A 57,100-nucleotide genomic window follows, 5' to 3' on the forward strand; every position below is an offset into this window, starting at 1 on the left:
CAAAAACCACACTCTCCCCCCCCCCCCCCCTCTCCCTACCCCGACTCCCCGTCTCCGCCCCCCCCGCCCGCTCACCCGCCCGCCGCACGTGACACGGCCCCCCCCGCGGGGGCCGCCCCTTCTCACGGTCTCTCAGCCGTGGATGTTGTTGCCCCACAGGGACTTGTCGTCGACGTTCTCCCGGGTGACCAGGGGAGCGGGCAGCTGGTCCTCCAGGCCGTTGGGCAGGGCGATGATGGTCGAGCCGTGGTCGGTCGGGCCGGGCTGGAAGATCCGCCCTTCGGCGGCGGCCTGGGCGTAGTAGAGGCCGTACTTGGCGTAGAGGTCGGCCGGTTGCGAGACGGTGGCGTCGATGTCCCCGCGCCGGATGGCGTCGAGCTCCTGCGGGATGCCGTCGTTGGAGACGATCGTGATGTGGCCGGGCTGCCCGGCCGGCTTGAGCAGGCCCTGCTGCCGGAGCAGGTCGAGGGTCGGCTGGAGGAAGACACCGCCGGCCTGAAGGTAGATCCCGCCCAGGTCCGGGGAGACCGCGAGGGCGGACCGCAGCTGGTTCGTCGCCGCGCCGCCCGTTCAGTCGGTGGGCAGCTCGGTCACCTGGATGCCCGGGTAGTCGGTCCGCATGCAGGTGGAGAACCCCCGGCTGCGGTCGTAGGCGTTGATCGAGATCAGCGCGCCCTGGACCTCGGCGACCTTGCCCTTGCCCTTGAGCTGTTCGCCGAGGAAGCGGCAGGCCTTGGTCCCGTACGCGACGTTGTCCGTGCGGACCACCATGTAGGCGTAGCCGTGCTCCGGCTCGGTGTCGACGCTGACCGCGTTGATGTTGTGGGCGTACAGGTTGTAGAGGATGCCGTCGGTGTCCCCGGTCTCCTGCGGGGCGATCACCACGGCCTTCACCCGGGCCTGCTGGAACTGCTGGAGGTGGGCCGTCAACTGGGCTTCGTCACCGTGGGAGTTGGTGACCGGAAGGGTCCGCAGCCGCTGCTCGGCAATGCCGGCGGCCACGTACTTCTCGTACGAGCGCCAGAAGTCGGAGTCGTCCCGGGGGAGGTCGATCGCGATGTCCGCCCGGGGGGCCGCGCCGTCGGAGGCGTGCGTGCAGCCGGTGAGGGTGCCGGCGATCAGGACGGCTCCGGCGGCCGCGCCCGCGACCGTCGTTCTGGTCTTTCCGTGGTGCATCTGGCTGACCTGTCGTCGTCGGGGGAGGGTGGGGCGGCCGGGGCCTGGGCGGGGTCGTGCGCCAGCCACTGCTCGACCGCGGCGACGTGCAGGGCGCCCGCGCAGGCGGCGAGTTGGGCGTCGCGGGCGACGAGGGCGCGCAGGATCGTCCGGTGCTCGCGGTGCGCCCGGGAGAGGGCGTCGGCGTCTCGGGTGCCGCGGACGATGCGCTGGCGCTGGGTGTGGGTGGACAGGATGCCGAGGAGGGTGGAGAGCACCGGGTTGCCGAGGGAGTCCACGATGATCCGGTGGAACTCGATGTCCAGCTCGACGAATCGCTCGACGGTGATGTCCGGCGCCGAGGAGAGCTCGAGGATCCGCTCGAGCTCCGCGAGCTGCGCCGGGCGCAGGCAGCCGGCTGCCTGAGCGATCGCGGGGGGCTCCAACAGGCGTCGGACGTGGAGGAGTTGCCGTGAGCTGTCGCCATTGGAGACGTCCGAGGCGAAGGCCATGGTCTCCATCAGGAGGTGGGGTTCCAGGCCGGAGACGTAGGTGCCCGCGCCCTGCCTGGTCACCAGGATGCGCATCGCGGTGAGTGCGCGGACGGCCTCGCGCAGGGAGTTGCGGGACAGGCCCAACTGGTCTGCCAGCTCGGCCTCGTTGGGCAGGCGGGTGCCCGGCGGGAGGGCGCCGGACACGATCATTTCCTTGATCTTCTCGATCGCCAGATCGGTCACCGGGACCGGTGCCGCCTTCCGGGCCGCCGAGATGGGACGGATCGCCACGAATGGCTCCTTCTGTGCGGCCGGAGGCGGGCACCGACCCCCGGGTGACCGGACTACTCCTGCTTCTCGCCGGAGGCGAAGCGGGAGATGATCAGGGCGAGGATGATGATCAGGCCGTTGAGGAACTGGTTCCACAGCGGCGGCACGCCGGCCAAAGTCATGACGTTGACCACCAGTTGGAGCGTCAGCACACCGGTCAGCGCGCCGAACAGGGTGCCCCGGCCGCCGTTGAGGCTGACCCCGCCGATGACGGTGGCGGCGAAGACCTGGAAGATCCAGCCGCTACCCTGGTCGGCCGAGATGGAGCCGTAGTGGCCGGTGTAGAGGATGCCGGCGAAGGCCGCGAGCAGGCCGCCGAGGATGAGCACCGACCAGGTGATCCGGTCCACCCGGATGCCGGCCGCGCGGGCCGCCTCGGCGTTGCCGCCGATCGCGTACAGCGCCCGGCCGTGCCGGAGCCAGGCCAGCGCGCTGCCGCCGATCAGGAACAGCACGCCGCAGATCCAGATCGCGGCGGGGGCGCCCAGCCAGCCGGCGCTGCCCAGGTAGCGGAACGAGCCCGGCAGGTTGACGATCGACTGGCCCTGCGAGACGGCGACCTGGAGGCCGCGCAGCAGGGTGAGCGCGCCGAGCGTGACGATGAAGCCGTTGAGCCGCAGCTTGAGGATGAGGAAGCCGTTGACCGCGCCGATCAGGGCGCCGATCAGCAGGCAGAGCGGGATGGCGGCCCAGCCGGGGAAGAGGCCGAGGCCGTTGAAGCGGGCGCCGTGGTCGGGCAGGGTGAGCCAGACCGCGAGGACCGGGGCGACGCCGATGGTGGACTCCAGGGAGAGGTCCATCCGGCCGGCGATGAGGATCAGCGCCTCGGCCAGCACCAGCAGGCTGAGCTCGGTGGCCTGCTGGCCTACGCCCAGCAGGTTGTCCGCGGTGAGGAAGGCCGGGGAGACCGCGAAGCCGATCACACCGAGGACGAGCAGGACCGGCAGCAGCGACAGGTCACGGTAGCGGGCGGGGTCGATGCGGCGGCGCCGTTCGGCCGGGGCGGCGGCGAGGTGCTCGGTGAGTTCAGTGGTGGCCATGGTCTTCCTTCGTGTCTGAGGTGCCGGCCACGCCTTCCATGGCGGCGACCAGCTCTTCGTCGCTCCAGCCGCGGTCGAACTCCGCGACGATCCGGCCGTGGAACATCGCCACCACCCGGTCGCAGGCGCGCAGGTCGTCGAGCTCGTCGGAGACGATCAGGGCCGTCTTGCCCTCGGCGGCGACCTGCCGGACGGTGCCGAGCAGGGACTCCTTGGACTTGATGTCGACGCCGTTGGTCGGCCGGATCGCGACCAGGACGTGCGGCCGGGTGGCGAGGGCCCGGGCGATGACCACCTTCTGCTGGTTGCCGCCGGAGAGCGCCGACACGGGGGTGGCGGGACCAGGCGTCTTGATGTCCAGATCGGTGATCATGCGCTGGGCGAAGGCCCGGGTGCGGGAGGGGAGCACCGTGCCGAAGGGGCCGAGCTGGTCGCCGACGGTGAGGGTGGCGTTCTCGGCGACGCTGCGCTGCGGGACCAGGCCCTGGACGTGGCGGTCCTCCGGCACCAGGCCGACGCCGGCCGCGAGCGCGGCCGGGACCCGGCCCGGACGGACCGGCACCCCGGCGACGCTGATCCGGCCCGCGCGGGGGCGGTGCAGGCCGGCGATCGTCTCCCCGAGCTGGACGTTGCCGCTGGCCGTGGCACCGGCCAGGCCCACGACCTCGCCGGCCCGGGCGGTGACCGCGACGTCCTGGCACACCCCCGGGAGGGTGAGGCCGTCGACCTCGAGGAGCGGGGGCGCGTCGGCGGCCGGCCGGGCGGCGGTCGCGGCGGCCGTCGAGGTGGCCCGGGCGCTCTCGCCGGTCATCGCCTCCACCAGGGCGTGCTGGCCGAGTTCGGCCGCGGGGGCGGTGACGATGTGCCGGGCGTCCCGGTAGACGGTGATGGTGCTGCAGAGCTCGTAGACCTCCTTGAGGTGGTGCGAGATGAACAGGAACGCGACGCCCTGGGCCTGCAGTTCGCGGAGCTTGCCGAAGAGCCGCTCGATGCCGCGGGCGTCGAGCTTGGCGGTGGGCTCGTCCAGGATGATGAAGCGGGCCCCGAAGGAGAGGGCGCGGGCGATCTCGACGAACTGCCGCTGTTCGACCGTCAGGTCCTCGGCCCGAGCCGCGGGGTCGACCTCGACGCCGTACTCGCCGAGCAGCTCGGCGGCCCGCCGGCGGAGGTTCCGCCAGCTGATCGGGCGCAGACCGCCACCGCTGTGCCGGTTCAAGAACAGGTTCTCCGCGACGCTGAGCGCCGGGATGATCGTGGAGCGCTGGTAGACGCAGGCGACGCGGGAGCGCCAGGCGTCGGTGTCGCCCGGGGCCGGGGCGGGTACGCCGTCGAAGTGCAGGGTGCCGGTGTCGGCGGGCTGCAGGCCGGTGAGGATCGAGACGAGGGTGGACTTGCCCGCGCCGTTCCGTCCGACCAGGGCGTGGGATTCGCCCGCGGCGACGCGGATGCGGGCGTGGCTGAGCGCGACGGTGGCGCCGAAGCGCTTGCTGATCCCGTCGGCCTCGACGACGGGGCCCCGGACGGGGCTGGGGTCCGCCATGGCGGGTGTCCTTTCGACAGGGCCCGTGAGCGGCGGCCGGCGGAGGGGAGTCGGGCCGCCGCTCACGGGTGCCAGGGGGTTACTTGCCGACGTTGTTGCCCCAGAGGGACTTGTCGTCGACGTTGTCCTTGGTGACCAGCGGGGCCGGGAGCTGGTCCTCGAGGCCGTTGGGGAGGGTGATGATGGTGGAGCCGTGGTCGGTCGGGCCGGGCTGGAAGGTCTTGCCGTCGGCGCCGGCCTGCGCGTAGTAGAGGGCGTACTTGGCGTAGAGGTCGGCGGGCTGGGAGACGGTGGCGTCGATCTCGCCCTTGCGGATCGCGTCGAACTCCTGCGGGATGCCGTCGTTGGAGATGATCGCGATGTGGCCTGGCTGCCCGGCGGGCTTGAGCAGCCCCTTCTGCTGGAGCAGGGCCAGGGTGGGCTGGAGGAAGACGCCGCCGGCCTGCATGTAGACGCCGCCCAGGTCCGGGTTGGCGGTCAGGGTGGACTGCAGCTTGGCGGAGGCCACGTCGCCCTTCCAGTCGGTGGCCAGCTCGATCACCTGGATGCCGGGGAACTTCTCCTTCATGCAGGCGGCGAAGGCCTCCGAGCGGTCGCGGCCGTTGATGGAGCTCAGCGCGCCCTGCAGCTCGGCGACCTTGCCCTTGCCGCCGAGCTGCTTGCCGAGGAACTCGCAGGCCTTGGTGCCGTAGGCCTTGTTGTCGGCGCGGACCACCATGTACACCTTTCCGGTGTCGGGGCGGGTGTCGACGCTGACCACGGGGATCTTCTTGGCGGCCAGGATGTCCAGCGTCGAGGCGATCGCGCCGGTGTCCTGCGGGGCCATCACCACGGCCTTGGCACCGGTGTTCTCGAAGACCTGCACGTTGGCGACCAGCTTGGTCACGTCGTTCTGCGAGTTGCTGACCGGCAGGGTGTGGAGACCCTGCTCGCCGGCGCCCTGCTTCACGTACTGGGCGTAGGAGTTCCAGAAGTCGGAGTCGGCGCGGGGGAGGTCGATGCCGATGGCGGGCTTGGCGGAGTCGGCGCCGGAGGTCGAGCCGCCGCGGTTGCAGGCGGTGGCGGCTCCGGCCAGCAGGAGCACCGCGGCGGCGGCCACGGTCTGGGAGGTACGAGACTTCATGGGGACGATCTCCTTGGGTGGGGAGGCCGAGGCGCGGGGGTGGCGGAGTGCTCGGCGCGACAGTCCGGCTGTGGGTGCGGACCGTCCGTGTTCCCGCCGCTCCGAGCCGTGAAGTCATCGGATGGCTTGCGGGTACCGAGGAGATTACGAGTCACCGGTCCTCTCGACAAGGGCAGACCTCGGATGAATCCAAACCGTGACATCCGCCCGGCTCCGCGCAGCCCCGGGGGCCCAACCGACCCTCCTGAGAAGGCCTTCTAGCGCCCCGTGGGCTCGGTCGGCCGGTAAACATCGGAGGACTTGTTGCGCGATCCGCCGACCACTCGTATGGTTCAACCCACCTCGGAGTCATCCGATGACTGGTGGTCGAGACCGGTCCACCGCCGCCCGCCCCCGAACGAGAGGCATGACATGAAGCTGCTGCGCATCGGCGCCCCCGGGGAGGAGATCCCGGCCGTCCGGGACGCGAACGGCGACACGTACTCGCTGGCCGGCCTGACCCGGGACATCGACGGGAACTTCCTCGCCACCGGGCTCGACCGGGCCCGGGCGGCCCTCGCCGCGGGTGAGCTGCACCCGATCGACCCGGCCGGCCTGCGGATCGGGCCCCCCGTCGCCCGTCCGGGCAAGGTGGTCTGTGTCGGCCTCAACTACCGGGACCACGCCGAGGAGACCGGGGCGGCGGTGCCGACCCGACCGGTGGTGTTCATGAAGGACCCGGCGACCGTGGTCGGACCGTACGACCGGGTGCTGATCCCGCGCGGCTCGGTGAAGACCGACTGGGAGGTGGAGCTCGCGGTGGTCATCGGCCGCCAGGCCCGCTACCTGGCCGACTCGGGCGTGGCGGCCGAGCACATCGCGGGGTACGCGATCAGCAACGACGTCTCCGAGCGGCGGTTCCAGCTGGAGTACTCCGGCCAGTGGGACCTGGGCAAGTCCTGCGAGACCTTCAACCCGCTCGGCCCCTGGCTGGTGACGGCGGACGAGGTGGGCGACCCGCAGGACCTCGGGCTGCGCCTGGCGGTCAACGGTGTGCCCCGCCAGGACGGCCACACCAGGAACATGATCTTCGACGTGCACCATCTGGTCTGGTACCTGAGCCAGTTCATGGTGCTCAACCCCGGTGACGTCATCAACACCGGCACCCCGGCCGGAGTGGCCCTGGGCCTGCCCGGCAACCCGTACCTGCGCGAGGGCGACGCCGTGGAGCTGTTCATCGACGGACTCGGCACCCAGCGTCAGACCTTCGTCAACGCCTGAAAGGCACCCCCTTGTCCGCAGACACCGCACGGATCGTGGCCATCGACACCCACGACATCCGCTTCCCCACCTCGCGCGAGCTGGACGGCTCCGACGCGATGAACCCCGACCCCGACTACTCCGCCGCCTACCTCGTCCTGCGCACCTCCGCGGAGGGCCTGGCGGGCCACGGCTTCACCTTCACGATCGGGCGCGGCAACGACGTCCAGGTGGCCGCCATCGAGGCGCTGGCCGGGCACGTGGCCGGCCGCTCGGTGGCCGAGCTGTGCGACGACCCCGCCAGCCTGTACCGCGACCTGATCGGCGACAGTCAACTGCGCTGGCTCGGCCCCGAGAAGGGCGTGATGCACATGGCCGTCGGCGCCGTGATCAACGCCGTCTGGGACCTCGCGGCCAAGCGCGAAGGCAAGCCGCTGTGGCAGCTGCTCGCCGACGCGGACCCGCAGTGGCTGGTCTCGCAGATCGACTTCCGCTACATCGCCGACGCCCTGACCCCCGAGGAGGCGCTCGAGCTGCTGCGCCGCGGCAAGGAGGGTGCGGGTGCCCGCGAGGCCCGGCTGCAGGAGTGCGGATACCCCGCCTACACCACCTCGCCGGGCTGGCTCGGCTACTCCGACGAGAAGCTGACCCGCCTGGCCGAGCAGGCCGTGGCCGAGGGCTTCACCCAGATCAAGCTCAAGGTCGGCGCGGACCTGGCCGACGACGTCCGCCGCTGCCGCGCCGCCCGGGCCGCCGTCGGCCCGGACATCCGGATGGCGATCGACGCCAACCAGCGCTGGAACGTCGCCGAGGCGATCGAGTGGACCAACGCGCTCGCGGAGTTCGACCCGTACTGGATCGAGGAGCCGACCAGCCCGGACGACGTGCTCGGCCACGCCGCCGTCCGCGAGGGCGTCCGGCCGGTCAAGGTCGCCACCGGTGAGCACGTGCAGAACCGGATCATCTTCAAGCAGCTGCTGCAGGCCGGCGCGATCGACGTCCTCCAGCTGGACGCGGCGCGGGTCGGCGGCGTCAACGAGAACCTCGCCATCCTGCTGCTCGCCGCCAAGTACGGTGTGCCGGTCTGCCCGCACGCGGGCGGCGTAGGCCTGTGCGAACTGGTCCAGCACCTGTCGATGTTCGACTACGTGGCGCTCTCCGGGACCACCGAGGACCGGGTGATCGAGTACGTCGACCACCTGCACCAGCACTTCGCCACACCGGTGGTGATCGACCACGGCCACTACCGGGCCCCGACCGCCCCGGGCTTCTCCGCGACCATGCACCAGGCGTCCATCGACACCTACCGCTACCCGGACGGCGAGTTCTGGGCCGCCGACCTGGCCGCCGGGACGGAGGCGGTGGCATGAGGCAGGACCTGAAAGGGCTGCGGGCCCTGGTGACCGGCGGTGCGTCGGGGATCGGCCTGGCCACGGCGCAGCTGCTCAGCGAGTGCGGGGCGGACGTCGCCGTGGTCGACCTGGACCCGAGCGGTGCCCGGCCCCCGCTGCGCGGGTTCGTCGCGGACGTCGCGGACGACGCGTCGGTGCGGGCGGCCGTCGAGGCAGCGGCCCTGGCGATGGGCGGCCTCGACATCCTGGTGAACAACGCCGGGATCGGCGCCGCCGGGACGGTCGAGGACAACCCGGACGAGCAGTGGCGGCGCGTCCTGGACGTGAACGTGCTGGGCGTCGTACGCACGGCGCGGGCGGCGCTGCCGCACCTGCGGCGCTCGGCGCACGCGTCGGTGGTCAACACCTGCTCGATCGCGGCGACGGCCGGGCTGCCACAGCGGGCGCTGTACTCGGCGAGCAAGGGCGCGGTACTGTCGCTGACCCTCGCGATGGCCGCCGACCACGTCCGCGAGGGCATCCGGGTGAACTGCGTGAACCCGGGGACGGTCGACACCCCGTGGGTCGGCCGGCTGCTCGAGGCCGCGGAGGATCCGGCGGGCGAGCGCGCCGCGCTGAACGCGCGTCAGCCGCACGGCCGGCTGGTCACCGCGCAGGAGGTGGCGGCGGCGGTCGTCTACCTGGCCTCGCCGGCGGCGGCCAGCGTGACCGGCACCGCGCTCGCGGTGGACGGCGGTATGGCCGGGCTGCGCCTGCGGCCGGTCGCCGGGTGAGGAGGACGAGGATGCGTCGGACACCGCTCGGACGGAGCAGCACCGCCGTCACCCGGCTGTCCCTCGGCGCGGCGGCGCTGGGGAACCTGTTCACGCCGGTGAGCGACGAGGACGCGGCCGCCGCCGTAGAGGCGGCCTGGGCCTGCGGGGTCCGCTCGTTCGACACGGCGCCGCACTACGGTCTCGGCCTGTCCGAGCGCCGCCTGGGCGCGGCGCTGCGGGGCCGCCCCCGGCACGAGTACACGGTCGCGACCAAGGTCGGCCGGCTGCTCGAACCCGTCGCCGGCCCGGCGGGCGACGACCTCGCGAACGGGTTCGCCGTCCCGGCGACGCACCGGCGGGTGTGGGACTTCAGCGCGGACGGGGTACGGCGCAGCCTGGAGGCCAGCCTGGAGCGGCTCGGGCTGGACCGCGTCGACATCGTCCACCTGCACGATCCGGACGAGCACTTCGCCGAGGCGATCGAGAGGGCTTACCCGGAGCTGGAGCGGTTGCGCGCCGAGGGCGTGGTCGGTGCGATCGGGGTCGGCATGAACCAGGCCGCGATGCTGACCCGGTTCGTCCGCGAGAGCGACATCGATGCCGTGCTGCTGGCCGGCCGCTACACGCTCCTTGACCAGGGGGCGGCCGCCGAACTGCTGCCCGAGGCCGCCGCCCGGGGGGTGTCGGTGATCGTCGGAGGGGTGTTCAACTCCGGCCTGCTGGCCGACCCGAGGCCCGGGGCCACCTTCGACTACGCCGCCGCCGCGCCGGAGCTGGTCGAGCGGGCGCTGGCGATGCAGGCGGTGTGCGAGCGCCACGGCGTCCCGCTGCGCGCGGCGGCGGTGCGGTTCGCGCTCGCCCCGGCGGCGGTGGCCGGCGCCCTGATCGGCGCGCGGTCGGCCGAGGAGGTCACCGACGCCGCACGCCTGCTCGACCTGCCCGTCCCGGAGCAGCTCTGGCACGACCTGCGGGCCGAAGGACTGCTCACGGACCACCTGGAGGAGCCGTGCGGATAGCCCTGCACACGCGCGTACGGGCCGACCGGATCGCCGAGTACGAGGCCGCCCACCGGGCGGTACCGCCGGAGCTCACCGAGGCGATCCGGTCCGCCGGTGCGGTGAGCTGGACCGTCTGGCGCAGCGGGACGGACCTCTTCCACCTGCTGGAGTGCGAGGACTACGGCAGGCTGCTCGCCCGGCTCGAAGGCCTGCCGGTCAATGTCGCCTGGCAGGCCCGGATGGGCGAGCTCCTCGAGGTCGTCCACGACTACTCCCCCGGCGGCGCGGCCGCCGGGCTGCCGGAGGTGTGGGCCCTGTGACCGGACGCCGAATCGTCGACGCCCACCACCACCTGTGGGACCTCACCGCGCGCCCGCAGCCGTGGATCACCGGCGCCGCGCTCGCCCGGCTCGACCGGTCGTTCGCGCTCGCCGACCTCGAGCCCGTGGCCCGGGCCGCCGGGGTGAGCGCCACCGTCGTGGTGCAGACCGTCTGCGTGCCCGAGGAGGCCCCCGAGCTGTTGGCGCTCGCGGCCGAGGGCGGTCTGATCGCGGGCGTGGTCGGCTGGACCGACCTCACCGCCCCGGGGGTCGCGGACACCCTCGCCCGGCTGCGCGAGCTGCCCGGTGGCGACCGGCTGGTCGGGATCCGCCACCAAGTCCAGGAGGAGGCCGACCCGCACTGGCTGCTGCGGCCGGACGTGCGGCGCGGGCTGCTCGCCGTCGCCGAGGCCGGGCTCGCCTACGACCTGGTCGTCAAACCGCACCAGCTGCCCGCGGCCGTCGCCGCAGCGGCCGGGCTGACCGGCCTGACCTTCGTCCTCGACCACCTGGGCAAGCCCCCCGTGGCCACCGGCGTCCTCGAGCCCTGGGCGGGCGAGGTCCGGCGGCTGGCGGCGCTGCCGAACACGGTCTGCAAGCTGTCCGGCCTGCTCACCGAGGCCGCTCCCGGCGCCTGGCAGGTGGCCGACCTCCAGCCCTACGCCGACGTGGTGCTGGACGCGTTCGGGCCGCAGCGGCTGCTGTTCGGCTCGGACTGGCCGGTGTCCACGCTGGAAGCCGGCTACGACGGGAGCGTCCTGGTGGCCGACCGGCTGACGGCCGGGCTGAGCGAGAGCGAGTGCGACGCGGTGTTCCGGCGGAACGCCGAGCGCGTGTACCGCCTGGCCCGGTGAACGGGCCGCCGCGGAGCCGAGGTCAGAGCGCGCGGCGCAGCCAGTCCGCCACGCCGCCGACGTGCACGGTGGCCAGGGCGCGGGCGGTCTCCACGTCGTGGGCGGCCAGCGCCTCGATCATGGCCCGGTGCTCCGCGATGGTGCGGTGCACCGCGTCGCCCTGGGTCAGGCCGCGCCAGACCCGGGCGCGGGTGGTCCGGCCCGAGAGGGTGTCGATCAGCGAGCAGAGCACGCTGTTGCCGGCCGCCGCGGCGATCCGGCGGTGGAACTCCAGGTCGTTGGCGACCAGCTCCTCCACCGTCGGGTCCTCCCCGAGGCCGTCGAGGAGCTCGCGCAGCCCGGTCACCCGCTCCTCCGTCATCCGCTGGGCGGCGAGCGCCGCCGCGGCCGGCTCCAGGATGGCGCGGACCTGGAACAGCTCGAGCACGGACTCGTCCCGGTGCAGGTCCACCAGGAAGGAGAGCGCCTCCAGCAGCAGCGGGGGCTCCAGACTGCTCACGTACGTGCCGTCGCCCTGGCGGACGTCGAGCACGTTGAGCAGGGACAGTGCCTTCACCGCCTCGCGCAGCGAGTTGCGGGAGAGGCCGAGCTCGGCCGCCAGGTCGGGTTCCTTGGGCAGCCGGTCCCCGGGCTTGAGGGCACCCGAGAGAATCATCGCCTTGATCTTCTCGATCGCCTCGTCCGTGACCGCCACGTCCGTGCCTTCCACTGGTCCGATGTTTGACCAGCAAGTATGCACCTGTTCGGAGGACAAGCAACCACAGGACGCCGGGCGGACTGCGGTGGAGCGCCGCTGAACTGCGGAGATCGCGCCCTGCGGGTGCTCGGCGGAGTGGTCGGAGGAATACTGGCCGCAGGGCGCACGGGCCGCCCGGAGGGTGCTGCTCTCCGGGCGGGGGTCGGTGTGTCGGTCAGTGCTGCGGTGGCTGGTGGCGCTCGATCTCGGTGTCCGGGCCCGGGTAGACCAGGCCGTTGTGGCCGTCCTCGAAGTGCACCATGTACGGCGGCTCGCCGTCGGTGCCGCGCACCTCGGTGATCTCGCCCTTGCGGTCCGTCATCCCGACGGCCCGGCTGTGGATGTGCAGGTGGTCGCCTACGGTCGCTCGCATGGTCGGCTCCTCCCAGGTCGTCCCGCTCTCCACTGTGCGTCGCGGCCCGCCCGGCCGCAAAGGGGCGGCCGGGGTCAGTCGGCCAGGTAGCGGCGGAGCAGGCGCTTGCACTCGGCGATCAGGGCCGGGTCGCCCTCCGGATCGGTGCGGAAGGCCAGCTTGAGGACGGCGTCCGCCGCTTCGAGGGCGACCCGCAGGGCGAGCGGGAAGCCCTCGGTGGTGGGGAGCGGGCCGCCGAGGGCCTGCAGGCGTTCGGCGACGGCGGCGTTGTTGTCGAGGCGCTCGTCCAGCAGGTGCTCGACGTCGACCCGGGGCTCGGCGAGGCTCTCGGGCAGGCCCGGCGGGAGCTGGTCGACCAGGCCGAAGTCGAGGTGGCCGAAGCCGGGGACGGCCCGCTTCATCGCGATGAACTCCTCGACCGCGAGGTCCACGAAGCCGGTGACGCCCTCGGGGTGCTCGGCGCCGATCCGGCGGGCCAGCCGGTCGAGGTAGCGGTCCAGGTTCCGCGCGGCGAGCGCGGCCAGCAGGCTGTCCTTGCCGGAGAAGAACTGGTAGAGCGTGCCGATCGGCACCTGCGCGCGCTGCGCCACCTCCTTGGTGGTGAGCGCCCCCGGGCCGGCTTCGTCGAGCAGCCCCGCGCAGGCGTCCAGCAGGCGCTCGTACCGCTCCAGGCTGCGCTGTTGGACGGGCAGCCGCCGGGGCGAGGTGCTGCCTGTGCTCTGGTCCCGGCTGCCGGTGTCCGCCTTCATGGGCCCACTCTGCCGTATCGGGAGCTCCGGGCGCGAATCACCAAGGTGAGGAGGGCTCGTGTTGTCCGGGCTCTCGCCGAAAGACGGCTCCGGCAGAGTGTCGACTCCATCATGCCTGGTCAGCGGCCTCGGCGGTAGGGCGTAGCGCACGTCGGTTCTCCCTTGCCCGGGCCAGGGGGCGGGCCGCAGACTTCTCGGCATCCCACCTCCCCGGCTGCCGCTCCCGGCTGCCCCGGCGGGGGTGGTGACGAGATGGGGGATGACGATGGATCAGGACCTTGTGCTGCGGGCCAGGATCAAGCTGATGTCCGAGAACAACCGCATTCTCCGTGGGCCGGAGGCCCTTCCGGTGTACCGGCTGCTGGCCGGGGTGAGCCCGGCGGTGTACGGGGCCAAGCTCGCCCATGTGCTCATCAGGGAGAGCAGGTCGCAGGGGGACCAGGAGCTGCGGCGGGCGCTGCTCGAGGAGGCGCTGGCGGTCGCGGAGGCCCTGGACGCCGCACACCCCTACCGGGAGCGGGAGATCGCCTGGGCCCGGGCGGAGTTGAGTGCCACTCATGTTCAGTGAGCGGTGCGGTGCAGGAGCCGGCCGCGGTGCGGTGAGGCGGTGAGGTCGGCGAAGCGCAGGTCCAGGCCCACGCCGTCGCGCTCGGCGTGCAGGTGGAGGTGGGGCTCGGTGCTGTTGCCGGAGTTGCCCACCTCGCCGAGCCGGTGGCCGGCCCGGACGACCTGACCCGGCGTCACGTTCACCGAGCCGGGCCGCAGGTGGGCCAGCTTGACCAGGGCCTCGCCGGTGTCGAGCACCACGTGGTTGCCGTAGGCGGGGGCGTAGCGGATCACTCCCGGGAGCTGGTCCTCGGCCCCGTCCACGGCCGCCACCACGGTGCCCGCGCAGGGGGCGAGCACGGCGGCCCCGTACGCGGGGAAGTCCCCGGCCGTGCGGGGCAGCCGGAGCCGGGCCGGGCCCGGGCGGACGAGATCGACGGCGCCGCGCTGCTCCGGCAGGCCGGCGTGGTGGTTGAGGCCCCGGCCGCCGCCCTGGACGACGTACCAGGTGCCCTCGAGGGGGAAGCGGTCGAGCGTGACGCCCGCGCCCCAGCGGTGGGTGCGGGCCCGGGCGAGGGCGGCCGCGGTGACGAGCACCGCCAGTGCGAGGGCTGCGGCGGGCAGGGCCTGGCCGCCGGTGGGGAGCGAAGGGAGGTGCAGGGCCGAGGCGAGGGCGGCGAGAGCGGTGCCGGTGACCGCCCGGCGGAGCAGGCGGTCGGTGGCCGGAGCGGCCCAGCCTTCGTGGAACAGCCAGGCCCAGGCGAGCAGCAGGGCCGAGCAGAGCCAGCCGGTACGGCTGTCGGCCGTCCAGCAGGCGGCCAGCCGCCAGAGGAAGAGGAGGCACCAGAAGACGCGGGCGGTGTACCGCGCGAGCCCCGGGGGCAGTTGGAGCCGGGCAGGGGCGGGGGAGAGCAGCAGGCCGGCGATCCGCCCGGCGCCGTCCAGCTTCAGCCAGGCCGTGGCCCGGCCGGAGGGGCCGCTGACCAGCAGCCCCTGCGGGGAGTCGGCGACCTCGAACGGCGAGCCGACCAGGCGGAGGGTGGTCGTGACGATCTCCTGCAGCCGCTCCGCGCCGACGGCGGCAGCCACCTGCGGCGCCAGCTCCGGCCAGGCGGCCGGACCGGCCGTCAGGAAGCGGTGGAGAGCGATGGTTTCGACGGTGCGGTCTGATGATTCCCCCATGATCCACCGACCCTAGCGGACGCCGTGGGGAGCTCCCCGCCCGGCTCAGAACGGCCGGAGGTCGGTGGGGATCCGGACCAGCAGGGTGGCGCGCTTGTCGGCCGGGGTGGCGCCCTGGCGGCTGGCCCAGGTCTCGTCGGAGCGCATCCAGGCGGGCAGGCCGGCGGGGAGGTCCGCCTCGGGGATGGTGACGAGGTCGGCGGGGGCCAGACCGCTGCCGTAGTGGGTCAGGGGCACGGGCTGGTCGGGGTGGGCGATGGCGGGGTGGAGGGCGTCCAGGGCGGCGTTCCAGTCGGCCAGCAGCTTGGCCGTCGCCTGGGCCGGGTCGGCGCCGGAGGAGGCGGCCGCGCTGTCGGGGTAGGTCGGGTGGAGGACGTGCCGGTAGGCGCCGGTGTAGGCGGCGCCGGCGGGTGAGGCGGCCTGCCAGGCGTGGAAGGCGGTGTCGGCCAGGGTGCCGAGGGCGATGACGGCCTCGATCCGGTTGGCGCCGACGAGTGCGTCGAGCCAGGCGTGGCGGTAGGCGGCGATCGCCGGATCGTGCGCGTGCGCGTTGCCGCCGGACTGGCCGTAGACGCTGTACAGGTAGGTGTTGACCATGACGTAGCTCGTGGTGATGCCGAGCTTGGCGAGGAAGCCCTGGAAGCGGCGCCCGGCCGTGCCGACCAGGATGCGGCGGGTGACGGCTTCGTGGGTCGCCGGATCCTGGCCGATGACCAGGACGCGGGCGGTGCCGTCGAGGCGCCCGCGGTGGAAGACCGGCCCCCACTCGGTGCGGAAGTCCGCGGTCGGGTAGGTCTCGGGGCCCGGGTACGACCTCACGAGCGTGGCGTAGGGCTCGCGGCCGTAGCCGGGATCGAAGTCGGGCATCGGCGGGCTCCCTCGGCCGGGCGGGTACTGCCCGGCAAACGGTGCGTGGGCGGAGGAGGTCACGCGGTGCGAGCATGAGAGATGACGGCTGACCCTTCCGGCCGAGTCGGAGCGGAGGGAGCGGAGCATGGCCACGACCGCGGAGCGGCTGGCACTGGCAGGCCGGATCGTCACGCTCGACCGGGTCGGCACGGTGCTCGACGCCGGTGTCGTGTACGTCGGCGGCGGGGAGATCGCGGACGTCCGCCCGGCCGGGGCACCGCCACCCGACGGGTTCGGCGGCGTCACCCCGGTCGAGACGGGTGGCACGGTCTACCCCGGGCTGATCGAGCTGCACAACCACCTGCCGTACGACGTGCTGCGGCTGTGGCAGGTGCCGAAGCGGTACGGCAACCGCTCGCAGTGGGGCGGCACCGCCGAGTACCACCGGCTGGTCACCGGGCCGATGACCACCCTCGGCGAGGACCCGGGGCTGATGCCCGCCGTGGTGCGGTACGTCGAGGCCAAGGCCCTGGTCAACGGCACCACCACCAGCCAGGGTGTCGCCCTGTTCAGCAACACCGGGGCCCGCCGGATGTACCGCGGACTGGTCCGCAACGTCGAGCAGACCGACGACCCCGCGCTGCCCGAGGCGCTCTCCCGGATCGCCGATGTCGAGGCCACCGACGCCGACCGCTTCCTGGCCCGGCTCCAGCAGCCGCACCGTCTGCTGCTGCACCTCGCCGAGGGCACCGACACGGCCGCCCGGGCGCACTTCCAGGCACTTGAGTTCCAGCCCGGCCGGTGGGCCATCACCGACAACCTGGTGGGCATCCACTGCACGGCCCTGCGGCCCGAGGACTTCAAGGTGCTCGCGGAGCACGGCGGTTCGATGGTCTGGTCACCGCTGTCCAACCTGCTGCTGTACGGCGCGACCGCCGACATCGCCGCCGCCCGGCAGGCCGGCGTCAGTGTCGGCCTCGGCTCGGACTGGTCGGTCTCCGGCAGCAAGGGCCTGCTCGGCGAACTCAAGGCGGCCCGGCTCGCCTCCGAGGCGGCGGGCGGTGTGCTGAGCGACCGTGAGCTGGTCGCGATGGCCACCAGCACCGCCGCCGCCATCCTGGGCTGGGACGCCAGGCTCGGCTCGCTGCAGCCCGGCCGCTACGCCGACCTGCTGGTCGTCGACGGCACCGACGGCGACCCGTACGGCCACCTGGTCGACGCCCGGGACCGCGACATCGCACTCGTCCTCATCGCCGGCACCCGCCGGTACGGCAGCACGCGGCTGATGCAGGCCACCGGCTCTCCGGAGAACCCCGGTGCGTCCGCACCGGCCGACCACCTGCTCGACCTGCACGACGAGGCCGCCGACCCGGTGGTGGCCGGCCTCACCCTGGCCACGGCCACCGAGCGGCTGACCGCCGCCCTGGCCGGACACCCGGCCCCGGCCCCCGGCCGCCGGGCGGACGACGACGGGCCGCAGTGGCAGCTCGCCCTGGACGAACTGCGCTCCACCGGAGCAGAGTTGCGCCCCCGGCTGCCGCTGCGCACCGCCCCGGGCCGCCCCACCGGCCCGCCGCTGCCGGCCCGGCTGCCCGAAGCGGCGCAGGGCCCGGCGCAGTTGGAGCTGGACGGCCTGACGGCCGGCCAGGACCCGGGCTTCGTCCAGCTGCTCACGGCGGAGGCCAATCTGCCCCCGCAGTACGGCGCGGCCCTCGCGAGGCTGCTGGCTTCCTGAGGCGGGTGCGCGCCGGAAATCCGACAGGGCGGGGAGAATTGGCGGTGAATTCCGGCCAGGGCCGCCGAATTGCCCTTGGCAGGGAGTGGACAGCGGGCTTCCGAAAAGCCCGATGATTGGCCGATTCCTGTCATCAGGAGATCACTTGACGGTCCGACAGGGCCGGTCCTAGCCTTCGTCTGCGGCTGCCGGGGGGCTAATCCCGATTGCTTCCGTATTCGGTCGGAAGCTGTACGAAGCCCTCCGGACGAAGAAATTCGCTCTTTCTCATTCGAGCTTCAGGGGGATTGCGGCATGTCTGCACATTCGGACCGGACGGCGCTGCGCCATGGAGCCGACACCGTCAGCCACGCGCAGCTGCGGCGGCGCGCCGCCGAGTGTGCGGCGCTGGTCCGCGCGGCGCTGGGCGGGGACGCGGCCGAGCGCGTGGTGGGGGTGATGCTGCCGCGCGGGCCGGAGTTGGTGATCGCCCTGCTGGGGGTGCTCCGGTCGGGTGCCGCGGTGCTGCCGATCGACCCGGAGCTGCCGCCGGAGCGGGTGGCCCGGCTGCTGGAGATCGCCGACGTCTGCGTCTGCGACGGGGCCGGCCGGGCCCTGGTGGCGGCGGGCGGGGTGGTGGCGGTCGAGCTGCCCGGTGCCCACCCGGGTGCGGCCCCGGACGGCGCGGCGGACCCGGTCTTCCCCCCGGAGCAGGCCGCCTGCGTGCTGTTCACCTCGGGCACCACCGGCACCCCCAAGGGCGTGACGGTCTCGCACGGCGCGCTGGCCAATCTGGTCGCCGCCACCACGGCCGCGTACGGCCTGCGGGCCGACGACCGGGTGCTCCAGTTCGCGACGGCCGGGTTCGACGTGGTGTTCGAGGAGATCCTGCCCACCCTGGCGGCCGGTGCCGAGCTGGTGCTGCTGCCCTCCGCCGCGCCGTCCGCCGCGGAGCTCGCCGGGGTGCTCGAGCAGGCGCAGGTCACGGTGGCCAACCTGCCGACGCCGTACTGGGAGCACTGGGTCCGCGAACTGTCGGCCGGAGCCGCGCCGGTGCCCGAATCGCTGCGGCTGCTCGTGGTCGGCAGCTCCGCCGGCAGCCGGGCCACCCTGGCGGCCTGGCGCGCGCACAGCGACGCCGAGGTGGTCAACGCCTACGGGCTCACCGAGACGACCGTGACCGCCACGCTGTGGCGAGCCGGAGCGGACCAGGGCGGGGACGGCGCGCTGCCGGTGGGCGGCCCGCTCGCCGGCGTCGGAGTCCGGGTCCTCGACGCGCGGTTGGCGCCCGTGCCGGCCGGCGAGGTGGGCGAGGTGTACCTGGCCGGGGCCGGCCTGGCGCGCGGCTACCACGGCGCCCCCGGGGCGACGGCGATGCGCTTCACCGCGGACCCGCAGGCCCAGGCCCCCGGCGCCAGGATGTACCGCACCGGCGACCTCGGGCGGCAGGACGCGGACGGTACCCTGCACCTGCTCGGCCGGGCCGACGAGCTGGTCAAGATCCGCGGGCAGCGGATCCACCCGCAGGAGGTCACCGGGGAGCTGACGGCCCATCCGCAGGTCGCGGCGGCGCACACCGCCGTCCACACCGACCTGGACGGCGTGGCCGAGCTGCTCGCCTACGTGGTGGCCGCCGACCCGCACGCCGTGCCGACGGCCGGCCAGCTGCGGGCCCACCTCGCCGAGCGGCTGCCGGCCGGGCACGTGCCGACCCGCTACATCGTGGTGGACGAGCTCCCGCTGAAGCCGAACGGCAAGGTGGACACCGCCGTGCTGCCCGTCCCGCTCGCCTGGCAGCGCGACGCGCGGACCCCGCTGCGGGAGCCCGCCGAGGGCACCGAGGCCGATCTGGCGGCGATCTGGCGGGAGGTGCTGCGGCTGGACCGGCTCGGGGCGGACGACTCCTTCTTCGACGTCGGCGGGCACTCGCTGGCCATCGCCCGGATCGCCAACCGGATCGTGCGGCGCTGGGGCGTGCGGCTCTCCGTCGGCGAGCTGGTCGCCGCACCGACGGTCGCGGACCAGGCGGCGCTGCTGGCCCGGGCCGCAGGCGGCGAATCCGCCGCCTGCGCGCTGCCGCCGTTTCGCCGGGCCCCCGAAGGGGTCGACCTCCCGCTCTCCGCCCAGCAGCAACAGGTCTGGTTCCTGGACCGGTTGGTGCCCGGCAGCGTCGCCTACCACGCCCAGACCACCTTCCGGGTGATCGGCGACTTCGACCTCGCGGCGCTCCAGCAGGCCGTGGACACCATCACCGCCCGGCACGCCATCTTCCGGACCACCTACCACGACCCCGACGGCACCCCCGTGCAGCGCATCCACCCCACCGCGACCACCCCGGTCGAGCTGATCGACCTCAGCGGCCGCCCGGAGGGCGAACAGCGGTCGTTGGTCGAGCAGTTGGCGCTGGAAAGGATGCGCGAGCCGTTCGACCTCGGCAGCCTGCCGCTGATGCGCTGGACGGTGCTCCGGCTCGCTCCCGGGCTGCACGAGCTGGTCCTGATCGAGCACCACCTGGTGCACGACGGCTGGTCGTTCGGCGTCCTGATGCGCGAGCTGCGCGCCGCGTACACCGCCGCCGTGACCGGCCTGCCCTCCACCGCGCCCGAGGTGCTCCACAGCTACGCGGACTACGCCGCCTGGCAGCGGGCGGCGCTCGACTCGCCCGCGCTGCGCGCCCAACGGGAGCACTGGGAGCGGCTGTTGGCCGACGCCCCCGAGCCCGCGGTGCTGCCGACCAGTGCGCCCCGGACGCCCGCCCAGACCTTCCGGGGCGGCACCGTCCGGATCGAGGTGCCGGTCCGCACCGCCACCGCCCTGCGCAGGCTGGCCCGGCAGGAGCGCGCCACGCTGTACTCCACCATGCTGGCCGGGTTCTTCGCGCTGCTGGCCCGCACCACCGGGCAGCAGGACCTCCTGATCGGCTCCGGCTTCGCCAACCGCCAACTGGCCGAGGTGGAGCAGATGATCGGGATGCTGGTCAACCCCGTGCTGCTGCGCTGCGACGCCACCGGTGACCCGGCCTTCACCGAACTGGTCCGCCGGGCCCGGGACTCGGTGCTGAGCGCCTCGGCCAACCAGGAGTACCCCTTCCTGGAGCTGGTGCGCCGGCTCAACCCGGACCGCGACCCGACCGCCAACCCGTACTTCCAGCTCATGTTCAGCTCCAACGACGCCGACCTGCCCGACCTCGAACTGCCCGGCTGCTCGGCCACCGTGTACGAGCGGGACAACGGCTCCGCCAAGGTCGACCTGAGCGTCATCATGATCCCCCGCGCGGAGGCGGAGGCGGGTGCCGACGGCCGGGTGGACGGCCGGATCACCATGCTCTGGGAGTACAACGCCGACCTGTTCGAGGCGGAGTTCATCGCCGAGCTGGCCGCCGGCTACCTGCGGCTGCTCGGCCAGGCAGCCGCTGCCCCGGGGCTTCGGCTGACCGAGCTGGACCCGTTCGGCCCCGCCCGCCGGCTGGAGCTGGCCGCCGCCGGGCAGGCCGCCCCGGCGCAGCCGGCCGTGCCGCTGGCCGCCCTGATCGAGCAGGCGGCCCGGAAGGACCCGCAGGCCGTCGCCGTGCGCAGCGCCCACGGGCAGCTGGAGTACGGCGAGTTGCTGGCCCGGGCGGCAGCCGTCGCGGCGCGGCTCGACGCGGCCGAAGTGCCCTCGGACGAGCCGGTCGGGGTGTTCGCCCGCCGCACCCCGCAGCTGCTGGCCGCGCTGCTGGGCATCGTGCTGTCCGGCCGGGCCTACCTGCCGCTGGACCCCGCCTACCCGCAGGAGCGGACGGCCTACACCCTGGCCGACTCCGGAGTCCGGCTGGTCCTGACCGACGAGCAGACCGCGCACCTGCTGCCGGAAGGCCCCTGGCGGACCGAACCGTTGGAGGCCGGGGCCATCGCGGACGGCGCCTTCCCCCGCTGCCCCGCGCACCCGGAGGCCACCGCCTACGTCACCTACACCTCGGGCAGCACCGGGCGGCCCAAGGCCTGCCGGATCACCCACGGCAACCTGGACCACGTCGTCCGCTGGGTGCTCGCGGACACCCCGCCCGAGGCGCTGGCCCGCGTCGCCGCCGCCACCTCGGTCTGCTTCGACTTCTCGGTGCACGAGATCTTCCCGACCCTGGCCGCGGGCGGGACGGTCGAACTGCTCGACTCGGCGCTGGACCTGCCGGGGCTGCTGGCCACCGGCCGGCCCACCATGCTCAGCGGAGTCCCGAGCATCCTCGCCGACGTGCTGCGCGACCAGCCGCTGCCGCCGAGCCTGCGGCTGGTCAACCTGGGGGGCGAGGTCGTGCCGCCGGCGCTCGTGGCCCGGCTGTACGCACAGGGGGCGCCCGAGGTCCGCAGCGTGTACGGCCCCACCGAGACCACGGTGATCACCCTCTCCGGCCCGGCGGCGAAGACGGCTCGCACCCCGGGCCGCCCGATCCCGCTGGGCGCCCCGATCCCCGGCAGCCAGGTGTACGTGGTGGACGGGCAGCTGCGGCCGCTGCCGCCCGGCTGGCCGGGCGAGCTGCTGATCGGCGGGGACGGAGTGGCGGCCGGTTACCGGGGCCGCCCCGGGCTGACCGCCGAGCGCTTCTGCCCCGACCCGTTCTCCGGCCGCCCCGGGGCCAGGCTCTACCGCACCGGCGACCGCGCGCGCTGGACGGCCGACGGGCAGCTGGAGTTCCTCGGCCGGCAGGACGACCAGGTGAAGATCCGCGGCGTGCGGATCGAACCGGGGGAGATCGAGCAGGTGCTCGCCGCCCACGAGACGGTGGCGGCGGCCTACGTGGTGGTCACCGGAGAGGCACCCGACCTCGCCCTGGTCGCCTACGTCCGCCCGGCCGGGCCCGGCGCGGCCGACCCCGCCGAGCTGCGCCGGCACGCCGGGGCCGCCCTGCCCGCCGCCCTGGTGCCGTCCGCGTTCGTGCTGCTGACGGACGTGCCGCTCACCCAGAGCGGCAAGCTGGACCGGGCGCGGCTGCCGCTCCCGGTGGCTCCCGATCCCGATCCGGAGCCGGCCGGGGCCGAGGAGCCGACGGACGAGTTCGAGCGCGGCCTGTGGCAGATCTGGTCCGAGGAGCTCGGGGCGCCGGAACTCGGGCGGCACGAGAACTTCTTCCTGCTCGGCGGGCACTCGCTGCTCATGCTGCGGGTGCGCCACCGCGTGCTGGCCGAACTCGGCCGGGAGCTGTCGATACCGGAGTTCTTCGACCACCCGACCACGGCGGAGATGGCCGCCCACCTGCGCGAGCAGCCGCAGGTGTCCCGGTGACGGGCCCGGCGGAGCGCCCGCTGACGCCCGCACAGGCCGGGATCTGGTTCGCCGAGCAGTGGGAGCACGGCGGCCGCCCGGCCACCGCGACCCCGGACGGCACCAAATACCACATCAACGGCTCGCTCCGGCTGCGCGGACACCTCGACCCCGAGGCGCTGCGGCGGGCCCTGGCGGCCCTGCTCGAGCGTCACCCCGTGCTGCGCGGCCGGGTGGTGGAGCGGGACCGGCCGGTCCTGGCGGACCCGGGCCCCACCCCGCTCGCCGTGCCCGTGACCGACCTGCGCGGCAGCGGGCCGCGCGCGGAGGAGCTCGCGCTGGAGCGGCTGCGCGAGGAGCTGGCCCGCCCGTTCGACCTCGCCCGGGGGCCGCTGCTGCGCGCCGGACTGGTCCGGCTCGCCGACCAGGACCACCTGCTGGTCCTGGTCGTCCACCACCTGGTCTGCGACGGCACCTCGCTGCGCGTGCTCTACCGGGACCTCGGTGCGCTGTACCGGAACGGGACCGGCGGGCCGGACGGCCCGGGGCCAGCCGGGCCGTCCTGGTTCGACGGAGCGGGCGGCTCGGGCGACGAGCGGCGGGCCGCCGCGCTGGAGCACTTCACGGCGGTGCTGAAGGACGCGCCCACCATCGCCGAACTGCCGTTGGACCGGCCGCGGACCGAGGCCGCCCACGCGGCCGGCGCGGCCCTCCAACTGCCCGTCCCCGCCGAGCTCTGGCGCGCCGTGCTGGCCGCCGGAGCCCGCTGGCGGGCCACGCCGTACATGGTGCTGACGGCGGCTTACACGCTGCTGCTGGCCCGCCTCGGCGGTGCCCGGGACTTGGTGATCGGCACCCCCTCGGCCGGGCGGACCGAGCCCGGACAGGCCGACCAGGTGGGGATGTTCGTCACCACGCTCCCGCTGCGCCTGCGGCTGACCGGGACGACCACCTGCGAAGAGCTGGTCCAGCAGGTGCGGGGCCAGGTGATGGCGACGCTGCAGCACCAGGACGCCTCCCTGGAGGAGATCGTCGACGCGCTCGCGCTGCCCCGCTCGGTGGAGACCGCGCCGCTGGTGCAGACCGTCTGCAGCATGGAGTGGCTGGACATCGCCCTGCCCGAGCTGCCCGGGGCCACCGTCAGCAGGGCCGTACTGCCCTGCACGGCGGCCAAGTTCGACCTGAGCCTGGGCGTCGAGGCCTCGGCCGCCGGGGCGGTGACCGACTGGGAGTACCAGAGCGCGCTGTTCGACGCCGGGACGGTCCGGGCGCTCGCCCACGCGTACCTGGCGCTGCTCGCCGCGATGGTGGCCGCTCCGGCCGGGCAGCCCGCCCTGCGGGTGCCGATGGCGCTGCCACGGACCGGGCCCGCCCCGGCCGGACACCCGGCGGTGCCCGGCCGGATCGCACGCCAGGCGCTGGCCACCCCGGAGGCGGTCGCGCTGCGGCTGAGCGGCGGAGCGTGTGTGACGTACCGCCAGTTCGACGAGCGGGCCCGGGCGGTGGCCGCAGCGCTGCGTGCCGCCGGGGCGGGCCCGGAGAGCACCGTACTGCTCGGCACGCCCCGGGGCGTGCCGTGGGCGGTCGGCCTGCTCGGCATCTGGTACAGCGGCGCGGCGGCCGTGCTGGTGGACCTGAACTGGCCCCGGGAGCGGCTGGAGAGCCTCGCCGCGCGCTCCGGCGCCCGGCACGGGGTGGCGGAGTCGGCCCGGGAGTGGGGCGCCGGGCTCAGCTGGGTCGCCACCGACGCCGGCCCCGCGGACGCGTCGTTCCGGCCGGCCGAGCCGGCCCCAGGCGCGCTCGCCTACGTGCTGTTCACCTCCGGCTCGACGGGCGAGCCCAAGCCGGTGGCCGTCGGCCACGGCGCGCTGGCCCACCACGCCGAGGAGACGGGCCGGCGCTTCGGACTCACCTCGGCCGACCGGGTGCTGCAGTTCGCGGCGCCGGCCTTCGACGTCTCGCTGGAGGAGACCGTCCCCACCTGGTGCGCCGGGGCGAGCGTGGCGCTGGTGCCGGACAGCACCGTCGCGCCCACCGAGTGGGAGGAGCTGCTCACCGAGCACGGCGCCACGGTGGCCAACCTGCCCACCCCGTACTGGGCGGAGTGGGCCCGGGACCTCGAGCTGCGCCCGCGCGCGCTGCCCGAGGCACTGCGGCTGGTGGTGATCGGCAGCGACACCGGCCGCACCGCGGACGCGGCCCGCTGGTACGCGGCCGGGGGGCCGCCGCTGCTCAACGCGTACGGGCTCACCGAGAGCACCGTCACCGCCACCGTGCACCGCGTGCGGGGCGCCGAGCCGTCCCCGGTGCTGCCGATCGGCCTGCCGCTGCCGGGAGTCCGGGCGCAGGTCCTGGACAGCGCGCTGCAGGTCACGCCGGACGGGCTGGCCGGCGAGCTCTACCTCGGCGGGCCCGGGCTGGCCCGCGGCTACCACGGGCAGCCCGCGCGCACCGCGAGCCGCTTCCTGCCCGACCCGTACGCGCCCGAGCCGGGGGCCAGGATGTACCGGACGGGCGACCTGGTCCGCCGGCTGGCCGACGGCACCCTGCTCTTCCTGGGGCGGGCGGACAGCCAGGTGAAGATCCGCGGCCACCGGGTCGAACTGCGGGAGGTCGAGGCCGCCCTCGCCGCCCTCCCGGGCGTCACCGAGGCCGTCGTCCGGGCCGACTCCGCCGACGGCGCGACCAGGCTGACCGGCTACGCGGCGACCGCCCCCGGCTCCGGACTCGACGCCGCGGCGGCGCGCGAACTGCTGGTCGGCCGCCTCCCCGGCCACCTGGTGCCGGCCAGGATCGTCCTGCTGGCCGAACTGCCCCGGACACCCGGCGGCAAGCTTGACGTGGCGGCCCTCCCGCTGCCGTCCGGGCCGACCCCACCGGCGGAGCCGTCCGCACCGGCCGACGCCCAGGGGGTGCTGGCCGCGATCTGGTGCGAGCTGCTCGGCGTGGCCGAGGTGCGCGGGGAGGACAACTTCTTCCGCCTCGGCGGCGACTCCATCCTCAGCATCAGAGTGGTCTCCCGGGCCCGGGCCGCCGGGATCGAACTCACCACCAGGGACCTGTTCCGCCATCAGAGCCTCGCCGAACTCGCCGAGGCCGTCCGCGGCCGGGGCGCGCCCGCCGCCGCCCCCGCCCCGGTGCTCGCCGAGGACCTGCTGCCCGACCGCCGGGCCCGGTGGCGGCTGCTCGCCCGGGCGCGGGACGCGGCCGCCGTCGCGGCGGCCGGGCCGATGCAGCGCTGGGGGCTGAACCGCCTGGCGCACGCGCCCCGGCCCCAGCTCTACCGCGCCTTCGAGGCGTACGACGTCAGCGGGGACACCCTCGACCCGGACCTGCTCGTGCTCGCCTGGCAGGCGGCGGCCGAGGCGCACCCGGCCCTGCGCTCCTCCCTGCACCGCACCGGCGGCCAGGACCTGCGGGTGACCCACCGGGCGGCGCGGATCGCGGTGCACCGGGAGGAGTTCGCGGCCGGCGGCGAGGCGCTCGGCGAGCAGGCACTCGCCGACCACCTCGCCCAGCTGAGGACGCGGCCGGCCCGGCCGGAGGACCCGGACCACCTGGAGCTGGCCCTGTTCGCCGCCGGTGACCGGCTCAGGATCGCCTGGAGCTTCAACTACCTGCACATCGACGGCTGGTCCTTCCCGCCGCTGCTGCGCTCGGTGCTCGCGGCGCACGAAGCACTGCGCGAGGGACGCAGCCCGGTCTTCCCCGAGCTCCCCGGCACCGAGCTGGTGGCGGCCGAATGGCCCGCGAGCGAGGGGCCCGAGGCCCGCGCCCACTGGCAGGGCCGGCTCGCGGGGCGCCCGCCCGGCCTGGTCACGGAGCTCCTCGGGCCGGGCAGCGGCCCGGCCGAGAGCCGGGACCTGCGCAGCCGGATGCCGGCCGAGGCCACCGCCCGGCTCGGCGCAGAGCTGCGCGCCCACGGCCTCACCCTGCACACGGCCGTCCAGGCCGCGTACGGGCTGGCGCTCGCCGCGCTGGCCGGGACGGACGACGTGCTGTTCGGCGCCGTGGTGTCCGGGCGCTCCGGCGGGGCCGAGGGGGTGGAACAGGCCGTCGGCTGCCTCAACAACATCCTGCCCGTCCGCGTCCGGCACCCGCAGGGCGGCGCGGCCGCCGACTGGCTGCGGGCACTCCAGGCCGAGAAGGCGGAGTCGGGCCGGTACGAGCACACCGGCCCGCTGGCCGTGCAACGCTGGTGCGGCGTACCGGACGACGGCCAGCTCTACGACTCGTACATCGTCGTGCAGAACTTCCCGTTCGACCCCGGGGTCAGGGACCGCCTGGCGGGCTGGCGGCTGCTGGGCAACGGCGCGCGCGGCGACGAAGCGCTGCGGCTCACGGTCTGGCCGGACGCCGAGCTGCTCCTGAAGCTCACCTACGACCGCGATCTCGTCGACGACCGCCGCGCCGCCGACCTGCTCGCGCGGGTGGCGGCGGTGCTCGCCCTGATCGCCGACGCCCTCGACCGGCCCTTCGCCGAGCTGCTGCGGGCCGCCCGCCGGGGGTGACGGCCGGGGGTGACGGCCCGGGCCGCCGGCCCGGGGTGGCGGCTCGGCCAGGTCAGCGGGCGGGCCGGGCGCGGAGGCCGGTGAGGGTGTGCAGGAGCAGGGCGGAGGCGAGGCCGACCGCCCAGCCGTAGTCGGCCAGCGGCTTGAGCCAGGGAACGAGACCGTCGGCGGGGAAGGGGCCGCCGTAGGAGCCGCCGACGGCGAGCAGGCCGCCGAGCAGGAGGGCGGTGACGGCGCGCCAGTTCCAGCCGGCGGTGTACCAGTAGGGGCTCTCCTGGCGGTAGAGGGCGGCGAGGTCGAGGCCGGTGCGGCGCAGCAGCCAGTAGTCGGCGATCAGGACGCCGGCCACGGTGCCGAGCAGGCCGCCGACCACGCCCAGCCAGGTGAAGATGTAGACGTGCGGGTCGGCGATCAGCTTCCAGGGGAAGATCGCGATGCCGACCACGCCGGTGATCAGGGCGCCGCGGCGGAAGTCGATCCGGCTCGGCCACAGGTGGGCGAGGTCGTAGGCGGGTGAGACCACGTTCGCGGCGATGTTCACCGAGACGGTGGCGACCAGCACGGTGAGCAGTGCGATCAGGATCCCGACGGTGCTGCCGAGCTTGGCGGCCAGCTGGATCGGGTCCCAGATCGGCGTGCCGTAGACGGCCTGGGAGCCGGAGGTGACGAGCACCGAGAGCAGGGCGAAGAGGGTCATCGTGGTCGGCAGGCCGAGCGCCTGACCGCGGACCTGGGCGCGCTGGCTGCCGCCGAAGCGGGTGAAGTCGGGGATGTTGAGCGAGAGCGTGGACCAGAAGCCGATCATCCCCATCAGGGAGGGGAAGAAGACCTTCCAGAACTCGTGCCCCCAGCCCAGCTTGGAGGGCTGGTCGAGCAGCGGCCCGAAGCCGCCCGCCTTGTCGGTGATCCACCCGAGCAGTGCGAAGGCGCCGAGCAGCACGGCGGGCGCGGCCCAGGCCTCGAAGCGGCGCAGGGTCTCCATACCCCGCACGATGATGAGGAGTTGCAGCGCCCAGAAGAGCAGGAAGGAGAGCCACTGCGTCCACGGGTAGCCGCCGACGGCGCCGGCGGTCTGCCAGCCGTGGCCGAGCAGCTTGCCGGCCAGCAGGAAGATCGCCTCGCCGCCCAGCCAGGTCTGGATGCCGAACCAGGCGCAGGCGACGGCGGCGCGCAGCAGCGCGGGCAGGTTGGCGCCGCGCAGGCCGAAGGAGGCGCGGGCGAAGACGGGGAAGGGGATGCCGTACTTGGTGCCCGCGTGGCCCGTGAGCAGCATGGGTGCGAGCACGATCAGATTTCCCAGGGCGATGGTGAGCACCGCCTGCTTCCAGTCCATGCCGATCGCGACCAGGCCGGAGGCCAGTGTCCAGGACGGGATGTTGTGGGCCATCCCGACCCAGAGGCTCAGGTAGTTGTAGACGCCCCAGGTCCGGCGCTCGACCGGCACCGGGACCAGGTCGGCGTTGGCGTAGCGGGGGTCGTCCAGGACGGCGGCCCCGGTGAGGGTGACCCGGCCGTCGGGGAGGGTGAGCTGGGTGGGGGAGGGGTCGGGGCTGGAGGGCATGGGCGCCACCTCTGGGGGAGAAGTATCTGCAGAGCTTGGGGGGTGACGCCCGGTCAGTCAAGAACGCCGACGGTACGGGCGGGCCCCTGGGCCGGCCGGGTGAGCGGGCGGCGCGGGCTGGCGATTGCGGGGCGGAGGCGGTGCCAGGCTGGCGGGCGGCCCTGCCGGGCAGCGGGCCCGGCGGCCTTGGGAGGCCAGTTGATGCGGCGAGGCGCTGGACGGGTGGTGACGGGCCTGGTGCTCGCCTCCGTGGTGTGGTGCGGTGGGCCGGCGCAGGCGGACCCGGCGGAGGAGGTGGCCCAGCTGCTGCTGCACGTGCAGGACCTGCGCCACCGCGAGGAGCTGGCCCAGCAGACGGCGCTGGCCCGGGCGGGTGAGCTGGCGGCGCGGCGGGGTGAGCTGGCGAGGGCCAACGCCCTGGTGGCGGACCAGCAGGCCCGGGTGGCGGCCGGTGAGGCGGCGGCGGCCCGGCTGGCCGGTGAGCAGTACCGCCGGGGCCCGTCGGTCTTCGCCTGGCTCTTCCTGGCCGATGAGCCGGGCCGGCTGCTGGACGGCGCACGGGAGTTGGGCGTGCGCGGTCGCTCGACCGCCGAGGTGGTGCGCGAGCTGCGGGAGGGGCGGGAGCAGCTGGGCCGGCTGCGGGAGGAGGCGGCCGGGGCCGCCGGGCGGGCGGAGGAGGTGGCCCGGGCGGCGGCACAGGCCGACGAACTGGCGAAGCGTCAGGTCGACGCAGCGGAAGCCGAGTTGACGCGACTGACCGCCGAGCAGCTGGTGGAGCTGGAGCAGCGCGAGACGGCGCTCGCGGAGCAGAGTCAGCAGCGGCTGCTGGCCACCGGAGCCCTGGGCCAGGGTGGCGGCGCGCCGAGCCCGCAGGCCGCGGCGGCCGTGGAGTTCGCCCTCGCGCAGCTGGGCAAGCCGTACGTCTGGGGCGCCGTCGGGCCGGACGGCTTCGACTGCTCGGGGCTGACCTCGAAGGCCTGGGCGGCGGCCGGGGTGGCGATCCCGCGGACCAGTCAGGAGCAATGGGCGCAGCTGCCGAAGGTGCGGCTGGGGGAGCTGCGCCCGGGGGATCTGGTGGTCTACTTCGCGGAGGCCACGCACGTGGCGATGTACCTGGGCCACGGCTTGATGGTGCACGCCCCGCACACGGGCACGGTGGTGAAGGTCGCGCCGGTGGCCGCACTGCCGATTCTCGGGGCGGTTCGGCCGTCTGCCGGAATGCCGTGAAATGATAAATAAGATCATCGATGACCGAAAGGATGAAATCGATTGCCGTAGTTTGACGAGCCTGCCGCGCCTCGCCGCTAAGTGATATTGCACAGGTGCACAGTCCGGGAATGCACAGGAAGCTATTCGCGGCCGCGACCGTCCTGGCGGTCTGCGGCGGATATCTGGGGATGGCCCCCGGCGGGGCGAGAGCCGAGACCGGGGACGGCCGGGTGACGGTCCGGGTGGTCCGGGACGTCAACGGGAACGGTGCCTGGGACGGCGTGGCGCTGGAGCCCGGGCTCGCGGGGGTGACGGTCAACCTCACCGACGACGCGGGCACCACGATCAGCGGCAGCACCGCCGCCGACGGCACGGTGACGATCAGTCCGGGGCCGAGCGCCCTGACCGGTGGCAAGTACCGGGTGCAGGTGATCAACCCGAAGCCGGGCGTCCTGTTCTCCGCCTTCGCCGACCGGACGGGCCTCGACGGGGCGCCGAACCGGCTCAGCAGCACCGAGGAGTTCGTCGACCTCTCCGGCGGGAGAAACGTTTCCTACACCACGGCATTCTGGAACCCCGGCGACTACTGCCAGAAGAACGCCCCGCTGGTGACGGCCTGCATTCGCAACAGCGTCTCGGGTGACACCGGCACGCGCACCCTGGCGACCTTCCCGTACAACGCGCGTGGCACCAACAACCAGACCACCAACCTCTCCGACAAGGACACCACCGGCTCGCTCTACGGCATCGGCTGGAGCAAGCAGAGGAAGTGGGTGTTCTCCGGCGCGCACGCGCACCGAGGCGCGGCGTACGGCCCGCTCGGCCAGGGCGGCATCTACCTGACCGACATGACCACCAACACCACCACCCAGTTCACCACCGTGCCGAACGCGGGCAGCGCCACGCACGACTTCACCACCAACATGGACCTCGCCTTCGCCCCGGCGGTGGCGAAGGAGTCGCTGGGTGACGTGGAGGTCTCGGAGGACGGCAACGACCTCTACGTGGTCAACCTGGCCGACCGCCAGCTCTACCGCTACGACGCGACGCAGCGGACCGCGGCCGCGCCGAAGGCCGTCTACGCCATCCCCGGCCCGGACACCGCGTGCCCGGCGGACGGGGACTGGCGGCCGTACGCGATCGGCATCCAGGACGGCGTGGTCTACGTCGGCGGTGTCTGCTCCGGCGAGTCGACCCAGGCGAGGGCCGACCTGCGGGCGATCGTCCGGACCTTCGACCCGGTGGCGGAGACCTTCGGGTCCGTGGTGATGGACCAGTCGCTGAACTACACGCGCCCGGTCACCTACACCGTCGCGCCCTGCAACGGCGACGCCTGGTACCCCTGGTCGGACACCATCCCGCTGAGGCAGGACGGCACGACCTGCGGCAACACCTACAGCTCCAACCCCGAGCCGATGCTCGCCGACATCATCGTGGACACCGACGGCTCGCTGATCCTGGGCTTCCGGGACCGCTACGGCGACCAGATCGGCCAGGGCATGAAGGCCGTGGCCAACGGTGGCCTGATCACCCCGTCCGCCGGCGGCGCGCTGAGCCGCGCCTGCCTCGGGGCGGACGGGATGTACGTGATGTACGAGAACAGGGGCTGCGGCAGCACCACCACGGGCGGCCGGGGCTACTACAACCAGCAGCGCACCGCGTTCCACTACAACGCGCTGTACGCGGGTGTCGCGCTCTCCAAGGTCGAGACCACAATCGCGAGTTCGGCCCTCGACCCGGACGACGTGACCACCTTCACCGGTGGCACCGCCTTCACCAACCGGGACGGCACCCGGGCGACCGGCATGGGCAACCAGCTGACCAGCGGCTTCGGCAAGGGCGGCTCGATGGCCGACCTGGAGGTGCTCTGCGACCTCGCGCCGCTGCAGATCGGCAACCGGGTCTGGTACGACGTCAACAAGAACGGCATCCAGGATCCGGGCGAGAAGCCCGTGGTCGGCGCCACCGTGCACCTGTACGACGCGACCGGCGCGGTCGTCGGCACCATGAGGACCACCGCGCGCGGTGAGTACTACTTCGACGACTCCAACGTCACCGGCGGCCTGAAGCCGCACACGCAGTACACCATCAAGGTCGACCTGGCGGCCGACTACGCCGCGGGCGGCCCGCTCTTCCAATGGGTGGTCACGAGAGCGAACGCCGGCAGCAACGACTTCATCGACAACGACGGCATCGCCCCGGCGGGCAGCCAGTTCCCCGAGCTGACCATCACCACCGGCGGGCCGGGCGAGAACAACCACACCTACGACTTCGGCTACTACCAGCCGGACGGCCAGGTGAGCGTCACCAAGGTCGACCCGGCCGGCAGGGTGCTGGCGGGCGCCACCTTCCAGCTGTGGAAGGACAGCAACGGCTCGCCCGGGCTGCAGATGACGGGCACCACGCCGGACACCGCCGTCGGCTCGCCCTGCACGACCGGCGCCGACGGCATCTGCTCGGCCACCGTGCCGCTGGGCACCTACTACTGGCAGGAGACAGCGGCGCCGCCGAACTACCACCTGCCGGCCAACCCCGTCTTCGGGCCGCTCGACCTGACCATGGCCAACTACCAGGCCGGGGTGGGCATCCCCGCCACCGACCAGCCGATCGTCGGCGCGGTGAGCGTGACCAAGACGGACCCGAACGGCCAGGTCCTCGCGGGCGCGGTCTTCCAGCTGTGGAAGGAGACCAACGGCGTCCCCGGCCTCCAGACCACCGGAATCAACCCGGACGTGACGGTCGGTACCCCCTGCACCACGCCCGCGAGCGGGGTCTGCACGGCGACGGTGGAGCTCGGTACGTACTACTGGCAGGAGACCGCGCCGCCGCCCGGGTTCCTGCTGCCCGACAACCCCGTCCTCGGACCGCTGGTCCTGACGGCGGACAACTACCAGAGCGGTGTGGCCGTCCCGGCGGTCGACCAGCCCATGACGGGCAACGTCAGTGTCACCAAGACCGACCCGCAGAACCAGCCGCTGGCGGGTGCGGTGTTCCAGCTCTGGAAGGAGAGCAACAACACGCCCGGCTGGCAGGCGGACGACACCAGCGTGGGCACCCCCTGCACCACCCCGGCGACCGGCGTCTGCACCGCCACCGTGGGCCTGGGCACGTACTACTGGCAGGAGACCACCGCTCCGGCGGGCTACCACCTGCCCAGCCCGAACGTGTTCGGCCCGCTGGTGCTGACCTCCGCCAACGCCCAGGCGGGCGTCACCACGACGGCGGTGGACACGCTGATCCTGGGCGCGGTGAGCGTGACCAAGACCGACCCGCAGAACCAGCCGATCGCGGGTGCGGTGTTCCAGCTGTGGAAGGAGAGCAACGGCACGCCGGGCCGGCAGGCGGACGACACCACCGTCGGCACCCCCTGCACCACGCCGGCCACCGGCGTCTGCACCGCCACCGTGCCGATCGGCACGTACTACTGGCAGGAGACCGCCGCCCCCGACGGCTTCCTGCTGCCGGACCCGTCCGACTTCGGGCCGCTGGTGCTGACGGCCGACAACTACCAGCAGGGCGTGCACGCCACGGCCGTGGACAGGCCCGGCCCCGGCGCGCTGACCGTCACCAAGACCGACCCGCAGGGCAACCCGCTGGCGGGCGCGGTGTTCCAGCTCTGGCAGGAGACCAACGGCACCGACGGGCTGCAGACGGACACCGACACCAAGGTCGGCAACCCCTGCACCACCCCGGCCACCGGGGTCTGCGTCGAGCTGGTGCCGGTCGGCACCTACTACTGGCAGGAGGTCACGGCCCCCGCCGGGTACCTGCTGCCCGACCCGGCCGTGTTCGGGCCGCTGGTGCTCACCCAGCAGAACAACCGCGACGGGCTCACCACCACCGCCGTCGACCCGCCGATGCTGGGCAAGCTGACCGTCACCAAGACCGACCCCAAGGGCAACCCGCTGGCGGGCGCGGTGTTCCAGCTGTGGAAGGAGTCCAACGGCACCCCCGGGCGGCAGGACGGTGACACCAGGCTCGGCACCCCCTGCACGACCGGCGCCGACGGCGTCTGCAGCTCCACCCAGCCGCTGGGCACGTACTACTGGCAGGAGACCCAGGCGCCGCACGGCTACCAGCTGCCCAGCCCGGCGGACTTCGGCCCGTTGGTGCTCAGCCCCGACACCTACCGGGCGGGCGTCTCCGTCCCCGCCGTCGACCAGCCGGTGCCCGGCCGGGTCGCGATCACCAAGACCGACCCCAAGGGCGAGGTGCTGGCGGGTGCGGTGTTCCAGCTCTGGAAGGAGAGCAACGGCAAGGACGGCCGGCAGGACGACGACACCAAGGTCGGCGCGCCCTGCACCATCACGGCCTCCGGCATCTGCGCCGCGACCGTGGAGTGGGGCACCTACTACTGGCAGGAGACGGCCGCTCCCGAGGGCTACCTGCTGCCGGCCCAACCGGTGTTCGGCCCGCTGGTGCTGACCATCGACAACGCCCGGGCGGGCGTGGCCACCACGGCCGTGAACCAGCCCAAGCCCGGCTACCTGCACATCCTCAAGCGGGACGCGAAGACCCACGCCCCGCTGGCCGGTGCGGTGTTCCAGCTCTGGCGGGAGAGCAACGGCAAGGACGGGTGGCAGTCGGACGACACCAAGGCCGGCGACCCCTGCACCACCGGTGCCGACGGGCTGTGCCACTTCGGGCCCGTCCCGGCCGGGCAGTACTACGCCCAGGAGGTCTCCGCGCCGCAGGGCTACCAGCTGCCGAAGGACGCCGTCACGACGGCCGTCATCACCTCCACCGGCCCCGACTCCTCGGCCACGCTGACAGTCGACGACCAGCCGACCCCGCCGCTGCCGAAGACCGGCACCGAGGCACTGCTGGCCGGCCTGGTCGGCGGCGTGCTGGCCCTCGCGGGCGGGGTGCTGCTGACGGTGCGGCGCCAGCGCCGCCGGGAGGGGTGAGGCGTAGGTCGTAAGTGAAGGCGGGCCCGGTCCTGGCGGTCAGGACCGGGCCCGCCGCCGTGTGCGGGTGTCGGAGGCCGGTGCGGCCGGGCACCCGTAGGGCCTGGCGGCGCGGGCGGTGCCGACCCCGGTGCTGCTGCCGCTGGTGGGGCGGTTACTCGCGCGGCGGCGTACGTAGCTCCTGGATCACCGCCCAGGCCACCGAGACCACCGGGACGGCCACCACCGCGCCCACCACCCCGGCCAGTACGGCGCCGCCGGTCACCGAGAGAGCCACCGCGACGGGGTGCAGCCGGACGGACCAGCCCATCACCAGCGGGTGCAGCAGATGCCCCTCGATCTGGCCGATGACCACGATCAGCGCCAGCACCAGCAGGGCCACCACCGGCCCGCGCGAGGCCAGCGCCACCACGGCGGCCACGGCCAGCGCGATCGGCGAGCCGACCAGCGGCACCAGCGTGGCGACGAACTCCAGGACGGTGAGCGGGAGGGCGAGCGGCACGTCCAGCACCACCAGCGCGATGCCCACCAGGGTGGCGTTGACGGCCGAGACGATCAGGATGCCGCGGGTGTACCCGGCGAAGGCCCGCCAGGCGGCGTGGCCGCCGCGCTCCCAGGCCGGGCGGGCGCGGGTGGGCAGCTGGCGTACGGCCCAGTGCCACATCCGGTCGCCGGAGTGCAGGAAGAAGACCGAGCAGAACAGCGCCAGGGCGAGGGCCGTGACGGCCTCGACGACCCGGCTCGCGCCACTGAGAGCGGTGCTGAGCAGGGTCGCGCGGTGGCTGCTGACGAAGGTGTCGATCTTGGTGCGGAGGTCGGTGACGGCACCGGCCCGCAGGTGGAACGGCGCGCCCTGGAGCCACTGGTCGATCCGGCCGAGGCCGCCGTGCAGCTCGGTGCCGAGCCGGGACCACTCGCCGGCCACGGTGGTGCCGACCACCGTCAGGACGCCGGTGACCACCGCGAGGGCGGCGAGGAAGGCGAGCAGGACGGCCAGCGGGCGCGGCAGGGCGCGGGCCAGCAGGTCGACCGCCGGGCGCAGCACGGAGGTGGCGACCAGGGCCAGGAAGAGTGCGATGACCGGCAGTTCCAGCAGGGTCAGCACGGTGACGGCCAGGTAGGCCGTGAGGCCGAGCAGCACCAGGCGCCAGGCGTAGCCGGCGGCCGTCCGCAGCGACGGCGGCACGCCCTCGGCCGCCGGCACCGGCCGGCGCAGCGGCCGCTGGCTCGCCGCCCCGATCGGCGGCCTGTGCGGCCGCGGCCGGCCCGGCCTCGGCTTGCTCCCCATCTGGGCGACCTCCCGGTTCGGCTCCGGTCCGGCAACGCGGCTACCCGGGCGGCGGCCGGGGAAACGGCCAGGCTACGGCGTGGCGGTGAGGCGGCGCCGGGGGCGCGCTGGGGCGATCGGGGGACAGGACCGTCCGGGGAGGGCGTGGGCCCGGCCCGGGGGAAGGGGCCTTGCGAGGCGCCGGGCCGGAGGCCGAGCCAGGTGGGGGCCTGCGGCTGCTCGCCCGACGGTGCCCCCGGCCGCAGGCCGCGGCCGGGGGCACCGGACGGGTCAGGCCGTCTTCGTGATGACGGAGACGGTGTAGACGCCGCACTGGGAGCCCGAGCCCTGGCCGGTGACGGTCCAGCCGGCGGGGACCGGGGAGAGGCCGCAGACCTGCATGCTGGTCTGGGTGGTGACCTTGGTGAGGGTGAAGGCGAAGTAGACGCCGCAGGAGGAGCCGCCGCTCTGGACGCCCGTGATCACCCAGCCGTCCGGGACGGTGGACTGGCCGCAGACCAGGAGGGTGGTCTGGGTGGTGATCCGCACCAGGGTGTAGCGGGGGTAGCTGCCGCAGCCCGCGTTGCTCTGCTGGGCCGTGATCACCCAGCCGGCCGGGACGGCCGAGTTGGCGCAGGCCTGGACGGTGTTCTGGCTGAACGGCACCGTGACGAGCGTGTAGGTGCCGTACGTGCCGCAGGCGGCGGAGTTGGTGTCGATCGCCGTGGTGATCCAGCCGTCCGGGATCCAGGACTGGCCGCAGACCTGCAGCGTGGCCTGGGTGGTGAGCCGCTGGATGGTGTACAGCGGGTAGCTGCCGCAGCCGGCGTTGTTCTGCACGGCGGTGATGACCCAGCCGGCGGGGATGGTGGAGTTCCCGCAGGCCTGGGCGGAGATCTGGACCGTCCACACGTACGCGACGGTGTACGTGCTGTAGGTGCCGCAGGCCGGGGAGACGGTCTGGATGGCCGTGATGATCCAGCCCGGCGGGATCCAGGACTGGCCGCAGTCCTGGAGGGTGGTCTGGTTGGTCACCTTGAGCAGGGTGTAGAGCGGGTAGCTGCCGCAGCCCGCGTTGCTCCGCATCGCGGTGATGACCCAGCCGGCGGGCATCGGCGTGTTGGAGCAGGCGTTGATGCCGGTGCTGTCGCCCAGCTCGGTGATGGTGAACAGTCCGTAGCCGCTGCAGCCCGACCACTGCTCGCTGGTGATCACCCAGCCGTTGGGGACTTGGGTGTAGCCGCAGATCGTCGTCGTGTTGGCCGCCGCCGCGGTGGGGGTACCGGCCAGGGCGAGACCGCCCAGCAGTAAGGCCAGGATCGTCACCAGGCGGGCCAACAGCTTGCGTGCGTCTGTCATCTGACTCTCCATCAGTCGGTTCTCGATCGCCTGGCTGAGAGCCTGGCAGGGCTGCCCCGCCGTGACCAGAGCGCATATGGAAGGGTCGGGTACGACCTCGTCAGCACCAGCTGTCACGGCCGCGGCCCGAGCGAGGCGGTCCGGTTCGAGACGACGCCGGACGGCCGGTGAGGCCGGCAGGCGGCCGGGCCGGTGGCGGGGCAGCATCGGATCATGACCGGTTGGTACGCGCGGGAGATCCTCGACCCGGGGAAGCAGCCCCTGCTGGTGATGCTGGTGGCGTTCGTGGTGACCTTCCTGTTCATCCGCTTCAGCGTGCGGATGATCCGGGCCGAGGTCTCCTGGTGGCCGAAGAACGTCGAGTCCGGCGGCCTGCACATCCACCACGTGGTGTTCGGCACGGTGTTCGCCGTCATCGCGGGGATCGGACTGGCTTCGACGGCGGGGGCGCACCGGCCGTGGACGGAGATCTTCGCGGGACTGTTCGGGGTGGGGGCCGCCCTGGTCCTGGACGAGTTCGCGCTGATCCTGCGGCTGGAGGACGTCTACTGGGCGGAGGCGGGGCGGCTGTCGGTGGACGCGGTGGTGCTCGGGGCCGCCGTCATGGGGCTGCTGGTGCTCGGCGCGGCCCCGTTCGGCGTCAACGACGCCTCGGTGGACGGTGAGCCGGTGTCGGGCTGGGAGTACCTCGCGGTGGTGCTGGTCAACGGGGCCTTCGCGCTGGTGGCGCTGGCCAAGGGCAAGGTGTTCACCGGGCTGCTCGGCATGCTGGTGCCGGTGTTCGCCGTGGTCGGCGCCCTGCGGCTGGCCCGGCCGCAGTCGCCGTGGGCGCACCAGCGGTACCCGGCCGGGAGTGCCAAGGCCCGGCGCGCCGAGCAGCGCGAGGAGCGCGGCGGCTGGGCCCGCCGGCTGCGGGTGCGGGTGTACGACGCCATCGCGGGGCGGCCCTCGCAGCCCTGAGGCCGCCGCTTCCCGGCCGTTCCCGGGTGCCGCATGATGAGGGGCACCAGAGACTGAGGGGCGCAGACGTGGCGGAGACCGGAGTCATCGAGGCGGAGACGGGCGAGCGGGCGAGGCCGCGGCGGTCCGTGGTGCGGCGGATGGCTGTGCTGGTGGGTGTGCTGGTGGTGCTGTTCGGGCCGCCGTGGTGGGTGCTGGTCGCGGGAGCGGGGTGGCCGGGGCCGGTGGTCGCGGGCGGGTCGGTGGTGTTCGGCGCCGCGATGATGACGTTCCCGTTCCTGATGGTGGCGGGGCACGGGCGGCGGGGGAGCGACCGGGCCGCGCGAGTGGGGGACACCGTGCTCGGCGTGATCTGGGTGCTGTTCACCTGGTCGGTGCTCGGCGGGCTGGTCGACCTGGTGGTGGGCCGGCCCAGGGTGGTGGCGGTGGGGGTCGCCCTGGTGGCGGCGGTGCTGCTGGGGTGGGGGCACTACGAGGCGATGCGGGTGCCCCGGGTGAAGCGGCTGGAGGTGCGGCTGCCCAGGCTCGGGAGCGGGCTGGACGGGACGAAGGTCGTGGTGCTGGCCGACACCCACTACGGGCCGATCGACCGGGCGCGCTGGTCGGCGAAGGTCACCGAGGCGGTCAACGCGCTGGACGCGGACGTGGTGGTCCACGCCGGGGACATCGCGGACGGCAACCCCGTCGAGCGCCGCGAGCAGTCCGCGCCGCTCGGCGCCGTCCGGGCCCGGCTGGCCAGGGTGTACGTCACGGGCAACCACGAGTACGGCAGCCAGGCCCAGGCCTGGCTGGACCGGATGGCCGAGCTCGGCTGGGAGGCGCTGCACAACCGCCACGTCGTGGTGGAACGCGGCGGGGCCACCCTGGTGCTGGCGGGCGTGGACGACGTGGTCGCCGAACACTCCGGCCTCGCCGGGCACCGCGCGGACCTCGGCGGCGCACTGGCGGGAGCCGACCCGGCGCACCCCGTGCTGCTGGTCGCCCACCAGCCCAAGTACGTGCCGCAGGCCGCGGCCGCCGGGGTCGATCTGCAGATCTCCGGCCACACCCACGGCGGCCAGATCTGGCCCTTCAACTTCCTGGTCCGGGTGGACCAGCCGGTGGTGCACGGCCTGAGCCGCCACGGCGACCGGACCCAGCTCTACACCAGCCGCGGCGCCGGCTTCTGGGGCCCGCCCTTCCGGGTCTTCGCCCCGAGCGAGATCACCCTGCTGACCCTCCGCTCAGGCGCCTAGCGGGACCACCTGGCCCGCCACTTGGTGACCGGACCGCGGGCGGTCCCCGGCCGCGCTGCCACCGAGGAGAACCGGCCCGCACGGCTGCCGACCGCGTCGTGCGGTCGGCAGCCGTGCGGGGTGCCCCGGTGGGAGCAGGCGTGCCGGTTATCCGGTACCGCGCGGCCCGTCAGAAGGTCAGGTTGCCGGTGCTCACCACGTTGACCGCGGTGGCCGGGACCGAGATCGGGGTGAGCTTGGTGCCGCTGACGCTGTTGGCGGTGATCAGGCCGTTGGCGCTGGCCCCAGCCGGGCTCTCGAAGACGACCACACCGTAGCCGTCGCAGTGTCGCACGGTGTTGCCGGTGACGTTGGCGCCGGTGGAGTTCTGCACCGAGATTCCGTTGCCGGCGACGCCGGAGTTGGGGCTGACGGTCACGTTGGCGACCAGGTTTCCGGTGATCAGCGCGTCCGGCGCGCCGAACACGTGGATCCCCTCGCGCTTGGCGCCGTCCACCAGGTTCCCGGTGATCACCGCGCGGGCAGCGGTGGCCGGGACGGCGGGGGTCTGAGACGTATCGGTGCCGCCGCCGACGATGTCGATGCCGCGCTCGTCGGTGGTGGCGTCGACAGTGTTGCCGCTGACCACGAAGTCCCAGACCGGGTGCGGCTGGGGCTGCACGGCGTTGGAGCCGTCGAAGATCACCCGGATCCCGCCGAAGCAGCCGTGCAGCCTGTTGTTGGTGATCACCAACTGGTTGCTGCCGAGCGGGTAGATGCCCATGTTGGTGGTGTTGAGCACCGTGTTGCCGGAGATCTCCACCCGCTGCTGCCAGGCACCGAGCGCGCCGCTGTGGCTGCCGGTGAAGACGGGGTAGCCGGAGCCCGGTTCCCAGGGAGCAGCGTCGCAGTGGTTGTCCAGGATCCGGATGTCGGCGCAACTGGTGTTGTCCGCCACGCCGATGAGGGTGTTGTTGGTACCCGGGGCGGTGCCGGTCCAGCACAGGTCGAGGCTGATCGCCTCGGAGATGTTGCGGCGGGGCGGATTCTTGGGGTCGGTGACGGGCACAGCGGGGTCGGCGGGCCGGTAGCCTATGAAGCGGCAGTTACGCACCGTCCCGTTGCTGACACCCTGGAACTTGATGGCGTGCCAGTTGGTGACGTTGCGGACCTCCAGGTCCTGCACCGTGATGTTGCGGGCGTGGACAAACTGCAGGCCGTTGTAGCCGAGGGTCGGGTCCGTCGCGAGCGGACCGGCGACGTCCCAGACGCCACCCTCGACGATGATGTTGCCGTAGCCCTCGTAGCCGGCGATCTGGTCGTCGTGGGCGTCACCGCCACCGAGCTGGGTCCCGTTCATCAGCATGAACTTGAGGTTCGCGCCGGATCGGGTGACCACCGTGCCGGGGCTGAGGGTCAGTCGGGTGTTGGCGTAGATCCGCAGGTACTTGGTCAGGGTGACCTGACCCGGGCCGATCGAGACCTGTCCGCCCTTGGCCGCCCGGGCCGCGTCCAGCGCCGCCTGGACCTGCACGTCGGTGACGCCCGGCGTGGCGTCCACGTAGAAGGCGTTCCACGCCACGGCTCCCGGCGTGGCCGCGGCGGCCGGCGCGGCAGAACCCACCGCGCCCGCGATCAGACCGGCAGTGCCGGCCCCCAGCCCACCGATGAAGCCGCGGCGGCCCCAGTGCCGGCTGTTTTCGGGCATGCTCATGTGTGTCCCCTCGGTGAAAGTCAGTTCGTAAGGAGCGCGATCCTAGCGGCAAGGCTTTGATCGCGAACCAACGACCCCCTCCGGTTACCGCGCCGACGGCACCTCTCCCGCGACCGCATTCGGTCATGAAGGCTTTCCCACTACGGAAAACCGCACCTCGGCGCCGTCACACCGACCCTCACCCTGCCTGACCTGATCCAGTGGGGTCGGCAGCTCCGGAGCAGCGCCTCCCACACGACTGGAAGCCCCGCCACGTCCGGCACGAGGTCCAGGCCTGTCCCAGGCCTTCGTCGGCACCTCGCTGCTCATCCCGCTTTCACCAGGGCCCCGCTCCATAGACCGCCTCCGCGCTTCTGCACGTGGTGGGCGTCCTCTCTCAACGAGGACTTCCTCAAGCTGCCAGCCGGGCCTGGATTTTGGAACCGGGAGTCCCTCGCCCTGCAGAAGCGGATCGAGGAACTGCTCGGCGAACTGGCCGACCTCCGCCTCCGGGTGGCCGCAGCGCCCTGCGGTCGAGTCGTCGGGGGGCTCCGGGCGGGCAAGTCGTCTGGGTCGTCAGGCGGCGACAAGCTGACAGCCATACCCGGAACCCCTGGGTTTCCCTACGAATGATCAGATCCGACCCGCTTGAAAGGTAGGACGCAAGCTCAGCGACGGGATTCCCGTCGGGAAAAGGGAGCAAGCTCGCAGCTGACACGCCCACCAGCGGCGGATTGCCTGCGGGCGCGCACAGTCCGAGGGCTGAATGTGAGGACATCGACATTCATCACCGAGCAGACTGGGGCCACCAGTGCGACTCCGCCCGTTCCCGCCGATCACGGTTGCCGACCGCCTGCCAGGTGGGCGCCGCGCCCGACGCACTCGCTCCCGCGCGGCGATCGCGCTGGCGGCGGCGCTCATCCCGGTGACCGCCGCCGCGCCCGCTCCCGCCGTGGCGACCGGGTCCGCGCGGGCGGCCTTCTCGAACGGCACGGCCGACGGTCCGGCGGACGCGGATCCGCCGTTCGCCGAAACCCTGACGACGGATCTCGTGGCCCTCATGCAACGGCTACGCGTCCCGGGTGCGATCGTCGCGGTCCGAACCCCGCAGTGGGGGACGTGGATCCAGACCCTGGGCACCGAGAATCTCCAGAGCGGCGCGCCCATCCGTGCGGCCGACCACATGCGGGTGGGCAGCATCACCAAGACGTTCACCGGAACGGTCATCCTGCAGCTGGTGCAGGAGGGCAGGCTCTCACTCGATGACACGGTGGGCAGCTACCTGCCGGACGTCCCGAACGGGCGGAACATCACCATCCGTCAGCTGCTGCAGATGACCAGCGGCCTCTACAACTACTCCGAAGACCTCGAATTCAACAGGGCACTCGACGAACGCCCCCAGACCCGGTACACGCCGGCGGACCTGCTCAAGATCGCTTTCGCCCACGACCCCTACTTCGCACCGGGCTGCGGCTACCACTACTCCAACACCAACACGATCCTTCTCGGGCTGCTCGCCGAGCAGCTGACCGGGCACCCCCTCGCCGAGGAGATGCAGCACCGGATTTTCGAGCCCCTCGGCATGCACGAAACCAGCATGCCGAGCGATGGCACGGTCCTGCCGGCTCCCTACGCCCACGGCTACGAGTTCATCAACAACGTCGACAGCCTGACCGCGCCGGTACTGACCGAAAAGGACGCGGCCTGGGCCGACTGGTCGGCCGGCAACCCCAAGGACGTCACCCACGTGAACGCCTCCTGGACCGGGGCGGCGGGCGAGGCCATCTCCACTGTCGGCGATATCCTTCGCTGGGCCCCCGCGCTGGCCAACGGAGACCTGCTGAGCCCCGAACTCCAGCGTGAACGGCTGACGTTCGTCCCCACCACCAACCCGCCCAGCGGCCTCGGCTACGGTCTCGCCATCGCCGACTTCCGCGGTTTCCTGGGCCACACCGGCCAGATCTCCGGGTACAACAGCTTCGAGGGCCATGACCCCAGCCTCGGCGCGAGCGTGGTGGTCCTGGTGAACACCAACCAGGTCCCGGACGGAGCCGCGCCGGTTGACCAGCTCACCCAGCTGGTCATCGCGGACGCCTTCCACCACTGACAGCGTTCGAATCGGTCGTTCGGCCCGATGGTGAGCGGATCGGTGGTGCGGAGCCGGCCGGCTGTGGCGGTCAGTGGGTCCAGCCCTTCGGTCAGGGCACGGACCATCAAGTCCCGGTCGGTCAGCCGGCCGCGCAGCAGGCTGTGGTCGGCCCACCAGGAGGTCGGAGAGTTCGGTGTCGGACAATCAGCAGGGCGGTGTCGCGGACGGAGGCGCGTGGCGCCGGAACCGTCGGTCACAGCGGGTCGGCGCGGCCGGTCTCGGTGAGGATGCGCAGGGCTGCGATGGCGGCGCCCGCCGCCGTCATGGCGCCCTCGGCGGCGGCGGACGCGCCGGGGTAGTCGCCTGCGCGCCAGCAGTCGAGCGCGCGGGTGGCGAGGGTCTGCAGCTCGGTGAGCCTGCCGACGGCGATGCCCGACACCAGGCCGTCGGCCCGGTCGGTGGCCCGGGAGTCGGCCGGGTCGGCAGTGGAGCCGGGCTGGTGGCCGCGGCCCTCGGCGCGGTCGAGGTCGGTCATCGGGGCTCACCCGCGCTCGGGCCGGACAGGTCGGGCCCACCCGCTGCCCGGCTCCGGGCGAAGAGGCCGAGGAGACCGGAGATCTCCTGGTGCGCCTCGGCGGGGTGGCGGAATTGGGTGCGGCCGACGAGCTGGTAGTGGTTGCGGCGGCCGCGGCGGGAGTGGGTGAGGTAGCCGGCGGTCTCCAGGTCGGCCACGATCGCGCGGGCGGAGCGCTCGGTCAGCCCGCACACCTCGGCCACGTCCCGCAGCCGCACCTCGGTGTCCTGCGAGATCTGCAGCAGCGCCCGGGCGTGGTTGGTGAGGAAGGTCCAGCCGGTGCGGGCCTGCGACAACTCGGCCAGACAAGTGTGAACCCGGATGCCGGTATGCGGAAACCGGAATCCGGGTTCATCTCTTGCCGGAGGAGGCGAGCTCAGCCGCCCGGGCGGACGGTGATGTCGGTGATCTCCATGTCCCCGGGGGAGAGCAGGGCGCCGACCACGGCCCCGGCCACGCTCTCCGGGCTGCTGTACTGCTCGCTCAGGTAGGCGCCGCCCTCCTGGGCCCGGATGCTCTGCTGCATGCCGGTGGCGGTCCGGCCGGGGTACACGCTGGTGACCCGGAGGCCGTGCGGGCGCTCCTCCTCGCGCAGCGCCTCGGCGAGCGCCCGGGCGGCGTGCTTGGCGGCGGAGTACGCGCCCCAGCCGGGGTTGGTGCGCAGGCCCTGCCCGGAGTTGACGAAGACCACGTGCCCGCGGGCGGCCCGCAGGGCGGGCAGCAGGGCACGGGTGAGCTCGGCGGCGGCCACCACGTTGACCGTGAACTGGGTGGTCCAGGTCTCGGGCGCGGTGTCCGCGATGCTGCCGAGCAGGGCCAGGCCGGCGCTGTGCACCAGACCGTCCACCGCGCCGCCGCCGGCGGTGAGCGGTGCGGCGCCCCCGGCCAGCGCGGCGGGGTCCCGGAGGTCGAGCAGCAGGCCCTCGCTGCCCGGCAGGGCGGCGGTGGCGGCGTCGAGCCGGGCCCGGTCGCTGCCGAGCAGCACCACCTGGTGGCCCTGCGCGTGCAGCTGCCGGGCGGTGGCGCCGCCGATCCCGCCGGTGGCTCCGGTGATGACGTACCTGGCCATGGAACTGACTCCTTCTCGTGGTGCTGGTGCCGGGGTGACGCTACCCGGCGTGCGCGGGCTCGGGGGTGGCGGGCTCCGCGGCGGGGGCCTGGAGCGGTGGCGCGGACGGGGTCCGGCGGAGGCCGAAGAACGCCGCGCTCAGCAGGCCGAACAGCGAGACACCCGCCCAGTACGCCGGCCCGAGGTGGTGCTGGGCCGCCTGGAGGAACAGCGCGCCGCCCGCGAAGCCGCCGAGCGACTCCCCGGCGGTGGAGGCGACCTGGCGGAAGTTGAACACCTCGACCATCGGCCGGTCGTTGCCGAAGTCGGCGAAGGCCGTGCTCACCATCGGGGTGAAGAACATCTCGGCGAGCGAGAACAGCGCGACCGCGGCGTAGGCGGCGGCCAGCGTGCTGCCGCCCGCCGCGAGCACCGCGAGCGAGCCGGTGAAGGCCACGATGCCGACCAGCAGGAAGTGCACCGGGCCGCGGCCGCGCTCCAGACCGCGGTTGGTGTACGCGGAGACCGCCATCTGCAGCGCCACGATGAGCACCGCGTTGAAGGTGTAGAAGCTGGCCCGGACCGCGGCGGACTCGGTGAGCCGGGTGATGTGGATGGAGAAGGCGGAGAAGAACTGGCCGTACAGGAAGCTGCCGACCACCGTCACCAGCGAGACCCGGCGCACCTGCGGGTCGGCCGCCATGGCCTTGAGCAGGCCCAGCCGGAGCGGCTTGCGGGCGTCCTGCGCGCCGGGCCGCATGCCGCTGGGGACGCACAGCGTGATGACGGCGGCGGAGATCCAGTAGATCGCGGCGACCAGCGGCAGCAGCCGGGTCGGGTGGGCGCCGCGGACCAGGAAGTTGGCCACGATGGGCCCGATCGCCGCGGACACGTTCACGGCCACCTGGATGCCCGAGTACACGTAGTTGCGGGCCTTGGGCTCGCTCAGCGCGATGGCCACGTACATCCGTGCCGTGATGCCGTTGACGCTGATGCCGATGCCGGAGAGCACCAGGAAGGCGAGGAAGACCACCGGGTTCGCGGACAGGGGCAGCAGCAGGAAGCCCGCGCCGGCGACCAGGAGGCCGCCGGGCAGCGCGACCCGGATCGACAGGCGCTGCAGCAGCGAGGCGCAGAAGAGCGAGGCGCCCTTGTAGGTGAAGGTGAAGACGAACAGCGAGGTGCCGATGAGCAGCGGGCCCGCGCCGGGGTGGATGCGGGTCAGCAGGGTCGGCAGGACCGGCAGGACGCAGTAGAAGCCGAGGTAGGAGAGCAGGTAGTCGAGCACGACCGGCACGGCCACCTGGTTCTTGGTGCGGGCGGCGGGCGCGGGTGGTGGGACGGCGGCGGACGGCGGCACGGGCGGGCCTCGATTCGGTGCGGGGACGGGTCGGCCCCGGCCCGGGCGCGGGGGCGCCCGGACCGGGGTGGGGGGAGGGTCAGTTGGTCAGGGGTCCGGGCAGTCGCCCGGTCAGCAGGCCGGCCACGGCGGCGGCCTGGTACTTCACGAAGTAGTGGCCGGCGCCGGGCAGGACGGCCAGCTCCACCCGCTCGGCGTACCGGGCCCACTCGTGGTGGCGCCCGGCGTGGCCGGCCGTACCCGGGTCGTCCTCGCCGACCACGCACAGCAGCGGCGCCCGCAGCCTGGCCTCTGCGGCCGGCGGCTCGGCGTCGAACCACCGCCGGGCCTGCCCGGCGTCGTGGCGCAGCGCCCGGACCACCGTGGTGAGGAGGGTGTCGTCCGCGTCGGCCGGGAGACCGCCGTCGGCGCGCAGGTCGGCGACGTACTCGGCGTCCGACACCTCGGCGGGCGGCGGCTCGTCCGGGCCCCGGACGGGCAGCTTGGCGCCCACCACCAGGCCGAGCACCGGGGCGCCGGCCCGCTCCAGGCGCAGGGCGAGCTCGGTGGCCAGGGCCGCTCCGGCGCTGTGCCCGAGGACCAGGACGGGCCCTGGTCCGGTGGCGGTGAGCTCGGCGGCCAGCCGGGCGGCGGTCTCCTCGATCGGCAGCAGCGCGTCCAGCGGCCGGGCCGGGTCGTGGCCGGGCAGCTCCGCCCCGAGCACGCGGGCCCGCTCGCCGAGCTCGGCCGCCAGCGGCCGGTAGGCGGCGGCCGAGCCGCCCCCGTACGGGATGCGGGTCGGCATCCGGGCCGGCAGCGTCGTCGCGCCGCTGCACCACCCGGTGCGGATCGCCGAGGAGTGGTCGGTGGTGGACAACATCTCGCGGGGCCGGGTCGGCCTCTCCTTCGCCTCCGGCTGGCACCCCGTCGACTTCTCGCTGCGCCCCGAGGCCTTCCAGGACCGCAAGCGCATCATGGCCGAGACGGTCGAGCAGGTCCGCGAGCTCTGGCGCGGACAGCCCGTCACCGTGGTGGACGGCGTGGGCCGTTCGGCCGAGGTGCAGAGCTTCCCGCCGCCCGTCCAGGCCGAACTCCCGGTCTGGGTCACCAGCGCCGGCGGCGTCGAGACCTTCCGCGCGGCCGGGCAGCTGAAGGCGGGGCTGCTCACCCACCTGCTCGGCCAGGACCTGGACGAGCTAGCCGAGAAGATCACCGAGTACCGCAAGGCCGTGGCCGAGGCCACCGACGGCGGGTCAGGGCACGTGGTCCTGATGCTGCACACCCTCATCGGCGAGGACACCGCCGAGGTGCGCGAGACCGTCCGCGAGCCGATGTGCGACTACCTGCGCAGCTCCTTCCACCTCATCGCCAAGTCGATGCCCGACATCCCGGCCGACTTCGACCTGGAGTCGCTCGACCCGGAGGACGTCGACTTCCTGGTCGGCCGGTCCTTCGAGCGCTACTTCGAGACCGGGGGGCTGTTCGGCACCGTCGCCGAGGGCCGGGCCATGGTCGAGCGGCTGCGGGAGATCGGGGTGGACGAGATCGCCTGCCTGATCGACTTCGGCCTGCCGGCCGAGCGGGTGCTGGCCGGCCTCGACCACCTGGGCCGGCTGCGCGAGCTGGCCCAGGGTCAGGAAGGGGCGGGCGCATGAGCACCGAAGCCGGCACCCTGCTCGCCGCCGTCCCGCCGGAGCTCGACCCGGTGCTGGCCTTCCGTCAGGTGGCGTCCCGCTTCCCGACCGGGGTCACCGTGGTGGGCACCACCGTCGGCGGCGAGCCCTACGGGACCACCGCGAACTCCTTCACCACCGTGTCGACGGATCCGCTCACCGTCCTGGTCTGCCTCAAGCGGACGGGGCGGATGAGCGAGTACCTGGCGGCCTCCGGAGCCTTCTCGGTCAGCCTGCTCGGCGAGGACCAGACGGCGGCCGCCCGCTGGTTCGCCGACTCGAGCCGCCCGGTCGGCGCGGAGTCCTTCGCCGCCGTCGAGTGGCGGCGCACGCTGGTCACCGGAAACCCGGTGCTCGCCGGCGGTGTCGGGTACTTCGACTGCACCGTGGAGCAGACCGTCGAGGTGGGTGACCACACGATCGTGGTCGGGTCGGTGGTGGACTTCGCCGCCCTGGCGGACGGTCTCCCGCTGCTGTTCTGGCGCAGCCGCCTCGGTGCGCCGGAGGAGGTGATGAGCCCGGTCGCGGTCTGACGGCACCCGGCAGTGCCGAAGGCCCGGTGCCGCCGCACCGGGCCCTGTGGGGCGAAGGGGCCGGTGGCTAACCGGCGTTGAGCACCTTCAGCAGCCGGGCGACTTCGGTGGCCGTGGCGGTGCGGGCCGGGCCGAGGTAGCGGCGCGGGTCGACCAGGCGCTCGTCGGCGGCCAGCGCCGCGCGGGCGGCGGTGGTGAAGACGCCGTTGAGGTGGGTGGAGATGTTCACCTTCGTCATGCCGCGCCCGACGGCGGTGGTCAGGTCCTGGTCGGCGACCCCGGAGGAGCCGTGCAGCACCAGCGGGACGGGAACGGCCGCCCGCAGCGCGGCGATCAGCTCGAAGTCGAGGGCGGCGTCGCGGGTGAGCATGGCGTGCGAAGTGCCGACGGCGACCGCCAGCGCGTCCACGCCGGTGGCCGCGACGAAGGCGGCCGCCTCGGCCGGGTCGGTGCGTACGCCGGGCGCGTGCACGCCGTCCTTGCCGCCGACCTCGCCGAGCTCGGCCTCCACCCAGACACCCGCCCGGTGGCAGTGCGCGACCACCTCGGCGGTGGCCCGTACGTTGTCCGCGTAGTCGAGCACCGAGGCGTCGAACATGACCGAGGTGAAACCGAGTTCGACGGCCTGGTGGACCAGTTCGGCCGAGGTGGCGTGGTCCAGGTGGACGGCGACCGGCACCTCGGCCGCTTCGGCGACGGCCAGGGTGGCCCGGCCTATCGCGGTCAGGCCGCCGTGGTAGCGGACGGCGTTCTCGCTGAGCTGCAGGACCACCGGGGTGCCCGCGCTGCGCGCGCCGGCCACGATGGCCTGGGCGTGCTCCAGCTGGATGACGTTGAACGCGCCGACTCCGCGCGCGGCGTCGGCGGCTCGGGCGACGATCTCGCCGGTTCCGGTCAGGGGCATCGGGTCTCTCCTTCGAGCGGGGCGAGCGGCTGGACGCTCACCTGGTGGCGCAGGCGGCGGTGCAGGACGGGGTCGAAGTCGCCGGCCAAGGGGGCGGCGACGGCGGCGGCCGAGAGGGCGACCGCCTGGGTGAGGCGCTCGGGCCAGGGGGTGCGGGCGACCAGCCCCAGCGCCAGGGCGGCGACGGCCGCGTCCCCGGCCCCGGTGGGGTTGCCGGTGACGGCCTGCGGCGGCCGGGCGTGCCAACTGCCTTGCAGGGTGCAGGCGATCAGGCCGTCCGGGCCGAGCGAGGCGACCACCGACTGGGCGCCCGCGGCCCGCAGCGCCTCGGCCCCGGCGCGCGGGTCGTCGGTGCCGCTGGCGGCGGCGAGTTCGTGCGCGTTGGGTTTGACGACGGCCGGTGCCTCCTCGAGGCCGGCCAGCAGGGCCCGGCCGTCGGCGTCGAGCAGCGCGGGCACGCCGTGGGCGCGGGCCCGGCGGATCAGCTGGGCGTAGGCGTCCTCGGGCAGTCCGGCCGGGAGGCTGCCGGAGAGCACCACGGCCCGTGCGGGCGGCAGCAGTTGCTCGAAGCGCTGCAGGAAGGCGGCCCATTCGGCGGCGGTGACCACCGGGCCCGGCTCGAGGAGGATCGTGGTGTCGGCCCGCTCCTCGTCGTACACGGCGACCGTGCGGCGGGTCTCGCCGCCGATCGGGACCAGCTGGTCCGGCAGGCCGGAGGCCGCGAGGTCGCGGCGCAGGGCCTCGCCGGTCGGGCCGCCGGCCAGGCCGGTGACCACGCTCTCGTGGCCGAGGGCGTGCAGCACCCGGGCGACGTTGACCCCCTTGCCGCCGGCCCGGGCGCTGACCTGGCGGACCCGGTTGCTCGCGTGCAGGCGCAGCCGGTCGACCCGGTGGGTGAGGTCGAGGGCGGCGTTGAGCGTGACGGTGAGGATCATCGGGGGGCCGGTCCTGTCCGGAGGTCCTGGGCGAGCAGGGCGGCGCCGAGGCAGCCGGCCTGGTGGCCGAGCTCGGCGGGGACGACCGGCGGGGCCTCGCGGAAGGTCAGGCGCTCGGCCAGGGCGGCGCGCAGCGGGCCGAAGTACGGCTCGCCCGCGCGGGCCAGGCCGCCGCCGATGACGATGCGCTCGGGGTCGAACAGGTTGACCGTGGCGGCCAGCCCGTCGGCGAGCGCCTCGACGGCCTCCGACCAGACGGCCGAGGCCGCCCGGTCACCCGCCTCGGCACGCCGCCGGACCTCCTCGGCGTCGACCTCCTCGCCCCCGGTGGCCCGGCGGTAGCGGCGGGCGATGGCGGAGGCGGAGGCGAGGGTCTCCACACAGCCCCGGTTGCCGCACGGGCACGGCTCGCCGCCCGGGCGCACCACCAGGTGGCCGAGCTCGCCCGCGAAGCCGCGGCCGCCGAGCAGCGGCCTGCCGTCGAGCACGACGGCGGCGGCGACCCCGGTGCCGACCGGGACGAACAGGAAGGAGCGGCAGCCGCGCCCCGCACCGCGCCGGGCCTCGGCGAGCCCGCCGGCCCGGACGTCGTGCCCGAAGGCGACCGGCAGCCCGAGCTCCTCGGCAAGCCAGGCCCGGACGGGGACGTCGCGCCAGCCGAGGTTGGCGGCGAAGACCGAGGTGCCGGCCGCCTCGTCGACCAGACCGGGCACGGCGATGCCGACGGCGGCGGGTGCGTGCCGGCGGGTGAGCTCGGTGGCGCAGGCGAGGACGGTCTCGATGACGGCGTCCGGCCCGCGCTCGGCCCGGGTGAACCAGCGCTCGCCGTGGGTCAGGGTGCCGTCCGGCGCCAGTACCCCGGTCTTGATCTGGGTGCCGCCGACGTCGAGGGCGATGACGGTCATGAGCCGGCCAGGACGACCGAGCGGGTCAGGTTGCGCGGCTGGTCGGGGTCGAGGCCGCGGCCCTCGGCCAGCGCGACGGCAAGGCGCTGGGCACGGACCAGCTCGGCCAGCGGGTCGAGCACGCCGGCCTCGAACGCCGCCCCGGTGGCGCGCACCTGCTCCGGCAGGCCGGCCGGCGGCTCGCCGAAGCTCCACACCACACTGCCCGGCCCCGAGACGCTGATCGGGCCGTGCCGGTACTCCATGCCCGGGTAGGACTCGGCCCAGGAGCTGGAGGCCTCGCGGACCTTGAGGGCCGCCTCGTTGGCCAGGCCGACCGTCCAACCGGCCCCGAGGAAGGTGAACTGCCCTGCGGCGGCAGCGCCTTCGGGCAGCTCGGCGGCCAGCGCCAGCTCGCCCTGCTCGGGCAGGTCGGCCGGGGTGAGGCCGAGGTGGGTGCGGAGCAGGACGAGCGCGGTGGTCGCGAAGCGGGTCTGCACCACGGACTTCTCGTCGGCGAAGGAGAGATCCACCACGGTGTCGGCCGCGCCGGTGATCGGGGTGTCCAGGTCGCCGGTGAGGGCGGTGGTCGCGATCCCGGCGGCGCGGGCCCGGGCGAGCGCGTCGAGCACCTCGGTGGTGGTGCCGGAGCGGGTGATGGCCAGCACTCGGTCGTACGGGCGCCGGGCGGGGTACTCGGAGGCCGCGAAGGCGTCGGTCTCGCCGAGGCCGGCCTCCTCGCGCAGGACGGCGTAGGCCTGCGCCATGTAGAGCGAGGTGCCGCAGCCGACGACGGCCACCCGCTCGCCGGGCAGGGGCAGGCCGGCCGGCGTGAGGCTCATGGCCCGGCGCCAGCAGTCGGGCTGGCTGGCTGTCTCGTCGGCGACATGCGACATGGGGTCCTCCGGGAGGTTGCTGAGCGGCTGATGCTTGAAGATGTCATATCTATAGCCCTTGCGAGCATGATTGCGCAAGAGTGCTCAAATTCTGCACGCGGGCATGCCGAAAAAGCCCCCGTCAGCTCGGCTGACGGGGGCTCGGTTCCGGAGCGGTCGGGCTCAGACGCAGATGACGTCCACGCCCTTGGCGGTGAACTGCTCCACGAGCTCCTCGGGGGCGTTCCGGTCCGTGATCAGGGTGGTGATCGACTCGGTCGCGCAGACCTGGGCGAAGGCGCGCCTGCCGAGCTTGGTCGAGTCGGCCACCACGATCACCTTCTCGGCCCGCTCGGCGAGCGCGCGGTTGACGCCGGCCTCGCCCTCGTCATGGGCCGCCGCGCCGTTGCGGGGGTCGACCGCGTTCACGCCGAGGATGGCGTAGTCCAGCGAGATCTCGTGCAGGAGGGCGGTGGCCATCGGGCCGGTCAGTTCGAAGGAGTTGGGCCGCACCACGCCGCCGGTGACCACGGTCTTGAGGTACGAGCGGACGGCCAGCTCGTTGGCGATGTTGACCGCGTTGGTGACCACGGTCAGCGCGGCCCCGTCCGAGTGCTCGGCCAGGTCGGGCCGGACGGCCAGCTCGTGGGCGACGGCCGAGGTGGTGGTGCCGCCGTTGAGGCCGACGACGGCGCCGGGGGGCAGCAGGCGGGCCGCCGCCTGGGCGATGCGGTGTTTCTCGTCCGTCTGGCGCGCGGTCTTGTAACGCAGCGGCAGGTCGTAGGAGACCCCGCTGAGCACCGCCCCGCCGCGGGTGCGGGTGAGCAGCTGCTGGCGGGCCAGCTCGTCCAGGTCGCGGCGGACGGTGGCCGTCGAGACGTCGAGCAGTTCGGCGGCCTCGGTCACGTCCAGGGTGCCCTGCTCGCCCAGGATCGCGAGAAGACGGGTCCACCGCTCATGCATGCTCATTGCCACTCCTTCGCCACCGTGATCGATCAAAACCTAGCGAACGCGGGCGGTGCGCCGCGAAACGCATCCTACGGATTGGTATTTTCATAATTAATGCCAAGCACTACGGTGCTGCCATGAGCGAGCAGAGCTGTCGAAGGTTCCACGGCCGCGTCGCGCTGGTCACCGGTGCCGCCAGCGGGATCGGAGCGGCGACGGCCCGGCGCCTGGCCGCCGAGGGGGCCAGGGTGATCTGCGTCGACGTCGCGGACGACGCGGGCCGGGCGGTGGCCGAGGAGATCGTCCGGGCCGGCGGCCTGGCCGAGTACCGGCACGGGGACGTCGCCGCCGCCGCGACCTGGACGGAGCTGGCCGAGCACGTGCGCGAGCGGTACGGACGGCTGGACGTGCTGCACAGCAACGCCTACACGGTGGTGGTCAGGCCGGCCCACGAGCAGAGCGAGGAGGAGTGGGACCGTCAGCTCGCGGTCACCCTCAAGGCCTCCTGGCTCGCGGTGCGGGCCTTCGCCGGGCAGCTGCGGAGCAGCGAGGGCTGCCTGGTGCTGACCTCCTCGGTGCACGCCTTGGTCGGCCTGCCCGGCCACCCCGCGTACGCGGCGGCCAAGGGTGCGCTCTGCGCGCTGGGGCGGCAGCTGGCCGTCGAGTACGGGCCGCAGGTGCGGGTCAACACGGTGGTGCCCGGCCCGGTCATGACCCCGGCCTGGGACCGGGTGGACGAGGCCGGCCGGGCCGGCAGTGTGGCCCAGACGGTGGCGGGGCGCTTCGGCCGGCCCGAGGAGGTGGCCGCCGCGGTGGCCTTCCTCGCCTCGGCCGACGCCTCCTACATCACCGGCACGACGCTGGTGGTGGACGGCGGCTGGTCCGTCGTCAAGGCCTCGGCCTGAGGTCAAGGCTTCGGCCCGAGGTCAAGGCTTCGGCCCGAGGCCAAGGCCTCGGCCTGAGTACGAGCAGAGGGGAGAGCGGGATGGACCGGCCGGCCAGGGGCCTGCACGGACAGGCCGTGGAGATCATCGGCGAGCGGATCGTCCGGGGCGGCTACCGGCCCGGGGCGCTGCTGCAGCCCGAGGGGCTCGAACGAGAGCTCGGCGTCAGCAAGACCGTGGTCCGGGAGGCCCTGCGGGTGCTGGCGGCGAAGGGGCTGATCGAGTCCCGGCAGAAGCGCGGCACGTACGTCCGGCCGCGCGCGGACTGGAACCTGCTCGACGGCGACCTGCTGCGCTGGCAGGGCCGGGGCGTCCCGGCCGAGGGCTTCCTGGCGGACCTCGCCGAAGTCCGCACCATCGTCGAACCGGCCGGGGCCCGGCTGGCCGCCGAACGGCGCGACCAGGGCGACCTCGACGCGCTCGCGGCGGCGCTGGAGCGGATGGCCGCCGCCGGGAGCGACGTGGACGCCATGGTCGAGGCCGACCTGCACTTCCACCGCACCCTGCTCGCCTGCGCGCACAACGAACTGCTCACCCGGATGGAGGTGGTGATCGAGGCGGGCCTGCGGGTGCGCGACCACCTGGTGCACGGCGCGGAGCCCTCGGCCGACGCGGTGCCCGCCCACCGGGCGGTGCTCGAGGCGGTGCGGGCGCAGGACCCGGACGCGGCGGAGGCGGCCGTCCGCCGGTTGCTCAGCCAGGCCGAGGCCGATCTGCGGAAGGTGATGGACGATCCTGCGGCAGGTGATGGACGGTGAGGATCACCGAGCTGGAGACCTTCCTGGTCGCGCCCCGCTGGCTGTTCCTTCGGATCAGCACCGACGAAGGCGTCACGGGCTGGGGCGAGCCGGTGGTCGAGGGCCGCGCGGAGACCGTGCGCGCCGCCGTCCACGAGCTGGCCGAACTGCTGGTCGGCGCCGACCCGCTGCGGATCGAGCACCACTGGCAGCGGCTCACCAAGGGCGGGTTCTACCGGGGCGGGCCGGTGCTCTCCAGCGCCGTGGCCGGGATCGACCAGGCCCTGTGGGACATCGCGGGCAAGGCCTACGGCGTGCCGGTGCACCAACTGCTGGGCGGGCACGTCCGGGACAGCGTGCGGGTCTACGCCTGGATCGGCGGCGACGAGCCCGCGGAGGTGGCCGAGGCGGCCCGCGCCCAGGCCGAGGCCGGGTTCACCGCCGTCAAGATGAACGGCTCCGCGCAACTGCGCCCCATCGACACCCCGGCCAGGACCCAGGAGGTGGCCGACCGGGTCGCCGCGGTGCGCGAGGTGCTCGGCCGCGAGCGCGACGTGGCGGTCGACTTCCACGGCCGGATGTCCACCGCGATGTCCCGCCGGGTGCTGCCGCTGCTCGAACCGCTGCACCCGCTCTTCGTCGAGGAGCCGGTGCTGCCGGAGCACTCCGACCAGCTGAGGCGCCTCGCCGACGCCACCTCGATCCCGCTGGCGGTCGGCGAACGGCTCTACTCCCGCTGGGACTTCCGCGAGGTGCTGGCGAGCGGGATCGCGGTGGCCCAGCCCGACGTCTCCCACGCGGGCGGTATCTCGGAGCTGCGCCGGATCGCGGCCCTGGCCGAGACGTACGACGTGACGATGGCCCCGCACTGCCCGCTCGGCCCGATCGCGCTCGCCGCCAGCCTCCAACTGGCCTTCACCACACCGAACTTCCTGATCCAGGAGCAGAGCCTCGGGATCCACTACAACCGGGGCGGCGACCTGCTCGACCACCTCCTGGACCCAACTCCCTTCCGCTTCACGGACGGTCACGCGAGCCTGCCCACCGGGCCGGGGCTCGGCATCGAGATCGACGAGAAAGCCGTCCGGCGCGCCGCCGAGACGGGGCACCGCTGGCGCAACCCGGTCTGGAGCCACCCGGACGGCGGGTTCGCGGAGTGGTGACCGTCCCGGACACCGACCTCGGACCGTCCTTGCCACCCGCACCAGCTGAGAGGCTGCCGTGAAGCTGACCCGACTGCCGTACCGCACCCTGGCCATCGTGCGCGGCACCGATCCCGAGGCCGCGCTGCGCACCGTCCTGACGCTCGCCGAGGAGGGCCTGACCGCCGTCGAGGTCTCGCTGACCACGGCGGACGCGCTTGACGTGATCGAGCGGGCCCGCCGCTCGCTGGGGCCGCAGGCCCTGCTCGGCGCGGGGACGGTGCGCACCGCCGCCGATGCCCGCCGGGCGGCTGAGGCCGGTGCGGCATTCCTGGTGTCACCGGGCTCGGACGAGCCGCTGGAGAGTGAACTGCCGCTGCTCATCGGCGCACTGACGCCCAGCGAGGTGATGCGGGCGGTTCGGCTGGGTGCGTCGGCCGTCAAGTTGTTCCCTGCCTCGATCGGTGGGCCCGGCTACCTGCGGGCGCTGCGCGACCCCTTCCCGCAGGTGCCGTTCCTGCCGGTCGGCGGGGTGGACGCCGAGCTCGCCCGGGCCTACCTGGCCGCCGGGGCGGCGGCGGTCGGCGTCGGCTCGCCCCTGGTGGGCGATGCGGCGAACGGCGGCCCGCTCTCCGAGCTGCGGGCCCGGACCGCCCGGTGGCGGGCCGAGCTCGCGGAGGTGGCGGTATGAGCGTCGAAGTCCTCACCTTCGGGGAGACCATGGGGGCCCTGCGCGCCACCGGCCGAGTCCGGCTCGGCGCACCGATGGAGCTCTCCGTGGCCGGGGCCGAGTCCAACGTGGCCATCGGCCTGGCCAGGCTGGGCCACCGGGCCGGCTGGGCCGGGCGGGTGGGAGAGGACGAGTTCGGGCAGCTGGTGCTGCGCACCCTGCGGGCGGAGGGCGTCGACCTCGCGCACGCCCGTACCGACGGGGACGGGCGGCCGACCGGGCTGCTCGTGCGCGAGGGCCGGATCGGCGACCTGGCGCGGGTCTCGTACTACCGGGCCGCCTCCGCCGGTTCGGCGCTGCGGGCCGAGGAGGTGCTGGCGGCGCTCTCGGCCGAGGTCCGGGTCCTGCATCTGACGGGCATCACGCCCGCGCTGGGCGACGGCGCCGCCGAGGCGGTGCTCGCTGCGGCCCGGCGGGCCCGGGAGCTCGGCGTCACCGTCTGTCTCGACGTCAACTACCGGAGCCGGCTCTGGCCGCCGG

45 protein-coding genes and 1 pseudogene (1 of these 46 cut by a window edge) are annotated in these 57,100 nt (G+C 73.8%); 22 read left to right on the plus strand and 24 right to left on the minus strand.

Annotated features, from left to right (window positions below):
* Positions 1 to 132 precede the first annotated feature (132 nt).
* From ABT095_RS31245 to ABT095_RS31265, 5 genes and pseudogenes are all read right to left on the minus strand, one after another.
* Positions 133 to 1,176, minus strand: a pseudogene (locus tag ABT095_RS31245) (sugar ABC transporter substrate-binding protein).
* A complete protein-coding gene (locus tag ABT095_RS31250) occupies positions 1,119 to 1,940 on the minus strand; it encodes a FadR/GntR family transcriptional regulator (protein WP_502885071.1) in 822 nt (273 codons plus the stop codon). The pseudogene ABT095_RS31245 and the gene ABT095_RS31250 overlap by 58 nt, the downstream one beginning before the upstream one ends.
* Positions 1,941 to 1,993: 53 nt before the next feature.
* Entirely contained in the window at positions 1,994 to 3,019 is a 1,026-nt protein-coding gene (locus ABT095_RS31255; RefSeq protein ID WP_350532923.1) for an ABC transporter permease, read from the minus strand.
* Positions 3,006 to 4,559: a sugar ABC transporter ATP-binding protein gene (locus tag ABT095_RS31260; RefSeq protein WP_350532924.1), complete on the minus strand. Its 1,554-nt coding sequence runs from the start codon at positions 4,557 to 4,559 to the stop codon at positions 3,006 to 3,008. Before ABT095_RS31260 ends, ABT095_RS31255 begins: the two co-directional genes overlap by 14 nt.
* 79 nt (positions 4,560 to 4,638) lie before the next feature.
* A complete protein-coding gene (locus ABT095_RS31265) occupies positions 4,639 to 5,682 on the minus strand; it encodes a sugar ABC transporter substrate-binding protein (protein ID WP_350532925.1) in 1,044 nt (347 codons plus the stop codon).
* A gap of 411 nt (positions 5,683 to 6,093) precedes the next feature.
* Between ABT095_RS31265 and ABT095_RS31270 the strand changes: the two genes are divergently transcribed.
* The 6 genes from ABT095_RS31270 to ABT095_RS31295 are packed head-to-tail and all read left to right on the plus strand — an operon-like array spanning position 6,094 to position 11,200.
* A complete protein-coding gene (locus tag ABT095_RS31270) occupies positions 6,094 to 6,942 on the plus strand; it encodes a fumarylacetoacetate hydrolase family protein (RefSeq protein ID WP_350532926.1) in 849 nt (282 codons plus the stop codon).
* 11 nt (positions 6,943 to 6,953) lie between these two features.
* Positions 6,954 to 8,291 (plus strand): L-fuconate dehydratase, encoded by a 1,338-nt coding sequence (locus tag ABT095_RS31275; RefSeq protein ID WP_350532927.1) that lies wholly within the window; start codon positions 6,954 to 6,956, stop codon positions 8,289 to 8,291.
* Positions 8,288 to 9,046: an SDR family NAD(P)-dependent oxidoreductase gene (locus ABT095_RS31280; RefSeq protein ID WP_350532928.1), complete on the plus strand. Its 759-nt coding sequence runs from the start codon at positions 8,288 to 8,290 to the stop codon at positions 9,044 to 9,046. The genes ABT095_RS31275 and ABT095_RS31280 overlap by 4 nt, the downstream gene beginning before the upstream one ends.
* Before the next feature lie 11 nt (positions 9,047 to 9,057).
* On the plus strand, positions 9,058 to 10,044 hold the full coding sequence (locus ABT095_RS31285; RefSeq protein ID WP_350532929.1) for an aldo/keto reductase: 987 nt from the start codon (positions 9,058 to 9,060) through the stop codon (positions 10,042 to 10,044).
* Positions 10,035 to 10,346: an L-rhamnose mutarotase gene (locus tag ABT095_RS31290; RefSeq protein ID WP_350532930.1), complete on the plus strand. Its 312-nt coding sequence runs from the start codon at positions 10,035 to 10,037 to the stop codon at positions 10,344 to 10,346. Before ABT095_RS31285 ends, ABT095_RS31290 begins: the two co-directional genes overlap by 10 nt.
* Complete coding sequence (locus tag ABT095_RS31295; RefSeq protein ID WP_350532931.1) at positions 10,343 to 11,200, plus strand: amidohydrolase family protein; 858 nt, start codon at positions 10,343 to 10,345, stop codon at positions 11,198 to 11,200. The genes ABT095_RS31290 and ABT095_RS31295 overlap by 4 nt, the downstream gene beginning before the upstream one ends.
* A 22-nt stretch (positions 11,201 to 11,222) precedes the next feature.
* Here ABT095_RS31295 and ABT095_RS31300 read toward each other — a convergent pair whose 3' ends face one another.
* From ABT095_RS31300 to ABT095_RS31310, 3 genes are all read right to left on the minus strand, one after another.
* Positions 11,223 to 11,894: a FadR/GntR family transcriptional regulator gene (locus ABT095_RS31300; RefSeq protein ID WP_350532967.1), complete on the minus strand. Its 672-nt coding sequence runs from the start codon at positions 11,892 to 11,894 to the stop codon at positions 11,223 to 11,225.
* A 217-nt stretch (positions 11,895 to 12,111) separates the two neighbouring features.
* Positions 12,112 to 12,309, minus strand: a complete 198-nt coding sequence (locus ABT095_RS31305) for a DUF1918 domain-containing protein (RefSeq protein ID WP_350532932.1) — start codon at positions 12,307 to 12,309, stop codon at positions 12,112 to 12,114.
* Between the two features lie 74 nt (positions 12,310 to 12,383).
* Positions 12,384 to 13,058 carry a TetR/AcrR family transcriptional regulator gene (locus ABT095_RS31310; protein WP_350532933.1) on the minus strand — a complete coding sequence of 225 codons (675 nt, stop codon included), beginning with the start codon at positions 13,056 to 13,058 and terminating at the stop codon, positions 12,384 to 12,386.
* A 265-nt stretch (positions 13,059 to 13,323) separates the two neighbouring features.
* Here ABT095_RS31310 and ABT095_RS31315 point away from each other — a divergent pair, with 265 nt between their 5' ends.
* Positions 13,324 to 13,626 (plus strand): hypothetical protein, encoded by a 303-nt coding sequence (locus tag ABT095_RS31315; protein ID WP_350532934.1) that lies wholly within the window; start codon positions 13,324 to 13,326, stop codon positions 13,624 to 13,626.
* Here ABT095_RS31315 and ABT095_RS31320 read toward each other — a convergent pair.
* Positions 13,620 to 14,786, minus strand: a complete 1,167-nt coding sequence (locus tag ABT095_RS31320; protein WP_350532935.1) for a M23 family metallopeptidase — start codon at positions 14,784 to 14,786, stop codon at positions 13,620 to 13,622. The genes ABT095_RS31315 and ABT095_RS31320 overlap by 7 nt on opposite strands.
* Positions 14,787 to 14,831: 45 nt before the next feature.
* Entirely contained in the window at positions 14,832 to 15,653 is an 822-nt protein-coding gene (locus tag ABT095_RS31325) for a uracil-DNA glycosylase family protein (RefSeq protein ID WP_350532936.1), read from the minus strand.
* 127 nt (positions 15,654 to 15,780) lie between these two features.
* On the opposite strand from ABT095_RS31325, the gene ABT095_RS31330 reads away from it, so the two are divergent.
* The 3 genes from ABT095_RS31330 to ABT095_RS31340 all read left to right on the plus strand — a co-directional run bounded on the left by ABT095_RS31330 (position 15,781) and on the right by ABT095_RS31340 (position 27,095).
* A complete protein-coding gene (locus tag ABT095_RS31330; protein WP_350532937.1) occupies positions 15,781 to 17,370 on the plus strand; it encodes an amidohydrolase family protein in 1,590 nt (529 codons plus the stop codon).
* Positions 17,371 to 17,664: 294 nt separating this feature from the next.
* A complete protein-coding gene (locus ABT095_RS31335; RefSeq protein ID WP_350532938.1) occupies positions 17,665 to 22,605 on the plus strand; it encodes a non-ribosomal peptide synthetase in 4,941 nt (1,646 codons plus the stop codon).
* Positions 22,602 to 27,095: a non-ribosomal peptide synthetase gene (locus ABT095_RS31340; RefSeq protein WP_350532939.1), complete on the plus strand. Its 4,494-nt coding sequence runs from the start codon at positions 22,602 to 22,604 to the stop codon at positions 27,093 to 27,095. The genes ABT095_RS31335 and ABT095_RS31340 overlap by 4 nt, the downstream gene beginning before the upstream one ends.
* A 52-nt stretch (positions 27,096 to 27,147) precedes the next feature.
* Here the strand turns inward: ABT095_RS31340 and ABT095_RS31345 are convergent, their stop codons facing one another.
* Positions 27,148 to 28,656, minus strand: coding sequence for an NCS1 family nucleobase:cation symporter-1 (locus ABT095_RS31345; RefSeq protein ID WP_350532940.1), 1,509 nt, complete (start codon positions 28,654 to 28,656; stop codon positions 27,148 to 27,150).
* A 201-nt stretch (positions 28,657 to 28,857) separates the two neighbouring features.
* Here ABT095_RS31345 and ABT095_RS31350 point away from each other — a divergent pair, with 201 nt between their 5' ends.
* Both ABT095_RS31350 and ABT095_RS31355 read left to right on the plus strand, forming a co-directional pair.
* The gene (locus ABT095_RS31350) at positions 28,858 to 29,883 is read left to right on the plus strand and encodes a C40 family peptidase (protein WP_350532941.1); all 1,026 of its coding nucleotides are present in this window, start codon (positions 28,858 to 28,860) and stop codon (positions 29,881 to 29,883) included.
* A gap of 110 nt (positions 29,884 to 29,993) precedes the next feature.
* Positions 29,994 to 34,772: an MSCRAMM family protein gene (locus ABT095_RS31355; protein ID WP_350532942.1), complete on the plus strand. Its 4,779-nt coding sequence runs from the start codon at positions 29,994 to 29,996 to the stop codon at positions 34,770 to 34,772.
* A 154-nt stretch (positions 34,773 to 34,926) separates the two neighbouring features.
* Here ABT095_RS31355 and ABT095_RS31360 read toward each other — a convergent pair whose 3' ends face one another.
* Together ABT095_RS31360 and ABT095_RS31365 are read right to left on the minus strand one after the other, a co-directional pair.
* Positions 34,927 to 36,060, minus strand: a complete 1,134-nt coding sequence (locus ABT095_RS31360) for an AI-2E family transporter (RefSeq protein ID WP_350532943.1) — start codon at positions 36,058 to 36,060, stop codon at positions 34,927 to 34,929.
* Positions 36,061 to 36,330: 270 nt separating this feature from the next.
* Positions 36,331 to 37,398, minus strand: a complete 1,068-nt coding sequence (locus tag ABT095_RS31365; protein WP_350532944.1) for a hypothetical protein — start codon at positions 37,396 to 37,398, stop codon at positions 36,331 to 36,333.
* Positions 37,399 to 37,611: 213 nt separating this feature from the next.
* Here ABT095_RS31365 and ABT095_RS31370 point away from each other — a divergent pair, with 213 nt between their 5' ends.
* Entirely contained in the window at positions 37,612 to 38,358 is a 747-nt protein-coding gene (locus tag ABT095_RS31370) for a hypothetical protein (RefSeq protein WP_350532945.1), read from the plus strand.
* A gap of 68 nt (positions 38,359 to 38,426) precedes the next feature.
* Positions 38,427 to 39,593: a metallophosphoesterase gene (locus ABT095_RS31375; RefSeq protein WP_350532946.1), complete on the plus strand. Its 1,167-nt coding sequence runs from the start codon at positions 38,427 to 38,429 to the stop codon at positions 39,591 to 39,593.
* Between the two features lie 169 nt (positions 39,594 to 39,762).
* Here the strand turns inward: ABT095_RS31375 and ABT095_RS31380 are convergent, their stop codons facing one another.
* Positions 39,763 to 41,286 (minus strand): right-handed parallel beta-helix repeat-containing protein, encoded by a 1,524-nt coding sequence (locus tag ABT095_RS31380; protein ID WP_350532947.1) that lies wholly within the window; start codon positions 41,284 to 41,286, stop codon positions 39,763 to 39,765.
* A gap of 790 nt (positions 41,287 to 42,076) precedes the next feature.
* On the opposite strand from ABT095_RS31380, the gene ABT095_RS31385 reads away from it, so the two are divergent.
* Positions 42,077 to 43,372 carry a serine hydrolase domain-containing protein gene (locus tag ABT095_RS31385; protein WP_350532948.1) on the plus strand — a complete coding sequence of 432 codons (1,296 nt, stop codon included), beginning with the start codon at positions 42,077 to 42,079 and terminating at the stop codon, positions 43,370 to 43,372.
* A gap of 235 nt (positions 43,373 to 43,607) precedes the next feature.
* Here the strand turns inward: ABT095_RS31385 and ABT095_RS31390 are convergent, their stop codons facing one another.
* The 5 genes from ABT095_RS31390 to ABT095_RS31410 all read right to left on the minus strand — a co-directional run bounded on the left by ABT095_RS31390 (position 43,608) and on the right by ABT095_RS31410 (position 47,120).
* Entirely contained in the window at positions 43,608 to 43,889 is a 282-nt protein-coding gene (locus ABT095_RS31390; RefSeq protein WP_350532949.1) for a hypothetical protein, read from the minus strand.
* The gene (locus ABT095_RS31395; protein ID WP_350532950.1) at positions 43,886 to 44,224 is read right to left on the minus strand and encodes an AsnC family transcriptional regulator; all 339 of its coding nucleotides are present in this window, start codon (positions 44,222 to 44,224) and stop codon (positions 43,886 to 43,888) included. Before ABT095_RS31395 ends, ABT095_RS31390 begins: the two co-directional genes overlap by 4 nt.
* An 80-nt stretch (positions 44,225 to 44,304) precedes the next feature.
* Entirely contained in the window at positions 44,305 to 44,997 is a 693-nt protein-coding gene (locus ABT095_RS31400) for an SDR family oxidoreductase (protein WP_350532951.1), read from the minus strand.
* Between the two features lie 40 nt (positions 44,998 to 45,037).
* On the minus strand, positions 45,038 to 46,336 hold the full coding sequence (locus ABT095_RS31405; RefSeq protein WP_350532952.1) for an MFS transporter: 1,299 nt from the start codon (positions 46,334 to 46,336) through the stop codon (positions 45,038 to 45,040).
* 79 nt (positions 46,337 to 46,415) lie between these two features.
* A complete protein-coding gene (locus tag ABT095_RS31410; protein ID WP_350532953.1) occupies positions 46,416 to 47,120 on the minus strand; it encodes a thioesterase II family protein in 705 nt (234 codons plus the stop codon).
* Between ABT095_RS31410 and ABT095_RS31415 the strand changes: the two genes are divergently transcribed.
* Positions 47,107 to 47,970 (plus strand): MupA/Atu3671 family FMN-dependent luciferase-like monooxygenase, encoded by an 864-nt coding sequence (locus ABT095_RS31415; protein ID WP_350532954.1) that lies wholly within the window; start codon positions 47,107 to 47,109, stop codon positions 47,968 to 47,970. The genes ABT095_RS31410 and ABT095_RS31415 overlap by 14 nt on opposite strands.
* Positions 47,967 to 48,521 carry a flavin reductase family protein gene (locus ABT095_RS31420; protein WP_350532955.1) on the plus strand — a complete coding sequence of 185 codons (555 nt, stop codon included), beginning with the start codon at positions 47,967 to 47,969 and terminating at the stop codon, positions 48,519 to 48,521. Before ABT095_RS31415 ends, ABT095_RS31420 begins: the two co-directional genes overlap by 4 nt.
* 67 nt (positions 48,522 to 48,588) lie before the next feature.
* On the opposite strand, the gene ABT095_RS31425 is transcribed toward ABT095_RS31420, so the two are convergent.
* From ABT095_RS31425 to ABT095_RS31445, 5 genes are all read right to left on the minus strand, one after another.
* Positions 48,589 to 49,425 carry a class II fructose-bisphosphate aldolase gene (locus ABT095_RS31425; RefSeq protein WP_350532956.1) on the minus strand — a complete coding sequence of 279 codons (837 nt, stop codon included), beginning with the start codon at positions 49,423 to 49,425 and terminating at the stop codon, positions 48,589 to 48,591.
* Positions 49,416 to 50,360 carry a 1-phosphofructokinase family hexose kinase gene (locus ABT095_RS31430; RefSeq protein ID WP_350532957.1) on the minus strand — a complete coding sequence of 315 codons (945 nt, stop codon included), beginning with the start codon at positions 50,358 to 50,360 and terminating at the stop codon, positions 49,416 to 49,418. The genes ABT095_RS31425 and ABT095_RS31430 overlap by 10 nt, the downstream gene beginning before the upstream one ends.
* On the minus strand, positions 50,357 to 51,265 hold the full coding sequence (locus ABT095_RS31435) for an ROK family protein (protein ID WP_350532958.1): 909 nt from the start codon (positions 51,263 to 51,265) through the stop codon (positions 50,357 to 50,359). The genes ABT095_RS31430 and ABT095_RS31435 overlap by 4 nt, the downstream gene beginning before the upstream one ends.
* Complete coding sequence (locus tag ABT095_RS31440) at positions 51,262 to 52,140, minus strand: SIS domain-containing protein (RefSeq protein ID WP_350532968.1); 879 nt, start codon at positions 52,138 to 52,140, stop codon at positions 51,262 to 51,264. The genes ABT095_RS31435 and ABT095_RS31440 overlap by 4 nt, the downstream gene beginning before the upstream one ends.
* A 162-nt stretch (positions 52,141 to 52,302) precedes the next feature.
* A complete protein-coding gene (locus tag ABT095_RS31445) occupies positions 52,303 to 53,088 on the minus strand; it encodes a DeoR/GlpR family DNA-binding transcription regulator (RefSeq protein WP_350532959.1) in 786 nt (261 codons plus the stop codon).
* Between the two features lie 116 nt (positions 53,089 to 53,204).
* Between ABT095_RS31445 and ABT095_RS31450 the strand changes: the two genes are divergently transcribed.
* The 5 genes from ABT095_RS31450 to ABT095_RS31470 all read left to right on the plus strand — a co-directional run.
* Positions 53,205 to 53,972, plus strand: a complete 768-nt coding sequence (locus ABT095_RS31450) for an SDR family NAD(P)-dependent oxidoreductase (protein ID WP_350532960.1) — start codon at positions 53,205 to 53,207, stop codon at positions 53,970 to 53,972.
* 80 nt (positions 53,973 to 54,052) lie between these two features.
* A complete protein-coding gene (locus tag ABT095_RS31455) occupies positions 54,053 to 54,769 on the plus strand; it encodes a FadR/GntR family transcriptional regulator (RefSeq protein WP_350532961.1) in 717 nt (238 codons plus the stop codon).
* Complete coding sequence (gene dgoD, locus ABT095_RS31460) at positions 54,766 to 55,911, plus strand: galactonate dehydratase (protein WP_350532962.1); 1,146 nt, start codon at positions 54,766 to 54,768, stop codon at positions 55,909 to 55,911. Before ABT095_RS31455 ends, dgoD begins: the two co-directional genes overlap by 4 nt.
* 58 nt (positions 55,912 to 55,969) lie before the next feature.
* Positions 55,970 to 56,581, plus strand: a complete 612-nt coding sequence (locus ABT095_RS31465) for a bifunctional 4-hydroxy-2-oxoglutarate aldolase/2-dehydro-3-deoxy-phosphogluconate aldolase (protein WP_350532963.1) — start codon at positions 55,970 to 55,972, stop codon at positions 56,579 to 56,581.
* Positions 56,578 to 57,100, plus strand: the 5' portion of a protein-coding gene (locus tag ABT095_RS31470) for a sugar kinase (protein ID WP_350532964.1). Its footprint extends 431 nt past the window's final position; 523 of the gene's 954 nt are visible here — the first part of the coding sequence; its start codon is at positions 56,578 to 56,580; its stop codon lies off the right edge, out of view. The genes ABT095_RS31465 and ABT095_RS31470 overlap by 4 nt, the downstream gene beginning before the upstream one ends.

The organism is Kitasatospora sp. NPDC002227 (assembly GCF_040296285.1).
Lineage (GTDB): Bacteria > Actinomycetota > Actinomycetes > Streptomycetales > Streptomycetaceae > Kitasatospora.

What these genes read in the sequence shown, in the direction of transcription:
- ABT095_RS31255 (WP_350532923.1), bottom strand. Translation starts at nt 3,019, where the DNA reads ATGGCCACCACTGAACTCACCGAGCACCTCGCCGCCGCCCCGGCCGAA.
- ABT095_RS31320 (WP_350532935.1), bottom strand. Translation starts at nt 14,786, where the DNA reads ATGGGGGAATCATCAGACCGCACCGTCGAAACCATCGCTCTCCACCGC.
- ABT095_RS31335 (WP_350532938.1), top strand. Translation starts at nt 17,665, where the DNA reads ATGTCTGCACATTCGGACCGGACGGCGCTGCGCCATGGAGCCGACACC.
- ABT095_RS31435 (WP_350532958.1), bottom strand. Translation starts at nt 51,265, where the DNA reads ATGACCGTCATCGCCCTCGACGTCGGCGGCACCCAGATCAAGACCGGG.
- ABT095_RS31425 (WP_350532956.1), bottom strand. Translation starts at nt 49,425, where the DNA reads ATGCCCCTGACCGGAACCGGCGAGATCGTCGCCCGAGCCGCCGACGCC.
- ABT095_RS31410 (WP_350532953.1), bottom strand. Translation starts at nt 47,120, where the DNA reads ATGCCGACCCGCATCCCGTACGGGGGCGGCTCGGCCGCCGCCTACCGG.
- ABT095_RS31370 (WP_350532945.1), top strand. Translation starts at nt 37,612, where the DNA reads ATGACCGGTTGGTACGCGCGGGAGATCCTCGACCCGGGGAAGCAGCCC.
- ABT095_RS31265 (WP_350532925.1), bottom strand. Translation starts at nt 5,682, where the DNA reads ATGAAGTCTCGTACCTCCCAGACCGTGGCCGCCGCCGCGGTGCTCCTG.
- ABT095_RS31390 (WP_350532949.1), bottom strand. Translation starts at nt 43,889, where the DNA reads ATGACCGACCTCGACCGCGCCGAGGGCCGCGGCCACCAGCCCGGCTCC.
- ABT095_RS31415 (WP_350532954.1), top strand. Translation starts at nt 47,107, where the DNA reads ATGCGGGTCGGCATCCGGGCCGGCAGCGTCGTCGCGCCGCTGCACCAC.
- ABT095_RS31365 (WP_350532944.1), bottom strand. Translation starts at nt 37,398, where the DNA reads ATGACAGACGCACGCAAGCTGTTGGCCCGCCTGGTGACGATCCTGGCC.
- ABT095_RS31360 (WP_350532943.1), bottom strand. Translation starts at nt 36,060, where the DNA reads ATGGGGAGCAAGCCGAGGCCGGGCCGGCCGCGGCCGCACAGGCCGCCG.
- ABT095_RS31270 (WP_350532926.1), top strand. Translation starts at nt 6,094, where the DNA reads ATGAAGCTGCTGCGCATCGGCGCCCCCGGGGAGGAGATCCCGGCCGTC.
- ABT095_RS31315 (WP_350532934.1), top strand. Translation starts at nt 13,324, where the DNA reads ATGGATCAGGACCTTGTGCTGCGGGCCAGGATCAAGCTGATGTCCGAG.
- ABT095_RS31440 (WP_350532968.1), bottom strand. Translation starts at nt 52,140, where the DNA reads ATGTCGCATGTCGCCGACGAGACAGCCAGCCAGCCCGACTGCTGGCGC.
- ABT095_RS31305 (WP_350532932.1), bottom strand. Translation starts at nt 12,309, where the DNA reads ATGCGAGCGACCGTAGGCGACCACCTGCACATCCACAGCCGGGCCGTC.
- ABT095_RS31445 (WP_350532959.1), bottom strand. Translation starts at nt 53,088, where the DNA reads ATGAGCATGCATGAGCGGTGGACCCGTCTTCTCGCGATCCTGGGCGAG.
- ABT095_RS31345 (WP_350532940.1), bottom strand. Translation starts at nt 28,656, where the DNA reads ATGCCCTCCAGCCCCGACCCCTCCCCCACCCAGCTCACCCTCCCCGAC.
- ABT095_RS31400 (WP_350532951.1), bottom strand. Translation starts at nt 44,997, where the DNA reads ATGGCCAGGTACGTCATCACCGGAGCCACCGGCGGGATCGGCGGCGCC.
- ABT095_RS31330 (WP_350532937.1), top strand. Translation starts at nt 15,781, where the DNA reads ATGGCCACGACCGCGGAGCGGCTGGCACTGGCAGGCCGGATCGTCACG.
- ABT095_RS31420 (WP_350532955.1), top strand. Translation starts at nt 47,967, where the DNA reads ATGAGCACCGAAGCCGGCACCCTGCTCGCCGCCGTCCCGCCGGAGCTC.
- ABT095_RS31350 (WP_350532941.1), top strand. Translation starts at nt 28,858, where the DNA reads ATGCGGCGAGGCGCTGGACGGGTGGTGACGGGCCTGGTGCTCGCCTCC.
- ABT095_RS31285 (WP_350532929.1), top strand. Translation starts at nt 9,058, where the DNA reads ATGCGTCGGACACCGCTCGGACGGAGCAGCACCGCCGTCACCCGGCTG.
- ABT095_RS31310 (WP_350532933.1), bottom strand. Translation starts at nt 13,058, where the DNA reads ATGAAGGCGGACACCGGCAGCCGGGACCAGAGCACAGGCAGCACCTCG.
- ABT095_RS31455 (WP_350532961.1), top strand. Translation starts at nt 54,053, where the DNA reads ATGGACCGGCCGGCCAGGGGCCTGCACGGACAGGCCGTGGAGATCATC.
- ABT095_RS31380 (WP_350532947.1), bottom strand. Translation starts at nt 41,286, where the DNA reads ATGAGCATGCCCGAAAACAGCCGGCACTGGGGCCGCCGCGGCTTCATC.
- ABT095_RS31325 (WP_350532936.1), bottom strand. Translation starts at nt 15,653, where the DNA reads ATGCCCGACTTCGATCCCGGCTACGGCCGCGAGCCCTACGCCACGCTC.
- ABT095_RS31260 (WP_350532924.1), bottom strand. Translation starts at nt 4,559, where the DNA reads ATGGCGGACCCCAGCCCCGTCCGGGGCCCCGTCGTCGAGGCCGACGGG.
- ABT095_RS31355 (WP_350532942.1), top strand. Translation starts at nt 29,994, where the DNA reads ATGCACAGGAAGCTATTCGCGGCCGCGACCGTCCTGGCGGTCTGCGGC.
- ABT095_RS31280 (WP_350532928.1), top strand. Translation starts at nt 8,288, where the DNA reads ATGAGGCAGGACCTGAAAGGGCTGCGGGCCCTGGTGACCGGCGGTGCG.
- ABT095_RS31450 (WP_350532960.1), top strand. Translation starts at nt 53,205, where the DNA reads ATGAGCGAGCAGAGCTGTCGAAGGTTCCACGGCCGCGTCGCGCTGGTC.
- ABT095_RS31430 (WP_350532957.1), bottom strand. Translation starts at nt 50,360, where the DNA reads ATGATCCTCACCGTCACGCTCAACGCCGCCCTCGACCTCACCCACCGG.